General features: G+C 42.1%; 50 protein-coding genes (2 of these 50 only partly in view). 32 read left to right on the plus strand and 18 right to left on the minus strand.

Going from position 1 to position 57,671, the window contains the following annotated elements; genetic code table 11:
- The 4 genes from fabF to ACFPA1_RS28075 form a co-directional block, all read left to right on the plus strand.
- Nucleotides 1–707, plus strand: partial view of a beta-ketoacyl-ACP synthase II gene (fabF, locus tag ACFPA1_RS28060; protein WP_378588214.1) — the 3' portion only. 538 nt of this gene lie to the left of the window's left edge; 707 of the gene's 1,245 nt are visible here — the last part of the coding sequence; the start codon falls outside the window, past its left edge; the stop codon is at nucleotides 705–707.
- Between the two features lie 144 nt (nucleotides 708–851).
- Nucleotides 852–1,883 (plus strand): fatty acid desaturase, encoded by a 1,032-nt coding sequence (locus ACFPA1_RS28065; RefSeq protein ID WP_378588216.1) that lies wholly within the window; start codon nucleotides 852–854, stop codon nucleotides 1,881–1,883.
- 72 nt (nucleotides 1,884–1,955) lie between these two features.
- On the plus strand, nucleotides 1,956–2,492 hold the full coding sequence (locus ACFPA1_RS28070) for a response regulator (RefSeq protein WP_378588218.1): 537 nt from the start codon (nucleotides 1,956–1,958) through the stop codon (nucleotides 2,490–2,492).
- A 394-nt stretch (nucleotides 2,493–2,886) separates the two neighbouring features.
- Nucleotides 2,887–3,666, plus strand: a complete 780-nt coding sequence (locus ACFPA1_RS28075) for an SDR family NAD(P)-dependent oxidoreductase (protein WP_213147609.1) — start codon at nucleotides 2,887–2,889, stop codon at nucleotides 3,664–3,666.
- A 51-nt stretch (nucleotides 3,667–3,717) separates the two neighbouring features.
- Here the strand turns inward: ACFPA1_RS28075 and ACFPA1_RS28080 are convergent, their stop codons facing one another.
- From ACFPA1_RS28080 to ACFPA1_RS28090, 3 genes are read right to left on the minus strand one after another with little or no spacing between them, the layout of a single operon-like run.
- Entirely contained in the window at nucleotides 3,718–4,806 is a 1,089-nt protein-coding gene (locus ACFPA1_RS28080; RefSeq protein WP_213147608.1) for a GerAB/ArcD/ProY family transporter, read from the minus strand.
- Between the two features lie 43 nt (nucleotides 4,807–4,849).
- On the minus strand, nucleotides 4,850–6,043 hold the full coding sequence (locus tag ACFPA1_RS28085) for a Ger(x)C family spore germination protein (protein ID WP_378588221.1): 1,194 nt from the start codon (nucleotides 6,041–6,043) through the stop codon (nucleotides 4,850–4,852).
- 18 nt (nucleotides 6,044–6,061) lie between these two features.
- On the minus strand, nucleotides 6,062–7,261 hold the full coding sequence (locus tag ACFPA1_RS28090) for a Ger(x)C family spore germination protein (protein WP_378588223.1): 1,200 nt from the start codon (nucleotides 7,259–7,261) through the stop codon (nucleotides 6,062–6,064).
- A 235-nt stretch (nucleotides 7,262–7,496) separates the two neighbouring features.
- Here ACFPA1_RS28090 and ACFPA1_RS28095 point away from each other — a divergent pair, with 235 nt between their 5' ends.
- Together ACFPA1_RS28095 and ACFPA1_RS28100 are read left to right on the plus strand one after the other, a co-directional pair.
- Nucleotides 7,497–7,730: a hypothetical protein gene (locus tag ACFPA1_RS28095; protein WP_213147605.1), complete on the plus strand. Its 234-nt coding sequence runs from the start codon at nucleotides 7,497–7,499 to the stop codon at nucleotides 7,728–7,730.
- A 15-nt stretch (nucleotides 7,731–7,745) separates the two neighbouring features.
- On the plus strand, nucleotides 7,746–8,855 hold the full coding sequence (locus ACFPA1_RS28100) for a GerAB/ArcD/ProY family transporter (RefSeq protein WP_378588225.1): 1,110 nt from the start codon (nucleotides 7,746–7,748) through the stop codon (nucleotides 8,853–8,855).
- A gap of 103 nt (nucleotides 8,856–8,958) precedes the next feature.
- Here ACFPA1_RS28100 and ACFPA1_RS28105 read toward each other — a convergent pair whose 3' ends face one another.
- Nucleotides 8,959–10,527: a spore germination protein gene (locus tag ACFPA1_RS28105; RefSeq protein ID WP_378588455.1), complete on the minus strand. Its 1,569-nt coding sequence runs from the start codon at nucleotides 10,525–10,527 to the stop codon at nucleotides 8,959–8,961.
- A 226-nt stretch (nucleotides 10,528–10,753) separates the two neighbouring features.
- Between ACFPA1_RS28105 and ACFPA1_RS28110 the strand changes: the two genes are divergently transcribed.
- Nucleotides 10,754–11,881, plus strand: a complete 1,128-nt coding sequence (locus ACFPA1_RS28110) for a GerAB/ArcD/ProY family transporter (RefSeq protein ID WP_378588227.1) — start codon at nucleotides 10,754–10,756, stop codon at nucleotides 11,879–11,881.
- A gap of 123 nt (nucleotides 11,882–12,004) precedes the next feature.
- Nucleotides 12,005–12,739: a YqjF family protein gene (locus ACFPA1_RS28115; RefSeq protein ID WP_213147602.1), complete on the plus strand. Its 735-nt coding sequence runs from the start codon at nucleotides 12,005–12,007 to the stop codon at nucleotides 12,737–12,739.
- A 53-nt stretch (nucleotides 12,740–12,792) separates the two neighbouring features.
- On the opposite strand, the gene ACFPA1_RS28120 is transcribed toward ACFPA1_RS28115, so the two are convergent.
- The 3 genes from ACFPA1_RS28120 to ACFPA1_RS28130 are packed head-to-tail and all read right to left on the minus strand — an operon-like array spanning nucleotide 12,793 to nucleotide 15,553.
- Complete coding sequence (locus tag ACFPA1_RS28120) at nucleotides 12,793–13,380, minus strand: undecaprenyl-diphosphatase (protein ID WP_213147601.1); 588 nt, start codon at nucleotides 13,378–13,380, stop codon at nucleotides 12,793–12,795.
- A 29-nt stretch (nucleotides 13,381–13,409) separates the two neighbouring features.
- Nucleotides 13,410–14,096, minus strand: coding sequence for a response regulator transcription factor (locus tag ACFPA1_RS28125; protein WP_213147600.1), 687 nt, complete (start codon nucleotides 14,094–14,096; stop codon nucleotides 13,410–13,412).
- Nucleotides 14,096–15,553: a sensor histidine kinase gene (locus ACFPA1_RS28130; RefSeq protein WP_378588232.1), complete on the minus strand. Its 1,458-nt coding sequence runs from the start codon at nucleotides 15,551–15,553 to the stop codon at nucleotides 14,096–14,098. The genes ACFPA1_RS28125 and ACFPA1_RS28130 overlap by 1 nt, the downstream gene beginning before the upstream one ends.
- Nucleotides 15,554–15,829: 276 nt before the next feature.
- Here ACFPA1_RS28130 and ACFPA1_RS28135 point away from each other — a divergent pair, with 276 nt between their 5' ends.
- The 4 genes from ACFPA1_RS28135 (at nucleotide 15,830) to ACFPA1_RS28150 (ending at nucleotide 21,611) form a co-directional block, all read left to right on the plus strand.
- Nucleotides 15,830–17,689, plus strand: a complete 1,860-nt coding sequence (locus ACFPA1_RS28135) for a sigma 54-interacting transcriptional regulator (RefSeq protein ID WP_241113816.1) — start codon at nucleotides 15,830–15,832, stop codon at nucleotides 17,687–17,689.
- Nucleotides 17,690–17,806: 117 nt separating this feature from the next.
- Nucleotides 17,807–19,144 (plus strand): GntP family permease, encoded by a 1,338-nt coding sequence (locus ACFPA1_RS28140; RefSeq protein ID WP_213147598.1) that lies wholly within the window; start codon nucleotides 17,807–17,809, stop codon nucleotides 19,142–19,144.
- An 18-nt stretch (nucleotides 19,145–19,162) separates the two neighbouring features.
- Complete coding sequence (locus ACFPA1_RS28145; protein ID WP_213147597.1) at nucleotides 19,163–20,071, plus strand: NAD(P)-dependent oxidoreductase; 909 nt, start codon at nucleotides 19,163–19,165, stop codon at nucleotides 20,069–20,071.
- A gap of 13 nt (nucleotides 20,072–20,084) precedes the next feature.
- Nucleotides 20,085–21,611 (plus strand): CoA-acylating methylmalonate-semialdehyde dehydrogenase, encoded by a 1,527-nt coding sequence (locus tag ACFPA1_RS28150; RefSeq protein WP_213147811.1) that lies wholly within the window; start codon nucleotides 20,085–20,087, stop codon nucleotides 21,609–21,611.
- Nucleotides 21,612–21,765: 154 nt separating this feature from the next.
- On the opposite strand, the gene nspC is transcribed toward ACFPA1_RS28150, so the two are convergent.
- The 4 genes from nspC to ahpC form a co-directional block, all read right to left on the minus strand.
- Nucleotides 21,766–22,893 (minus strand): carboxynorspermidine decarboxylase, encoded by a 1,128-nt coding sequence (nspC, locus tag ACFPA1_RS28155; protein WP_378588236.1) that lies wholly within the window; start codon nucleotides 22,891–22,893, stop codon nucleotides 21,766–21,768.
- Nucleotide 22,894: 1 nt separating this feature from the next.
- Entirely contained in the window at nucleotides 22,895–24,136 is a 1,242-nt protein-coding gene (locus ACFPA1_RS28160) for a saccharopine dehydrogenase family protein (protein ID WP_213147595.1), read from the minus strand.
- Nucleotides 24,137–24,759: 623 nt separating this feature from the next.
- Nucleotides 24,760–26,289 carry an alkyl hydroperoxide reductase subunit F gene (ahpF, locus tag ACFPA1_RS28165; protein WP_213147594.1) on the minus strand — a complete coding sequence of 510 codons (1,530 nt, stop codon included), beginning with the start codon at nucleotides 26,287–26,289 and terminating at the stop codon, nucleotides 24,760–24,762.
- Nucleotides 26,290–26,301: 12 nt separating this feature from the next.
- The gene (gene ahpC, locus ACFPA1_RS28170; RefSeq protein WP_213147593.1) at nucleotides 26,302–26,865 is read right to left on the minus strand and encodes an alkyl hydroperoxide reductase subunit C; all 564 of its coding nucleotides are present in this window, start codon (nucleotides 26,863–26,865) and stop codon (nucleotides 26,302–26,304) included.
- A 347-nt stretch (nucleotides 26,866–27,212) separates the two neighbouring features.
- Between ahpC and ACFPA1_RS28175 the strand changes: the two genes are divergently transcribed.
- The 3 genes from ACFPA1_RS28175 (at nucleotide 27,213) to ACFPA1_RS28185 (ending at nucleotide 32,418) form a co-directional block, all read left to right on the plus strand.
- Complete coding sequence (locus ACFPA1_RS28175; protein ID WP_378588241.1) at nucleotides 27,213–29,555, plus strand: helix-turn-helix domain-containing protein; 2,343 nt, start codon at nucleotides 27,213–27,215, stop codon at nucleotides 29,553–29,555.
- A 214-nt stretch (nucleotides 29,556–29,769) separates the two neighbouring features.
- Nucleotides 29,770–31,188, plus strand: coding sequence for an MFS transporter (locus ACFPA1_RS28180; protein ID WP_378588244.1), 1,419 nt, complete (start codon nucleotides 29,770–29,772; stop codon nucleotides 31,186–31,188).
- 45 nt (nucleotides 31,189–31,233) lie between these two features.
- Nucleotides 31,234–32,418 (plus strand): amidohydrolase, encoded by a 1,185-nt coding sequence (locus tag ACFPA1_RS28185; RefSeq protein WP_378588247.1) that lies wholly within the window; start codon nucleotides 31,234–31,236, stop codon nucleotides 32,416–32,418.
- Nucleotides 32,419–32,475: 57 nt separating this feature from the next.
- Here the strand turns inward: ACFPA1_RS28185 and ACFPA1_RS28190 are convergent, their stop codons facing one another.
- Nucleotides 32,476–32,700 (minus strand): hypothetical protein, encoded by a 225-nt coding sequence (locus ACFPA1_RS28190; RefSeq protein ID WP_378588250.1) that lies wholly within the window; start codon nucleotides 32,698–32,700, stop codon nucleotides 32,476–32,478.
- Nucleotides 32,701–32,703: 3 nt separating this feature from the next.
- Nucleotides 32,704–33,024: a YbjQ family protein gene (locus tag ACFPA1_RS28195; RefSeq protein WP_213147589.1), complete on the minus strand. Its 321-nt coding sequence runs from the start codon at nucleotides 33,022–33,024 to the stop codon at nucleotides 32,704–32,706.
- 175 nt (nucleotides 33,025–33,199) lie between these two features.
- Here ACFPA1_RS28195 and ACFPA1_RS28200 point away from each other — a divergent pair, with 175 nt between their 5' ends.
- Nucleotides 33,200–33,874 carry a uracil-DNA glycosylase gene (locus tag ACFPA1_RS28200; protein WP_378588253.1) on the plus strand — a complete coding sequence of 225 codons (675 nt, stop codon included), beginning with the start codon at nucleotides 33,200–33,202 and terminating at the stop codon, nucleotides 33,872–33,874.
- A gap of 68 nt (nucleotides 33,875–33,942) precedes the next feature.
- Here the strand turns inward: ACFPA1_RS28200 and ACFPA1_RS28205 are convergent, their stop codons facing one another.
- Nucleotides 33,943–35,382, minus strand: a complete 1,440-nt coding sequence (locus tag ACFPA1_RS28205) for a L,D-transpeptidase family protein (protein WP_378588256.1) — start codon at nucleotides 35,380–35,382, stop codon at nucleotides 33,943–33,945.
- 246 nt (nucleotides 35,383–35,628) lie between these two features.
- Here ACFPA1_RS28205 and ACFPA1_RS28210 point away from each other — a divergent pair, with 246 nt between their 5' ends.
- On the plus strand, nucleotides 35,629–36,066 hold the full coding sequence (locus ACFPA1_RS28210; RefSeq protein WP_378588259.1) for a protein-tyrosine phosphatase family protein: 438 nt from the start codon (nucleotides 35,629–35,631) through the stop codon (nucleotides 36,064–36,066).
- Nucleotides 36,067–36,117: 51 nt separating this feature from the next.
- Here the strand turns inward: ACFPA1_RS28210 and ACFPA1_RS28215 are convergent, their stop codons facing one another.
- A complete protein-coding gene (locus tag ACFPA1_RS28215) occupies nucleotides 36,118–36,534 on the minus strand; it encodes a DUF1284 domain-containing protein (RefSeq protein ID WP_378588262.1) in 417 nt (138 codons plus the stop codon).
- A gap of 474 nt (nucleotides 36,535–37,008) precedes the next feature.
- On the opposite strand from ACFPA1_RS28215, the gene ACFPA1_RS28220 reads away from it, so the two are divergent.
- Nucleotides 37,009–37,485: a peptidoglycan recognition family protein gene (locus ACFPA1_RS28220; RefSeq protein ID WP_378588265.1), complete on the plus strand. Its 477-nt coding sequence runs from the start codon at nucleotides 37,009–37,011 to the stop codon at nucleotides 37,483–37,485.
- Nucleotides 37,486–37,542: 57 nt separating this feature from the next.
- Here the strand turns inward: ACFPA1_RS28220 and ACFPA1_RS28225 are convergent, their stop codons facing one another.
- Nucleotides 37,543–39,336, minus strand: a complete 1,794-nt coding sequence (locus ACFPA1_RS28225) for a SpoIID/LytB domain-containing protein (RefSeq protein WP_378588268.1) — start codon at nucleotides 39,334–39,336, stop codon at nucleotides 37,543–37,545.
- Nucleotides 39,337–39,622: 286 nt separating this feature from the next.
- Here ACFPA1_RS28225 and ACFPA1_RS28230 point away from each other — a divergent pair, with 286 nt between their 5' ends.
- The 13 genes from ACFPA1_RS28230 to ACFPA1_RS28290 all read left to right on the plus strand — a co-directional run bounded on the left by ACFPA1_RS28230 (nucleotide 39,623) and on the right by ACFPA1_RS28290 (nucleotide 53,859).
- The gene (locus ACFPA1_RS28230) at nucleotides 39,623–40,588 is read left to right on the plus strand and encodes an N-acetylglucosamine kinase (RefSeq protein WP_378588270.1); all 966 of its coding nucleotides are present in this window, start codon (nucleotides 39,623–39,625) and stop codon (nucleotides 40,586–40,588) included.
- Nucleotides 40,589–40,721: 133 nt separating this feature from the next.
- Complete coding sequence (locus ACFPA1_RS28235) at nucleotides 40,722–41,675, plus strand: GNAT family N-acetyltransferase (RefSeq protein WP_378588272.1); 954 nt, start codon at nucleotides 40,722–40,724, stop codon at nucleotides 41,673–41,675.
- A 62-nt stretch (nucleotides 41,676–41,737) separates the two neighbouring features.
- A complete protein-coding gene (murQ, locus tag ACFPA1_RS28240; RefSeq protein WP_378588274.1) occupies nucleotides 41,738–42,652 on the plus strand; it encodes an N-acetylmuramic acid 6-phosphate etherase in 915 nt (304 codons plus the stop codon).
- A 6-nt stretch (nucleotides 42,653–42,658) separates the two neighbouring features.
- Nucleotides 42,659–43,708: a serine hydrolase domain-containing protein gene (locus ACFPA1_RS28245; RefSeq protein WP_378588276.1), complete on the plus strand. Its 1,050-nt coding sequence runs from the start codon at nucleotides 42,659–42,661 to the stop codon at nucleotides 43,706–43,708.
- A 17-nt stretch (nucleotides 43,709–43,725) separates the two neighbouring features.
- Complete coding sequence (locus ACFPA1_RS28250) at nucleotides 43,726–44,442, plus strand: PIG-L deacetylase family protein (RefSeq protein ID WP_378588279.1); 717 nt, start codon at nucleotides 43,726–43,728, stop codon at nucleotides 44,440–44,442.
- A 16-nt stretch (nucleotides 44,443–44,458) separates the two neighbouring features.
- Nucleotides 44,459–46,054 (plus strand): beta-N-acetylhexosaminidase, encoded by a 1,596-nt coding sequence (gene nagZ, locus ACFPA1_RS28255; RefSeq protein ID WP_378588282.1) that lies wholly within the window; start codon nucleotides 44,459–44,461, stop codon nucleotides 46,052–46,054.
- A 91-nt stretch (nucleotides 46,055–46,145) separates the two neighbouring features.
- A complete protein-coding gene (locus tag ACFPA1_RS28260; RefSeq protein ID WP_378588285.1) occupies nucleotides 46,146–47,312 on the plus strand; it encodes an anhydro-N-acetylmuramic acid kinase in 1,167 nt (388 codons plus the stop codon).
- A 117-nt stretch (nucleotides 47,313–47,429) separates the two neighbouring features.
- Complete coding sequence (locus ACFPA1_RS28265; RefSeq protein ID WP_378588288.1) at nucleotides 47,430–48,758, plus strand: ABC transporter substrate-binding protein; 1,329 nt, start codon at nucleotides 47,430–47,432, stop codon at nucleotides 48,756–48,758.
- A gap of 87 nt (nucleotides 48,759–48,845) precedes the next feature.
- Entirely contained in the window at nucleotides 48,846–49,775 is a 930-nt protein-coding gene (locus tag ACFPA1_RS28270) for a carbohydrate ABC transporter permease (protein ID WP_378588290.1), read from the plus strand.
- A 12-nt stretch (nucleotides 49,776–49,787) separates the two neighbouring features.
- The gene (locus ACFPA1_RS28275; RefSeq protein WP_378588293.1) at nucleotides 49,788–50,744 is read left to right on the plus strand and encodes a carbohydrate ABC transporter permease; all 957 of its coding nucleotides are present in this window, start codon (nucleotides 49,788–49,790) and stop codon (nucleotides 50,742–50,744) included.
- A 60-nt stretch (nucleotides 50,745–50,804) separates the two neighbouring features.
- A complete protein-coding gene (locus tag ACFPA1_RS28280) occupies nucleotides 50,805–51,956 on the plus strand; it encodes an exo-beta-N-acetylmuramidase NamZ domain-containing protein (protein ID WP_378588296.1) in 1,152 nt (383 codons plus the stop codon).
- A gap of 48 nt (nucleotides 51,957–52,004) precedes the next feature.
- A complete protein-coding gene (locus ACFPA1_RS28285) occupies nucleotides 52,005–52,952 on the plus strand; it encodes a GNAT family N-acetyltransferase (protein WP_378588299.1) in 948 nt (315 codons plus the stop codon).
- A 58-nt stretch (nucleotides 52,953–53,010) separates the two neighbouring features.
- A complete protein-coding gene (locus ACFPA1_RS28290; protein WP_378588302.1) occupies nucleotides 53,011–53,859 on the plus strand; it encodes a MurR/RpiR family transcriptional regulator in 849 nt (282 codons plus the stop codon).
- 55 nt (nucleotides 53,860–53,914) lie between these two features.
- On the opposite strand, the gene ACFPA1_RS28295 is transcribed toward ACFPA1_RS28290, so the two are convergent.
- Nucleotides 53,915–54,091: a sulfurtransferase TusA family protein gene (locus ACFPA1_RS28295; protein WP_284037878.1), complete on the minus strand. Its 177-nt coding sequence runs from the start codon at nucleotides 54,089–54,091 to the stop codon at nucleotides 53,915–53,917.
- A 69-nt stretch (nucleotides 54,092–54,160) separates the two neighbouring features.
- Nucleotides 54,161–55,390, minus strand: a complete 1,230-nt coding sequence (gene yedE, locus ACFPA1_RS28300) for a selenium metabolism membrane protein YedE/FdhT (protein WP_378588305.1) — start codon at nucleotides 55,388–55,390, stop codon at nucleotides 54,161–54,163.
- Between the two features lie 294 nt (nucleotides 55,391–55,684).
- On the opposite strand from yedE, the gene ACFPA1_RS28305 reads away from it, so the two are divergent.
- Nucleotides 55,685–57,671: the 5' portion of a peptidoglycan D,D-transpeptidase FtsI family protein gene (locus tag ACFPA1_RS28305; protein ID WP_378588307.1), read on the plus strand. It continues 86 nt past the right edge of the window; only the first 1,987 of its 2,073 coding nucleotides appear in the window; its start codon is at nucleotides 55,685–55,687; the stop codon falls past the right edge of the window.

Raw genomic sequence — 57,671 nt, forward strand, 5'->3', positions numbered from 1 at the left:
AAAAAGGCGATGCCGAAATGATGATCGCCGGAGGAACGGAAGCCACGATCACAGAAATGACGGTTGCCGGATTCTCTAATATGACCGCCCTTTCGAAAAATCCAGATCCGAATACAGCTAGCCGGCCGTTCGATAAGAATCGTGATGGCTTTGTGATCGGGGAAGGAGCCGGCATCGTGATATTGGAAGAATTGGAACATGCACTAGCCCGTGGTGCCCGCATCTATGGTGAAATTGCAGGGTACGGGGCTTCAGGTGACGCCCATCATATCACAACACCGGCACCAGATGGAGAGGGTGCCCAGCGTGCAATGAAAGCAGCCTTGGAGGATGCCGGAATTTCACCTGAACAAGTAGATTATATCAATGCCCACGGCACGTCCACTTATTATAATGACTTGTATGAAACGATGGCCATCAAAGAGGTATTTGGCGGCCATGTCAACAACTTATCTGTAAGCTCAACTAAATCGATGACGGGACATATGCTCGGGGCAACGGGTGCGATTGAGGCTATTTTTTCGCTGCTCTCCATCAAGGAAGGGATCATCCCGCCAACCATTAATTACGAAACACCAGATGAAGGTCTAGATTTAGATTACGTTCCAAATACAGCGAAAGAGAAGGATGTTCATGTCGTCCTATCCAACTCCTTCGGATTCGGCGGCCATAATGCAACATTGATTTTTAAAAAATATAATAAATAAATAGCGGATTTTTCTACATATTTAGCCAAAAATTCGCCTTTTCATGACATTTGTCATGTCTAGTCCATGACACATGCTACTAACAAGATTATTTTCAATCTCCTATACTTAGTTTAACGACATACAAAGAAGGGAAATTGAAAAATGACCTTAGAGAGCACGAAACAATTACGAAAACAAGTTGCATCTTTTGAACAAACCACAACAAAGCAAAGTGTAATGCAAATAATTAATACGGTCGTGCCATTTCTAATATTATGGTTCCTTGCTTATCAAAGCTTGTCAGTCTCCTATTGGCTGACACTGGTACCAGCTATTCTGGCGGCAGGATTTTTGGTCAGGATGTTCATTATATTTCATGATTGCACCCATTATTCCTTCTTGAAAAGCCGACGTGCTAATCGAGTAGTGGGGACATTTATGGGGGTTTTGACGTTATTCCCGTTTGACCAGTGGGGGCATGATCACGCCGTTCACCACGCAACAAGCGGCAACCTCGACAAGCGGGGGACAGGCGATATTTGGACGCTTACAGTAGAAGAATATAAGGCAGCACCGTTCAAGCTTCGTTTAGGCTATCGTTTGTATCGCAATCCAATCGTTTTGTTTGGATTGGGGCCGATTTATCAATTCCTGTTAAAAAATAGATTTAACCATAGAGGCGCCAAACAAAAGGAACGGAATAACACCTATCTGACGAATGTTCTGATCCTGGCGTTAGCAGGGCTGCTTTGCTGGGCGATTGGCTGGCAGGCATTCCTTATTGTACAAGGTACGATTTTCATGATTGCTGGAGCAGCTGGCATTTGGCTGTTTTACATCCAGCATACGTTCGAGGATTCTTACTTTGAAGAAGACAAGGACTGGGAGTATGTAAGGGCGGCAGTGGAAGGAAGTTCGTACTATAAACTGCCAAAGCTTTTGCAATGGCTGACAGGGAATATCGGTTTCCATCATGTCCATCATTTAAACCCAAGGGTACCAAACTATAAATTGGAAGAGGCGCACAATAATACGCTTCCGCTGCAAAATGTTCCAACCATTACACTGGCTACAAGCTTAAAGTCATTAAAGTTCCGCCTATGGGATGAGGAAAAGAAGGATTTTGTAAGCTTTAAAGACATTAAATTAGCAGCGAAAAGCAGGGTTTCCATACAGACAAAACCTGAAGTTTAATATGATCAAACACTGACTCCCCAAATTTTTACGGGGAGTCAGTGTTTTAATCCCGATAAGGAGAGAACTGATATGATTCGAATCGTCATCTTAGGGGATCAGGAAATGCTGCTTGGAGTCATTGGTTCCCTGCTTAATTTAGAAGAGGATATGCAAGTGGCAGGGCAAACCAGCAATTGGGAAGAGGCGCTGACACTTGTGCACCGCTTAAAGCCGGATATTTGTATAATGGATGCAGAAATGACTGCTAATAGCGGCCTTGATGCTGCAGAAGCGATAATGGCGGCGGGCAGCAAGGTGATTATTTTAACAACTTTTGCAAGAGCAGGTTATTGGCAGCGTGCCCTCAAGGCGGGTGTAAAAGGCTATTTATTAATGGATAGCCCGAGTGAGGAGCTGGCCGAGTCAATTCGCAGCATCATGAAAGGAGAGCGGATTTACGCTCGCGAACTAAAGAATGAACCCGATTGCCGGCACGAAAAAGACGAGTCAAAATGGCCGAAAAATAGTCCAATCACAGACACCTCAAATCAGCCATCAAACAAAAAGGGAACGGTCCGTAACTACTTTTCAGCAATCATAGAAAAAATGAAATTAACCGCTGGATAAACAGTAAGAGACACCTAAGCCGAATTGGTTAGGTGTCTCTTTATTATTAGTTAGCAATCTTTTGGCTTAATTACATAACTACGCAGCTAGTCATCATCCTCCGAATAAGCTTCTGTCGTCTTCTTATCCCTGCACTCCCAGCATTCGGCCCTGTTGCGCTCCATGATTGATAATTCCATTCCGCAAGAAATGCAGACATCCATCAAAAAAATTCCCCCTTTCTACAGGAAAATGGTAATGGGTATATATTTATGCAAAAAACTGCTTTGATATATCATCTTCAGTTCGACAAATACCGTTGTAGGAGCCTAGAGCCCCAAAATACCAACTTGTTCATTTTTTCTGTATCATTAAGGGGAAGGAAAAAAAGTGGATTAGAAAGGGGATCACTACCATGGAATTAGGTTTAAAAGGGAAATCGGCCATCATTACGGGGGCGAGCAAAGGGATCGGATTGGAAACTGCACTTTATTTAGTGGGAGAAGGGGCAGAAGTCACGATTTGTGCCAGAAACGAGGACCGTTTACAAGAGGCGGCTGCCTTTATTTTTGAAAAGACCGAAAAAGAAGTACTGTACGTTGTGGCGGATGTTACGAAAGAAGAGGATTGTCAGAAACTGGTCCAAGCAGCTGTTGAAAAATATGGGCGGCTGGATATTTTGGTGAACAATGCCGGTACGTCACAAGCCCACCCATTCGAAAAAGTGGAAACGGAGCTTTGGAGGCAGGATCTTGATTTAAAGCTATTCGGGGCGATTCATTGTTCCCGTTATGCTGTACCATATTTGCGCCAGGCAGGAGGCGGGGCGATCGTCAATGTGACAGCCATCCTTGGGAAAACGCCGCCCGCTTCTTCATTGCCAACATCCGTCAGCAGGGCAGCAGGGATGGCTCTAACAAAAGCAATGAGTAAAGACCTAGGCAAGGATAATATCCGTGTCAATACTGTTTGTATTGGTCTGATTCGCAGTGAACAAATCGAAAAAATGTGGAAAAACCAAGCGCCAGATCTATCATGGGAAGAGTTTTCAAGGAAAGACCGGCAAATTCCACTAGGCCGCATCGGTAATACGGAAGAAGCAGCGAAAGTGATTGCCTTCCTTGTCTCTGATGCCGCCTCATATGTTTCAGGGGTTGCGATGAATATCGACGGAGGACTGGCTGGAACGTTATAATCGGAAAAAGGAAAAGGCACCTAAACCAGAATTCGGATTAGGTGCCTCTTGTTAATTACCCCTTTTTCTAACTTTACTTACTACGAGTAACAATAAAGGGATAAAAAGTCCAAAAGGGAGAGAAAAAGCTGTCCACCATTCAGCTTGTTGGTCGGATTCAACAATATTCTTATTGATAATAAGAGAGAGAAATAGCGTGATTAAACCTAGAGGAAAAGTTAAGGATTTATATTCCTTTAGTTTTAAAATTTGGCCCATGCATAAAACAGATCCATAGAAATAAACTGTGATTTTAATATAAATGGTAACGAACCAGATGAACGCCATAACCGCTTCAATACGCTGCCAAAAGCCGCCGATATTGATATTGAGTGCTAGGACATAGGTTACGAATTGCTGGTTTTCAGAAAAATTCGACCCGAAGCATAAAATGCTCATTAAAGTGACAAGCGTTAACACACTTCCCCCGATTACTGTCCCAAGCAAAAATGACTTTTTAGCGGGTTTTGTCCGGTTTACAGCAGGGAAGACCATTAAAAATAATACCAATTGCAAATAAGGGGTTCCAAGGGCTTTCACTGCTGTACTCATTATAGGTTTTAATCCATTGTCCAATACTGGCTGGAGATGCTGAAATTGAATCATCGGAAAGATTGAAATGGTAAACAAAACAAAAAGTAAAAAAATAAATGGAAAGAAAATTTCTATCGCACGAGAAAAGGGCTCCAGGCCGTAACGTACAGCCATGGTCATAATGACTATGAGCAGAATATGAATTGCCAGAATAGGTGTCTCTCGGAGAAGCTGGATAATAACAAAATCACCGAACTGCCGTACAAAAGTAGCAGTACTAAGGAAAAAATAAAAGAAATATAAAAGGGAAACGAATTTTCCAAGCCATTTTCCTAATAACTCTTCGCAATATTGAGCAAAGTTCATATTTGGAAAACGGCTTCCCAGTGCATTAAACATTAACACGAGTAAAAGTGCGAGCCCAACCACAAGAATACTAGCTAACCAAGCATCTTGTTTTGCAGTATGGATAAGTCCTGATGGGACATACAAAACACTGCCGCCGACTATAAATAAAACAATCATTATGGTAAATTGATGAGGTGATATTTTACCCTTTTCAAGCATGTATGTTCCTCACCTTTCTCAAAGGGGTAACATCCTTTAAGACCTATTTCATATTATTAAGAGGAGAATTGCTGATAGTGCCGGTTTGCCGGATGGACACATCAACCTTAACGGTAACAGGCATTTCGGAAAATGTCTGGTCCCAATCCTTTTTATATTTCTTCCACGCATCGGGTTCTGAGCGATAAAGTGCTTCCCCGAAACCGAAAATATCAATTTTATAATTTTTTTGAACGTGCTCTATCGTCAATTTCATTTTTTCTTTAAGGGATATTTCAGATACTCTTTCTAAATAAGAAATAGATTTGGGGTTTGTTAAATCTAATCCTTTGCATTCAACTTCTCCGACATTTCCTCGCACTTTGACCCTTACTGATCCTTGAGGCTTCCCCTTTATCATTTTTGCAGCAAGTTTGGATTTTGCGCCCATTACCTCAATGACGGCTTTTCCACCCTGCGGGCATCTTACATATCCTACACTGCTCTTCACTTTTCCTAAGACATAATTAACATCTCTACTTTCCTTTTCATTTAACCATCCAATCAGCTTATCCTGTTTAAAAATTGCCGTTCCTTTATAGTCCAAGGTTGTTTTCGGTTTCGTCCGTTCGGTATTCTTAAGATTTACCCCCTCATTTACATTTCCATGTATTTCAACACCGGTTAGAATAGGGCTAATTCCATCACTTACCATTTTATTAACAAGTTTATCTAATGTAACACCTTCGGTTGGCGCCCAAGATTTCGCTGATGCCTCGAGAGAGTTAAACAAATTATTAGCTGGAATTTTTTCTAGCGGGGTTAATACTTTTAAAACATCTCCTGCTTTCGCATTCTTGGCTACTGTTATGTAAAAATCATTTCGTACTTCCGGTTCCCTTAAAAGAGCGTCAATGGTACCACCAATCCCTTCCTTTGCCGATTTCTCTCCGAAGACCAGGATTCGTAGGTGCGCAAAATAAAGCTTTCTTGGGGCTGCTGTTGTAACTTTCCTTGCTGCTTCTAATAAGGTGTCTCCCTTGGTTTGATATACGACCACTGGCGCTTTGCCGCTGCCGCCTTTCTTGGAGGCAATTTCACTTGGATTGACAACTTGGGCAGTCAAAATGTATTGGTCCTGCTCTTTATCAACCCCCAATCCTAATACAATGGACAGTTCATTTAATTCCCGTTTGTTCCAGCAGCCAGAAAGGAGGATAGAACTGAAAAGTATGAGTATAAGGGTTTTTCGTTCCATTTTATTCCTCCAAAGTGATTAGTCCTTCATGAAATTTAAAGGAGAGGTCTTAATCATTCCTACATCATGTATTTTTACAGTAACTTCTACGTTTACCGGCATTTTCCCAAAAATCTGCTGCCAATCCTTTTTGACCGAATGCCAATATTCCGGGTTATCACGGCGCGCTGCTTCACCGAAACCAAATGGATCGAGTTTATATTGCGTTTGCGAAGCATGTAGAGCCTTATGAATGTTATCTTTTATGTTTTTCTCTGCTTTTCGTTCTAACTGGCTAATGGTTTCCGGTTTACTTAAATCGAGTGTCTTACAGTATACATCTGCCAGTTTTCCCTCTGCAGTAATTTTAATGTTTCCTGTTGGCTTACTGCCTGAAACCTTTGTTTTTAACTCTGTTTTTGTATGAATCAGCTTAATCCCGGCGAGCCCTTTTTCAGGACAGGGTATAGTTATAATCGTACTTTTTACATTCCCTAAAGCATAATTGAGGCCTTTGCTTTCGTCAGTGTTAAGCCATCCTATTAATTGATCCTTTTTAAACACGCCAACCTCATCATATTTTAAGTAGGTCTCTGCTTTAGATTGCTGATATTTCCCCAGACTTTCGCCCGCTTGCAGCGGACCTTTTATCATAAGCCCGGTTAATTTGACATCCTTCCCTTCCTCTATTAATTCTGAATTCAACTGATCCAATGTAATGGGGAGGGTTGGTGCCCACTGTTTTTCCGAGGATAAAAGCGATTCATATAATTGCTGGACGGGAATTTTTTCTATCGCCGTTAAGACTTTTAAAACATCGCCTGCCTTGCTGTTTTTAGCGATTGTAATATAAAAATCAGTCCGTATTTCCGGATCCCTTGTCAAAAGGTCTAATGATTTACCAATCCCTTTTTTCGCAAATTCTTCTCCATACACGAGCAGGCGAAGATGGGAAAAATAAAGTTTTCGTGGTGATTCGGTTGTCATTCTTCTGATTGCCTCGAATATTGTATCCCCTTTTTCTTCATAAACAACTACAGGAGAATTGCCGCCGCTGCCCATAGATGCAGCAATTTCACTAGGATTTACGACTTGTGTCGTCACTAGGAATTTACCATCTGCTTTATCAATCCCCATTCCAATTACGATCCCAAGCTGATTTAATTCTCGTCGGTTCCAACAGGAAGTGAGAAGGATAAGGGAGCAGATGGAAACAAGTAAAAGGAATTTTCGGTTCATGCCATTACTCCTTTAAGCCTCTAAGCTAGTTATATGCTCCCCAAAATTTGGTTTTTTAAGCGGACAAATGGAAAGATGTTTATTTTTAAAAGATAATATTCGACAAAAATCAACTAATGCGATTCCCACTGTTTATTATGTATTCAATAAGTAAAGAATGGATGGCGAGTGAGTATAAATACGAAAAAACGAAGAGAATACACAGGATAATAATCAATGAGAGGAAGTCCTTCAAATGCTTGGTGTTGCAGTAACAATAGTGGCAGCCATTATGATCATTGCTTTTGAAATTCCTAAGATGCGAAAAAAAAAGTTAACGAAGGAGCTATGGGTATTTTCCGTCTTAATGGCTATGGCAGTTGGATTAGGCATAGCAGAAAGCTTGAATTTGAGCGTTCCGAACCCTCTTAATGGGGTTAGAATTGTTTTACAGCCATTTAGTGATTTTATATACGGATTGCTGAAATAGGTTCGGTGAAAGTGAATGGAAAATCTCAAAATAAGCGGACGGCAATTTACAATTTTAGTTATTTTATTTTCTGTGGGTACGACCATCTTAGTGATACCAGGAAGTCTTGCTAATGAGGTAAAACAGGATGCTTGGATAACGGCTATAATTGGTACAGCCCTTACTTTTTTGGTGGTGGCTTTATACATCGTTTTTGGGAGAATGTTTCCGGCGAAAACTCTGGTTGAAATCATTGAAACACTCCTCGGAAAATGGTTGGGTAAAATCATTTCTCTTAGCTTTGCTTTTATCTCTTATATTTCTGCGTCAGAATTACTGTATTATGTGGGAAATTTCTTGACCACGCAAATCTTACATGATACACCAATTGAAATAATCCATATTGTATTCGCGTTCACCTTAATAATGGGAATACGCCTTGGTCTTGAAACACTGGCTCGCACTGCAGAACTGTTTTTTCCTATTTTTATTTTTTTATTCGTATTACTAACAGTATCAGTATTATTAACCCCTGATTTATGGAAATTACAAAACATCCAACCTATGTTGAACTCAGGAATAAAGCCAATGATTCGTGCTGTCATCATTTTTCTAAGTGTGTTCTCTTTTCCGTTAATTGTGTTATTGATGATTTTTCCTATTTCTGTGAAGCAGCCAAAAGCAGCTGAAAAACCTTTTTTTATTGCAATCGGTATAGCGGGGGTTTGTTTAATCATCCTGATTACATTGACTATTTTAGTTTTAGGTCCTGATTCCAGTGCAAGACAGATGTATCCTAGTTATAATTTAGCAAGGATGATAAAGATAGGGGGTTTTTTGCAGCGGATAGAAGCCATATTGGCAATTATGTGGTTTGTAACGATATTTTTTAAGATGGCCATTTATTTTTACGCAGCGCTCATCAGTTTTGTACAAACCTTAAACATAAGAGATTATAAACCTTTTACATTTCCTTTAGGGATGATTATGGTGATGATTTCCTTTATTTCGCATCCTAATGTTACTCATTCAGCAAAATTCGACTATGAAATTTGGCCTGTTTACTCTTTTATATACGGACTTGCTCTCCCTTTATTATTATTATTGATTCATGGATTAAGGAAATGTATAAGGAATGATAAATGAAAACTCGTCGATTGGCGAGTCCGTTAGGACGAAGACAGAGGCGTAGTTGAATTTATGCTTATTAGCAAAAAAGAGAAAGCTGCCTTTGGAGTAAAGGCAGCTTTCATTCTTTTTGGGGTGGTTTTGGAGCAGGAGTGTCTTCGCGAACGATATTGTTTTGACTGAATAAACGTGGCCGTGTAGACATAGCCCATCTTGGAAATCGAAAAATGGTATCCTTTTGGTCCTCTTTGATAAAGGGGCCGAAGGGGGCCATATAAGGCACGCCAAATGAACGCAGGCTGCACATATGAAGAACCATTGCAATCAATCCTACAATGATTCCAAATAAACCAAATGAGGCCGCGATTGCCATGAAGGGGAATCGTAACATCCTGATGGCAATGGCCAATTCATAATTACTGACAATAAAGCTTGCTATAGCTGTAATAGCGACTACAATCACCATGGCAGCTGACACAAATCCGGCTTCAACAGCTGCCGAGCCAATGACAAGTGTTCCAACAATGGATACCGCCTGGCCAATCGCTTTTGGCATTCTTAAACCTGCTTCACGTAATATTTCAAAACTAACCTCCATCGCAAGTGCTTCGATAAAGGCTGGGAAAGGTACACCCTCCCGCTGGGCGGCAAGGGTAATCAGTAATTGCGTTGGCAGCATTTCCTGATGAAAGGTGGTAATAGCAATATATAAGGATGGTGCTAACAATGCAATAAAAAAACCCATATAACGCAAGAAACGAAGAAGGGTGGTAATATCTGCCCGGTTATAATAATCTTCCGGTGACTGTAAAAACTGTGCGAAGATGATAGGCACTGTCATGACAAATGGTGTGCCATCAACTAGAATGGCAACACGTCCCTCTAACAGGTCGGCGGCGATGGCATCTGGCCGTTCCGAATGATATATAGTGGGAAAAGGTGTCCTTACTCCATCCTGAATTAATTCCTCAACATAGCCTGTTTCTAAAATACTGTCAATCTTAATCCTATTGAGCCGCGTGCGGACTTCCTCGATAACCTTGTCATTGGCAAGCCCCTTTATATACATAATGGAGACGATTGTTTTTGATACTTTTCCAATTTTCCTTGATTCAATCCATAGGTTGTGATCTTTGATTTTTCTCCTGATTAGGGCCGTGTTAACCCGGATATTTTCTGTAAATCCTTCACGAGGTCCTCTGATTGTCGTCTCAGTCGTAGGCTCCTCCACTGACCGTTGCTGCCAGCCTTTCATGTCAACAGAGAAGCCCTTCGAATATCCATCAAATAATAGAATCACTTTACCGGATAAAAGAGAATCCAGGAGATTCGTAAAATCATCTAGATCCTGAATGTCTCCGACTGTTAATATCCTTTCTTTTAAAAAGGGCAAAAGGTATAAACCATTAAGGGTTTCATCCTTGATATCTGTCTTTCGTAAATCATTCATTAACGATTCCATTATGAAGTTTTGCGCTGATTGACTATCAATCAAGCCGTCTGTAAAAACGACACAAGCCTTAATCCCGCCATCCTTGCCAATTCTGATCTCCCTCATTATAATATCGTCGCTGTTACCTAATAATTCTTTTATCTTTTGGATGTTATCCGTTAATACAAGGTCTATCGGTTCACTTTTTTGTTTCGCTTGGCTTTGTGGTGCGGGCTGTTTCGCTGTTTCCTTTTGCATCTCTTTCCATTTGTCTTTAATGGATTTTTTATTTTTATTTTTAAAAAAATTCAAGGTCATTTCCCTCATATTCCTATTATATTTAAGGTTATTATTTCCTCTTACATTAGGCATATTCTATTTAACGAGGGTCATTATAAAACAATTATGTGGAGGTTTAATTTACCAGCTGAAAGCTCACAATAATGAATATTCATTTTGGTTGTTAGGGAAGGACATTAACCTAATGGAAAAGGCGAAGATTGATGCAAGGCAGCTGTTTTCTCTCATGTTTCTATTTCAATTAGGAACCGGCATTGTGACGAGCATAGGAAAGCATGCAAAACAAGATGCTTGGATATCAATCGCACTTGGCATGGCTGGAGCACTCATTCTATTTTTCTTTGTATACTTTCAAATATTCAAGCGTTATCCAACCCTTCCTTTTACTGGGGTTTTAGTTCAGGTATTTAGTAAATATATCGGGCTGCCTCTTGGCTTCGTGTATATTTGTTATTTTTTCTTTGCCGGTGCATATAACGTCCGGCATTTAGGGGATACAATGGGGACCTATATTCTATCTGAAACACCGGTCCCTGTTATTATTTTCATCAGTCTCTTATTGGTTTCTTATGGCTGTTACTTAGGGATTGAAGTATTGGGAAGGTCGGCGGAGATCTTAATTGGCGCAATGGTTGCCTTTGGCGTTATTGGAAATATAACGGTTATTGCTTCCGGGATTATAAAAATTAAAAATGTACAGCCGGTTTTAGAATTCGGCTGGCTGCCGGTACTTAAACAGGCTGTACCCTTAACGGTCTTTTTCCCGTATGGGGAAGTCTTTCTTTTCCTTATGATTTTCCCTTACTTAAATCAGCCCAAATTGGTAAACAGAACGGGTTTGTTGTCCATCTTGTTAAGCGGTTTAGGCCTTTCCTGGACCTTTCTATTAATTATTAGTGTAATTGGAGTAAACGCACAGGACGTTGAAATTCCGCTGCTTCTTGCCGTTGAAAAAATTAATGTTGGCGATATTATCCAGAGAATGGACTCGATTGTGGTTGGGACATTTGCCGTTGGATTTTTCGCAAAAATATTCCTATATGTTTATGTCGTGGTGATTGGGTTAGCCGATATTTTTAAGTTTAAAAGGTATCAGCCATTAATTTTACCGGTCGTTGCCCTCATTTTTATTACCTCTGTCTTAGGGGCGAAAAATAAAGTTCTCTATCAAGATTTTTTTTATTTTAAAATGTGGTATGTAATTGGTTTACCGCTTCTGGTCGTGATTCCTGTCATTGTCCTTATTGTGATATGGGTTCGAAATTATATTGGTTCATCACGAACCAATATTCCGAATCAGAAAAAAAGTTAAATATAAAGGAACGAAAAAAATGGTAATAAATTGGCTGCTTCCGACGATCTTGTCGTGCTTGATCAGGCGACAAGTGATGTATCTAAAGTGCCTTTAGCCTATAAAAAGCAGGGGTGAGTTCGTATGGATCTCCTTCATTCCTTTCAGGATTTATCGAAAAATTGGATTATGAAGCAATCATGGCGGAATTTATTATTTGCCCATTGGCCCGTTCCTGTGGATGTGATTCGGCCGTTTGTTCCTAAAGCGTTACAAATCGATACGTTTGAGAGATATGCCTGGATTGGCATTGTTGTGTTTGTGATGGATGGGATTTTTCTGCGCGGGTTGCCGAGACTGCCGTTATTTGCAAAGTTCCCGGAAATCAATGTCCGTACCTATGTGAAATATAAAGGAAAGCCCGGCGTCTATTTTTTATCACTTGATGCACCGCATTGGGCAACCTATACCATTGCACGGAAGTGGTACCGGCTGCCGTATTTTTATTCTGAGATTCATGCTTGGGAAAACCGAGTGGAGTTTTCTTATAATAGTGTTAGAAAAGATCGGAAAAGCCCTTCTTCTGTGGGGTTCGACGGGAAGTTTAGCTCTGCTTCAGATGTTTATTTTGCAGAAAGCGGAACCCTTGATCACTGGCTAACGGAACGATATTGTTTATACAGTGTTGATGTAAAAGGGAACATTTATTGCGGCGAGATTGACCATCCCCCCTGGCCATTGCACCGTGCAGAAGCGGATATCTACCAAAATACCTTGGTTGCTCCTTTTAAGTTTGACCTTCCAAAGATGGCACCGTTTCTTCATTTTTCACCTGGGGTTGATTCTATTTTTTCCAATATTAAGAGAGTAAAGGATTGAGCGAAAGTAAAAAATGGCGAACAGTATGGGAGACTGTTCGCCATTTATACTATTTAGGATCTTCTTAAAACGATGTTTTCCGCGCGGTCATATAGCCCGATGACAAACTCACCTAGCTTATGAAAGATAGTAAACCTTGCAAATAGAAAATGAACTAAGAAGGCTGAGCCCACACCAATCACCATTCCGCCAATGACATCCAGCGGGTAATGGACGCCGGTCCAGACGCGTGACAAGGAGATGCCGGCAGCAAGCAGCAGCCAAATCCAGCCGTCACGCTTCCGCCAAATCCAGATCGAAGCGGCGATGACGAAGGCTGCCGTCGCGTGATCGCTCGGGAATGAGGCATTTCTTGCATGATGAATCAGCCAATGAACATGATGCGAGACAAACGGGCGGTCTCGATAAAAAAACATGCCGATCAAGACGTTGATTCCTAAAGCAAGGCAGGCGGAAAAACAAGCTTCGACCACCATTCTACGATTCTTTGCTTTTTGAAAAAACCAATAGAAAAGTATTCCTGCCATAAACAAATACTCTGCTTTTTCTGCTAACAACACCATTAATGGGTTAATCACCCGTTCGCTGACCGCTAGATGATTAATCCATTGAAACATGGTGTAATCTAGGTTGGATAGCATGATGACCCTCCTAATGATGTATCTTTAGATTACCCTTTAAACCGATACCCTGCACCCCAAACCGTCTCGATATATTGGGGGTTGGATGGGTCGGTTTCAATCTTTTCGCGAATCCTTCGGATATGGACAGTGACGGTGGAAATGTCGCCCATGGAATCGAGCCCCCATACCCGTTCAAATAATTGCTCCTTGCTGAAGACACGGTTTGGATTTAGGGCCAGAAAGGTTAATACATCGAATTCCTTGGTGGTAAAAATAATCTCTTCGTCGTTTATATATACCTTTCTTGACGTTTGGTCGATCCGAAGGCCGCGGATTAGGATGCTGTCATTCTGTGGCACCTTGCCGATTAGTCGCTGGTAACGGGACAGATGCGCCTTTACTCGTGCCACTAGCTCGCTCGGACTAAACGGCTTGACGATATAATCGTCTGCTCCAAGCCCCAAACCACGAATCTTATCGATATCTTCCTTTTTCGCCGAAACCATCAGGATGGGGATGTCTTTCTCGGTTCGGATTGTCTTGCAAATTTGGAACCCGTCTACTCCCGGTAGCATCAGGTCGAGCAGCACGAGGTCAAAATCCTCCGCCAGTGCTTTTTTTAGTCCGGCATCTCCAGTGAAAGCAATTTCAACCGAGAAACCCTCTATTTCTAAATAATCCCGTTCAAGCTCGGCAATACTTTTATCATCTTCAATAATTAAGATGCGTTTCACTACTCAACACCCGCCTTTTTCAACGTGAAAAGTATCGTCGTTCCATGTTCTTCTTGGCTTTCCGCCCAGATGGACCCCTGGTGCTCTTCAATAATTCGTTTCGCAATCGATAGGCCCAGGCCACTTCCGCCTTTGTCCGTTCCCCGCGCCGAATCGGCACGATAAAAACGGTCAAATATTAAGGATAAACTCTCCTTTGCGATTCCAGGGCCATTATCTGTCATTTTAAAAAGAACATAGGAATCGTTTGTAGATAAATGAAAGGACAACACTTTGTCCAGTTTATCAATGTATTTCAAGGAATTATCGACAATATTGGTGATGACCCTTTTCAAATTCTCACGGTCTCCAATCACTTGATAATCCCCAGATTTTTCGATGTTTAAGTTAATATCAACCCGTTTTCCTTCCACATCAAAACTAAGCTCTTCAACAAAATCCTCCAAATAGTGGTCGAAGTGAATTTTTTCAAAATGAAAAGGAAGACGCTGCAAATCCAGTTTAGAGTACAAAAAGAGTTCTTCAATCATCCGGTCGAGCTCGTTTGCTTTCGAAAGAATCGTCTGCATGTAACGGTCCATTTTTTCCGGGCTGTTGGCAACTCCGTCGCGGATTCCTTCCATGTACCCTTTGATGGTCGTGATCGGTGTTCTTAAATCATGAGAAATGTTGGCAATCAGCTCTTTGCGGTTTTCCTCATAGGCAAGCTGTGTTTCAATCGATTCCTTTAATCTGACCCGCATTTCCTCGACGCCCAAGGCAAGCTGGCCGATTTCATCCTTGGAGTAAACAGGAATCGGGATGCTGAGGTCGCCTTCCTTCATGCGCTGGGCAGCCTTTTGCAGTCCGCGGATTGGGCGAACAATGCTTTTGGAGACATAATAGGTCAGCAGTCCATTCGTGCCGATTAAAACCAGAATTAATAAGGTAAATAAAATCGGGAAGAAGGTACGCACGAATTTGGTCACGCCGCTTGCGTCCTTGACAAAAAACAAGGAGCCCTCGGAACCATCAGGATAATAGAAATCCAGCTTTTTTATCGAAACGAATTGGTGATTTACCTGCTCAACCGGTTCGATTTCCCGGAAGAGGCCAAATGGCGGTAGTTCACTCTTGTCCAAGTCTTTTAATTTTTCGGGTAAATATATGATGTGCTTGCTTTTTCTTACAATTAAAGAGGTATCGGCCTTTTGATTTAATTGGCTGTCAAGATTTTCGAGATAAGCTGGATCCATGAACAGCCCCGGATTTTTCAAGGTTTCCTTGTGCAAATCAATAAAAAACTGATTTTTATCTGATATTTTCTTGTAATGCTCCGGAGGGAGGTAGATCGCCCGCAATTCTTTAACATCCGTTTTAAACAGTAACGCGACTAATACGGCGGATAAGCAAACAAAGATAATCGGCACAAGAATCATGGCGAGATTGGATAATACAAGCCTTAATTTAATGGACATCGATTTCCACTGCTTTCTTTTGGAATTCTTTTGCTTATAAAAATCTTATTAACATCCAGCGTTGATACTGTTATTATCATATATCAGCAGCCGCTTCGCAATGAAACGGCCGACAAGATAATCATAGCCAATTAGGCTAAACGGGCTATTAAGTAGGTATTAAAAATTTATTAAATTATGGGGGAGGGGGAAATAGGAATCTTTTGAGTTTCCAATATAGGAATATTGCCAACCTGTGTCGAAATTAGTCATATACGAATATGGGGAGTGGAATCAGTGAGAGATCATTTAGTTGAACAGGATGACCTTTTTCATCACGAGCTGCTTGAGGCTGGCCGGTGGGTGACGACAGATTTCCATGCTTTGCCCTATACTGCCACGTTGAAAGAGGCGGCGGAGTTTTTTCTATCAGCGAAACAAAATGAAGTAGCTATTGTCGATCAGCATCAGCGTTATTTAGGGGAGTTATCGGTAGCAATGGTGATGAAGGCTGCTGTCCAAGGTGTATCACTGGAGGAAACAATCGAACAATATTATGACAGCAGCGTCAAACCTCTTGCTTATAATGAAATTCTTTCTGACATTTCACTAATGAGTAAGACTAGCGTACCCGTCGTCGACCGCGACAATGTACTAATAGGGATGTTAACGAAAAACAACATTCAAGATGGATTCTCCCAAATCTATCAAAAGCTGCAGCTCCTCGAAAATACTGCCGAATGGTTCCATGTCAGCTTTGATAATATTTACGAAGGTATTGTGGTTGTGGATGAACATGGATATGTAAAGATGATTAACAAGGCCTACTCCAGCTATCTGGGTGTCGAGAGAGACTGGGCGATTGGTCAGCATATTATCAATGTCATTGATGCGACCCGTCTGCATATTGTTCTGCAAACCGGAATTCCTGAACACAACCAAGTTCAATTTTTAAAAGGGCAGGAAGTGGTGGCCCACCGAATTCCAATATGGAAAAATAATAAAATCATCGGTGGAATAGGGATTTTGGTATTTCGCGGAGTTTCTGAGTTATATCATATTTTTGATAAAATTCAGGAATTGCACAATCAGACTGGACTAAAGACATTATCTATTGTGCAGCCGAAGCCAAAGGAAGAACCCATTACCTTTAACGATGTTATAGGAGAAAGCAAGAGCATTATCCATTCCAAAAATATGGCACGCCGCGCTGCCGCTTCTCCAGCCACCATTTTGATTACCGGGGAGAGCGGGGTGGGTAAGGAAATCTTTACGAAAGCCATCCATTCCATAAGCAGTTATAAAGATGGACCTTTTATTAGTGTCAACTGCTCGTCCATACCCGAACAATTGCTTGAATCCGAGTTATTTGGATATGAAGAAGGCGCTTTTACAGGTTCAAGGAAAAAGGGGAAGCCAGGGAAATTTCTTTTAGCACATAAAGGGACGATTTTTCTAGATGAAATCGGGGACATGCCGTTAGAGATGCAGGCGAAAATTTTAAGGGTCCTGCAAGAACGGGAAGTGGAACCAGTCGGCGCCACAAAACCGATATCGGTTGATTTTCGTTTGATTGCTGCGACGAATCGGCCGCTTCATGAAATGGTGGAAGAAAATAAATTTCGAGAAGATCTATATTATCGTTTGAATGTTATTCCTATTTACATTCCGCCGTTAAGGGAAAGAAAAGAAGATATTCCACTTTTAATTGGCCATTATATGAAGTCTATTTGTCAAAAACATCATATTCCCATTAAGGATATTAGTAAAGAAACCGTCATGGCGATGATGAATTATGAATGGAAGGGCAATATTAGGGAATTGGTGAATGCCTTGGAGCGATTAATTACACTAGTGGATGGGAACTGCATTTATTATGATGACTTTAAACGATATTTTCTGGATTCGAATCTACCTAAGGAGAAGATAGAAGCGAATTTACAGGATACAGCTAACAAGATTAGCAATCTAAATTCTTTGGAAAAAGTAAAACAAAACCACGAAAAAGAGCTATACCTAAGAATCATTCAAGAAGAAAACGGAAATAAAACGAAGGCGGCAAATCGCCTGGGAATATCCAGAGCTACTTTGTATAACAAATTAAAGGGATTTAAGAATGAAGTGTATAAGAAAATAGACAACCGTATAAAAGATTAGGCATTTTGTCTAATCTTTTATACGGTTTTTGTTTGATAATTCTATATTTTCTAACACGTGGAGATTGGCACAATAATTGCATTATAAAAAGACAAGTACAAAATAGGAGGTGCCTAGGTGGTCATTAGCTTTATTGGCTTTTTTATCGGATTAATTCTATTAGTTATTTTAACGATGCGCGGAGTTAATATCATTATCGCTGCGTTGGTATGCTCGGTGATTCTTGCTCTAACAAGTGGGCTGTCTTTAGAGAAAGCGCTTACTGATAGTTATATGGGTGGATTCGTCGGCTACTTTTCTTCCTGGTTTCTCGTTTATTTGCTGGGAGCTATTTTTGGAAAGGTGATGGAGGAAACAAAAGCCGCGGATGCCATCGCGGAATGGGTAAAGGTGAAAGTTGGCGCCAAACGGGCGGTCTTTGCCGTTGTCGCAGCGTGTGCACTCATGACGTATGGCGGAGTTAGCATTGCGATTGTCGGATTTTCCGTCTATCCGATTGCAGTTTCTTTATTTAAAGTGGCAAACTTGCCCCATCGTTTTATCCCGGGTGCCATCGTGTTTGGATCGATTTCCTTTACGATGACATCACCTGGATCACCGGAGGTTCAGAACCTGATTCCGATGCAGTTTTTTCACACACAACCGACGGCTGGCGGTCTAATCGGCTACCTAATTGGTATCTTTATCATGGTGGCAGGAGGTTATTGGTTAAAGTTTATGGTCAGCAATGCAGTGAAAAATGGTGAGGTGTTTAAGCTGCCGGGTGCTGGTGCGTCAGGTTCAGCAATGGCAGAAACAGCGGCAACGATTGAAGCTGATGGAGGGAAAAAGGAATTGCCGAATATTTGCCTCGCCATACTGCCTTTAATCGTGGTGGTTGCGGTGTTAAATATCAGTTCCAAATTTATGTCGCCAACGGCTGCAGCCTTGCTTGCCTTATTCACAGGGGTTGCAACAGCGTTAGTATTTATGAATAAGTATTCCCGCAAGTACGGCCTTATTTTTGGCAAAGGAAGTGAAAACGCGATTGTTGCAACGGCCAATATTTGTGCCGTGGTCGGTTTCGGTTCTGTAGCGAAAGAGGCTCCGGCCTTTCATGCGATTGTTGATTCGCTTGTCGGTATGCCGGGGATGGCATATGCAGGCTTGGCGGCTGCAGTCACCATCATTGCCGGCGTCACAGGTTCAGCGTCAGGCGGACTTGGAATTGCCCTGCCTATTCTGGCACCGATCTACGGAGCACAAGGTATGGACCCTGGAGCGATGCACCGTATTTCCTCGCTTGCATCAGGCGGATTGGACTCGCTTCCGCATAACGGCTATGTCGTTACAACCATAAGAGCCGTATGTAATGAAACACACCAGCAGGCCTACAAGCCAATCTTTATTCTTAGCGTTGTTTTACCGATGATTGCTTTAGTATTAGCGGTCATACTTTATACAATCTTTTATTAAAAAATAGGAGGGATCTTCATGGAGCAAAAGAAAACAATTGCCTTTATTGGACTAGGGAATATGGGACTTCCAATGGCAATCAATCTAGTAAAAGCAGGATATACCGTTTATGGAACGGATACCAATCCTAATGCTGAAGAGCAATTTCACCAGGCAGGGGGACAAACAGGAGTGCCGGCAGAGCTGCTGGTGAAACAGGTGGATTATGTTTTAACCAGTCTGCCAACACCGCAAGTAGTAGAGCAGGTCTACTTAAGTAAAACTGGCATCATCGAAAATGGCCATTCATCCTTGACTATCATTGATTTTAGTACAATCTCCCCGCAACTGAATGAAAAGGTATATGTAAAAGCCAAGGAAAAAGGAATTAGCTATCTTGGAGCGCCTGTAAGTGGAAGCGTTTCCGGAGCGATTGACGGCACGCTTACCATTATGGTAGGCGGAGAAAAGCCGGTATATGAGCAATCTCTTCCTGTTCTAAAGGTCCTTGGGGAGAATCTTTTCCACTTAGGAGAAGGTCCTGGAGTAGGGACAGTGATTAAGCTTTTAAACAATTTAATGATTGGTTTTTATACACAGGCCGTGGCAGAAGGAGTCGCACTTGGCGAGCAACTTGGAGTCAACCCGGATACCATCTATGATGTTCTTAGTGTAAGTTTCGGCCAAAGCAGAGTTTACGAGCGAAACTACAAAAGTTTTATTGCGAAAAATAACTATGAAGGTGGATTCTCTACCAATCTTCTGTTGAAAGATTTGAAGCTGGCCAAACAAATGGCAGTCGAAAGCGGCGGTTCACTGCCAATCGGTGATCTATTGATTGATTTTTATACAAAGGCAGCCGAAGAAGGCTATGGGCCTATGGATATGTCCTCGGTTTATTTAAAGGTAAAGGAACTAAATACATTACAGACTGTATCACAATCGTAAGGAGGAAATAATGATGACAACAAATATTGAAACTGCAGCGAAAACATTAACACATTTTATCGGCGGTGAAATGAAAGAAGGACAGAGTGAACGGTTTGCAAAGGTTTATAATCCGTCAACAGGCGAAGTGACAGCTCTTTGTCCACTAGCTTCGGAAGCAGAAGTCAATGAGGCGGTGGAGATTGCGAATAAAGCATTTCCAGCGTGGAAAAAAACTTCTGTTGCGAAAAGAGCGGAGGTAATCTTTAATTTTAGAAATCTATTACTTCAGGAAATCAACCAATTAGCGAACATGATTGGATTAGAAAGTGGCAAAACCGTATCTGATGCTAAAGGGGAAATTTTACGCGGAATTGAATCGGTTGACTTTGCTTTAAATGCGCCGCATCTTCTAAAAGGGGAGTATTCCGTTAATGTCGGCGGAAAGATTAACTCGTACTCTATTAAACAACCGTTAGGCGTAGTAGCGGCTATCTCTCCGTTCAATTTCCCGGTCATGGTGCCGCTTGCTATGACCTCAATGGCCGTGGCTGTCGGGAATGCAGTTATTTTAAAACCATCTGAGCGGGTTCCTAACTCAGCTTTGTTTATCTCAGACCTATGGAAAAAAGCAGGCCTGCCGGATGGAATCTGGACGATTATTAATGGCGACAAAGAGGCAGTCGATGCGCTGCTGCACCATCCTAAGGTATACGCTATTTCCTTTGTCGGTTCAACTCGGGTGGCGGAATATGTTTATCATGAGGGAACCCGCCATAATAAACGAGTGGCAGCGTTTGGCGGCGGAAAAAACCATATGGTCATCATGCCGGATGCTGATATAGACCAAGCTGTCACTTCGTTCCTTGGTGCAGCATATGGTTCTGCTTCCCAGCGCTGCATGGCCATTTCTGTCGCAATGCCGGTTGGCCAAAAGACAGCTGAAGCGTTTGTAGAAAAATTAAAAACCCGCGTCGAACAGCTCAAGGTTGGAGCATACAACGATGAGGAAGCCGATTTTGGCGCTGTCATTACACAGGAATCAAAAGACGCGGTCATCCGTTCCATCAATGAAAGTCTTAGCGAAGGGGCACAGCTTTGTGTGGATGGGCGTAACCCAGAGATTAGTGAAACGGATAAGGGCTTTTATTTAGGGCCGACCCTCTTAGATGGTGTCACACCAGAAATGAAAATTTACCGTGATGAAGTATTCGGACCGGCCCGGATTGTCGTACGGGTTGACAGCCTAGACGAAGCGATTCAGCTGATTAACGACCATGAATACGGAAACGGCGTAACGATTTTCACAGACAATGGTGCAGCTGCGAGAAAATTCACAGAAGAAATTGAGGTAGGGATGGTTGGAGTCAACGTGCCAATTCCAATCCCGGTTGGCTACCATAACTTCGGAGGCTGGAAGGGCTCCAAGTTTGGCGACGGACACATGTTTGGCCCAGACACCGTCCGCTTCTTTACCAAATCCAAAACCATCTCCGAAAGATGGAACGATTCCAAGCAAGTTGAAAGTAAAACAGAATTTTCATTTCCTAGTAACCAATAGGCTATAAATTTAGAAGAGGCTGTCCAAAGCATAGGGGAGCCAAGATGAAGGACACTATTTATCAATTTAGTGGGACCAAAAAATCCACCATATACCATGGCGTTAAAATAGCAAAAACCAGACCCATCTCCCGAGTCTGGTTTTTCTATATTTTTTAAGCTAGTCGCATTTTAAAATCTTGATAGCCGAATTCGCGGACGATTTTGCAATCGCCGTCTTTGCCTTTTACTGCAATGGCTGGAAGTGCCATGCCGTTGAAGGTAGTGTTTTTAACCATGGTATAGATGGCCATATCGCCGAACACCAAGCGGTCGCCGCTCTTTAATGGTTGGTCAAAAGAATAATCGCCGATCACATCGCCTGTCAGGCAGGTTTGCCCGCCAAGACGATATGTATACGGCTTCTCGCCTGCTTCGCCTGAACCAAAGAGAGGAGGGCGGTAAGGCATTTCTAATACGTCAGGCATATGGCAGGTTGCAGACGTATCAAGAATAGCGATATCCATTTTATTTTGGTGTAAATCAAGGACAGATGTAATCAGATAGCCAGCGTTAAGTGCAATCGCTTCTCCCGGCTCTAGATATACTTCCAAGCCGTATTTTTCTTGCATTCTCTTAATACAAGCTTCTAGTCTAGGAATATCGTAATCTTCTCTTGTAATATGGTGGCCGCCGCCAAAGTTGATCCATTCCATTTGTGGAAGCCATTCTCCGAATTTTTCTTCCACTGCATTAAGAGTTGTTTCTAGGTCGTCAGAGTTTTGCTGACAAAGGGTGTGGAAATGAAGTCCGGACACACCTTCAAGCAATTCTGGGTGGAAAAGTTCTCTAGTCACGCCGAAACGGGAACCAGGTGAACATGAATCGTAAATCGCATGTCCAATTTGAGTGGAGCATTCTGGATTGATGCGCAAGCCCACTTTTCTGCCGGCTTTTAATGCTTTATCCTTAAATTTTTCTAACTGTGAGAAAGAGTTAAAGATAATGTGATCACAAATCGAAATGATTTCATCGATTTCATCTTCACGGTATGCAGGGGCAAAGACGTGATTCTCTTTGCCCATTTCTTCGTAGCCTAACCGTGCTTCAAACAAACCGCTTGCTGTAGTACCACTTAAATATTGTCCAATGAGGGGATACATTGTTGTCATAGAAAAAGCTTTTTGCGCTAAAACAATCTTCGCTCCGGTACGCTGCATAACGCCGTTAAGGATTTTAAGATTCTTTTCAACAAGCTCTTCATCGACTACATAACATGGTGTTGGTAGTTCTTCAAACCGCATTTTAGCGAACTAGCTCCGGCTTTTTTGCGTCTTCTGGCAGTTCATCAACAAGAACTGGATTGAAATCCTCTACCCATGGAAGTCCCCATTTGTTTAACTCTTCCATGAATGGATCTGGATTGAATTCTTCGATATTGTATACGCCCGCTTTGTTCCATTTGCCAGTTAAGATCATGGCGGCACCGATCATCGCAGGAACACCAGTGGTATAAGAGATGGCTTGAGAGCCGACTTCTTTATAGCATTCTTGATGGTCACAAATATTGTATACGTAATAAGTTTTATCTTTGCCGTCCTTTTTCCCTTTGAAGATACAGCCAATGTTTGTTTTACCGACTGTACGAGGTCCAAGGGAAGCTGGGTCAGGTAATACAGCTTTCAAGAATTGAAGCGGAATGATTTGCTTTCCTTCGAATTCGATTGGTTCGATAGAAGTCATTCCTACGTTCTCAAGAGCTTTTAGGTGCATAATGTAGCTTTGGCCAAATGTCATGAAGAAACGGATCCGCTTAAGTCCTGGCATGTTTTTTGCAAGGGATTCAAGCTCTTCGTGGTAAAGAAGATACATATCCTTTTCGCCAACTTCCTTGAAGTTGTAAACGCGTTTGATTTCCATTGGATCTGTTTCAACCCATTCGCCATTTTCCCAATAACGTCCATTTGCGGAAACTTCACGGATGTTGATTTCTGGGTTAAAGTTTGTTGCGAACGGATAGCCATGGTCGCCGCCGTTACAGTCAAGGATGTCGATATATTCAATTTCATCGAAATAATGTTTTAATGCATAAGCAGAGAATACGCCTGTCACGCCTGGGTCAAAGCCGCTTCCTAACAGGGCAGTAATACCGGCTTTTTCAAAGCGCTCTTTGTATTCCCATTGCCATTTGTATTCAAATTTAGCAGTATCTTCAGGCTCATAGTTTGCTGTGTCCATGTAGTGTGTTTTCGTTGCAAGACAAGCATCCATGATGGTTAAGTCTTGGTATGGCAATGCCAGGTTCATAACGATATCTGGCTTTACTTCATTAATTAACGCGATTAGCTCATCAACGTTGTCTGCATCTACTTGAGCAGTGGTAATTTTTGTTTTGGTTGTGCCATCTAATTTAGCTTTAAGCTCGTCACATTTTGATTTTGTACGGCTTGCAATACAAATCTCTTCGAATACTTCGCTGTTTTGAACACATTTGTGAACGGCAACAGATGCCACGCCGCCTGCCCCGATAATAAGTGCTTTACCCATTTTCATATCCCCTCACTTAATAATATTTTTTTGCGCAACAAAAAAAGCAAGTGTGAACCGCATATTCGCTGCACAACACTTGCTTTAGATATAGTCGTCATATTAAAAAGCATAAGTATACCGTAAAAAGTTCACACGGATACCTCTACCATAATGGTTAATTGGACATTATGAAGAAAGCTTCTAATAATCAAAATATATCAATTGATCAGAGTCTATATAGCAAATAATGCCTTTTTCCACTCTTATTGACCGTTTCACAAGTTGTGTGCATACGCACTGGTTGTAAAGTAACCAACTTATAAAATTTGAGCTTTTAACTCAATCAATAAGGCAACCAAGTTGCCACTCGGCATTTGACCCGGCTGTCCGTATGGCCTTAACTCCCTGAAGGAAGTGGTCAAAATTATCTGCTTGGAAAGACTCAAGATTAGATATATTTTAGCTTTCCAAAATAACGCTTCTTCATATTATCCGTATATGAGATAAATGTCAATAGCTTTTTTGGCTTTTTTTGAATTAACATAAATTGGTGATGCATGGGGACGGTTCTGATGCATCACGTAAAGGAAAAGGGACGGTTCTTCAGCTTCAAAATGAAGCAAAAGAACCGTCCTCGTGTGTTAATTTCTGATCAGATAATCAAATGCGCCTAAGGCTGCAGTTGCCCCTGATCCCATTGAAATGATGATTTGTTTAAATGCGCTGTCGGTACAGTCGCCTGCAGCAAAGACTCCAGGGAGGGTCGTAGCCCCGCGTTTGTCTACAATGACTTCACCGAAGCGAGTACGTTCAACTGTACCATCTAACCACTCGGTGTTTGGAACAAGACCAATTTGAACGAACACACCTTGTAGTTCAACATGGTGTTCTTCGCCAGTTGCACGGTCAACATAGGTAATACCGTTTACTTTGTCAGTACCGGTAATTTCTTTTGTTTGAGCGTTCTTGATGACTGTTGCATTTGGAAGACTATTGAGTCGGTCTTGCAGGACGGAATCAGCCTTCAGCTCTGGAGCGAATTCAATAACGGTTACATGCTTTACAATACCAGCCAGGTCAATCGCTGCTTCAACGCCGGAGTTTCCGCCGCCGATAACGGCCACGTCTTTCCCTGCAAACAATGGACCATCACAGTGAGGGCAGTAGGCTACACCTTTGTTCTTGAATTCCGCTTCGCCAGGAACATTGACATTACGCCAGCGTGCACCTGTTGAAAGGATGACAGTCTTACTTTTAAGAACAGCACCATTTTCGAGTTCAACTTCAACAAGGTCATTTTTTTCCAAGCGTTTCGCACGCTGCAGATTCATGATATCAACGTTGTACTCTTTCACATGCTCTTCGAGACTTGCTGCCAGCTTAGGACCTTCCGTGTATTTCGTACCGATTAGGTTCTCAATACCGAGCGTGTCCATCACCTGTCCGCCGAAACGTTCCGCGACAATACCAGTACGGATGCCTTTGCGTGCAGCGTAAATCGCCGCACTCGCACCGGCAGGACCGCCGCCGATAACAAGTACATCATATGGATCCTTATCAGCAAACTCAGATGCATCCGGACCAGTTCCCATCTTAGCAAGGATTTCCTCGATGGTCATACGGCCGCTGCCGAAGGTTTCACCATTTAGGAACACTGTTGGAACAGCCATGATGTCTTTGCTGTCAACTTCTTCTTTAAATGCCGCACCATCAATCATTGTATGAGAGATGCTTGGGTTAAGAACACTCATCACGTTCAGTGCTTGTACAACATCAGGACAGTTATGGCAAGTTAGGCTAACGTAAGTTTCAAAGTGATATTCACCTTTGATGTTTTTTATTTGGTCGATGACTTTTTGGTCAACCTTCGGTGCTCTTCCGCTAACCTGAAGCAGTGCCAACACAAGGGAAGTAAATTCGTGTCCAAGAGGGACTCCGGCAAATGTTACCCCCGTGTCTTCTCCAATCCGATTCACACTAAAGCTTGGCGTTCTCTGCAATTCTGTTTTCTCTACCTTAATACGGGTTGACATGGCAGCTAATTCGTCCACAAGGGCCAACATGTCGCGAGACACATCATCAGATTCTGCGCTTACTTTAAGCAGCACATCGCCCTCCATCATTTGGAGATATTGGGCTAATTGTGCTTTTATATCTGCATCTAAAATCATGGTTATGACTCCTTAAATTTTGCCAACTAGATCAAGGCTTGGCTTAAGGGTTTGAGCTCCTTCTTGCCATTTAGCAGGGCAAACTTCACCTGGGTTGTTGCGAACGTATTGAGCTGCTTTGATTTTGTTAACGATTGTGCTAGCGTCACGGCCGATGCCATCAGCGTTGATTTCCATAGCTTGGACAATGCCGTCAGGATCGATGATGAAAGTTCCGCGTTGTGCAAGACCTTCTGCTTCATCTAGTACATCGAATGCACGAGTAACCTTTTGCGCAGGGTCGCCGATCATAACATATTCGATTTTGCTGATAGCTGGTGAATGATCATGCCATGCTTTATGAGTGAAGTGAGTGTCTGTTGAACAAGAGTATACTTCAACGCCAAGATCTTTAAGAGTTGCATATTGGTTTTGCAGGTCTTCTAATTCAGTAGGGCATACGAATGTGAAGTCTGCTGGATAGAAGCAAAGGACGCTCCATTTACCTTTGAAAGTTTCTTCAGAAACTGAGATAAACTCACCATTTTGGTAAGCTTGTGCTAAGAATGGTTGTACTTCTTTACCGATTAAAGACATAATGATCTTCCTCCTGAGGGTGTATTAATAAATAGTTCACTATAGCATTATTGCCAAAACTACAGGGAACTAATTATTTTCCTTTTAATTATAATTAGTTTTTTAAAATAATTCTAATACAAGAGATATTATTATATAAATATTGCCATTTTGTCAAGGAGAATGAACTTTTATTTAAAATAATTGGCGCCAATCAATATACTGGAAAATAAACTCCAATTTTCAATTGCTATTAACATTTCTCAATTAACTGATGCACGGGGACGGTTTTTCTGCCTCAGTGAGGCAGAAAAACCGTCCCCGTGCATATTTTTTGGATACAATGAATAATGAAGGGAGTGATCCAAGTGGCTGCAGGTGAAGATTTTCAGTTGCGATTGCAAAATATTGAGCTTTTGTCATCTACGTTGTATTCGGGGATTGAAATTTTTCTTGTTCTTGATGGGGAATTAATCATTGAAACCAATAGCAGGTTTTATCATCTTAAAGAATATGATTACCTTGTGATTAATCGAAATCAACTATACCAAGTCAAAGGATCGAAGAAAAATACGGTTTTAACCTTAAGTGTTCCAGATTCTTTTATCTCGACATATTATTCGGAGTACCGCCATTATCAGTTTGATTTATTTTCCCAGCAAATCGACCGAGGGAAAGAAACTATGATGTCGGAAATGCGAAAACTCCTTGCGCAGTTGATGGTTATTTATTGCAGGCAAGAAGAAGGTTATCGTCTTGAAATGCAAGAAATGGTCTGTAAAATTCTACTGATGCTGATCCGCAGGTTTAAAAAGGAAGGAAGGATTTCTGAAAATATTCAGGTCGAGGATTCAAGGCTGAAAGAGATCATTTTGTATCTTGAACAGCATTTTGATGAACCGCTCACATTGGAGGAAGTGGCTCATAAATTTTATTTGTCTCCCAGTTATTTCTCCCGATATTTTAAACAGCAAGTAGGGATTGGCTTCATAGGCTTTTTAATGAATATTCGCTTAGAACATAGCGTTAAGGATTTGTTGTATACAGACGAATCGATTACATATATATCATTGAAAAATGGCTTTCCCAACACCAAATCTTTTTCAAGTTTGTTTAAAAAGGTTTATGGGGAAACACCTCATACATTCCGTGAAAAGAACGTACAGGAAAAAGTGGCTCTTGTTGAGAATTTTCAGCTGAAGGATACAGAAATCTTGCTTAGTTCTCCTGATATATTAATGAAATTAGGCGTTCTGATCACAGAAGGAGAAAATGCAAAATCATTTAGTAATACAGAAACCCGCTTGGAAGAGCTGAAAATCGAGGTAGGCTCTGCCAATAGAAAAATATTAAAACATCCAAACCAGATTCTAATGATTGGTGAACTAAGGGAATTACTAAAGAAATCCGTTCGAACGCAAATTCTTTTAGCGAAAGAAGATTTAAATATTAAGTATATTGGAATTCAAAAATTATTGAGTGGCAGGACGATCCCGCCAGCGGTAGAAACAGATGAATTAATCCCAACGACCTCACCGTATTACAATTCAGACGAGGTCATTCAGTTTATGAAAACGAATGAATTGTCCTTATTTATCCAAGTAAACTACACGGAAATAGCAACAGCTGAGGATGCCTATTTACTTAAGCTGCAGAGCTTTTTAAAACATTGCTTACAAGTCTTCGGTGAAAGTTATCTCTCCACATGGTGCTTTTTATTTTCAGAAACATTTGATCAGGCTTTTGCGAGTAAACAATTAGAGAAATTTTATTTAAAACTGCGAAAGTTAATAAAAACAGAAATTCCTTCGATTCAAGTAGGGGCGTTTTTACCTTTTTCATTTACCGCTGGTACAACAAATGACCAGTATAAGTGGATTTTGCAGCAAGCTGCGGAAATTGATTTTCTCGCCTATAAAGTCAGCCCTAATGAAGTGATCAATTTTAAAGAATTAATCGACCACCATTATGGATTGGCAAAAGATTTTATAAAGGAAAAAACGGAAAAATTAAAGCAATATTTAAAAGCGCATTCCATTGATAAGCCGCTGCATTTGCAGACTTGGAACACCATTTCGGGAAATACCCGTTATACAAACGGAACCTTTTTCCGGGGAGCTTTAATCTTGAATGATGCCATTAAAGTTTCGGATGACGTGAAAACGCTCGGTTTCTGGATTAATACCGAAACACACGAGCAAAATATGGGAGGAAAAGATATTCCTTTAGAAGGAATGGAGCTGTTTCATTATTTTAATGGCAAGCGGCCTGTCTATTATGCCATGTCATTCTTCAAAAAATTGCAAGGTAAAGTAGTCGCAAAGGGTCCATCTTATATCATGACAGAAAATGAACGCGGCTATCAGCTTGTGTTAATGAACAGTAATATTGTGAACCCCTATTTTTCAATTGAAGAAACTTTTCTGCAAAAATTAATGCGAGAAATGCGGGTAACGATTAGTGGGATTCCTAGTGGTGAATATCAAATACGCAAATATGTTTTTGATAAAGATCATGGGGCCCTTTATAAAAACTGGCGGGAAAACAATAGTAAATATGGTATGGACCAAGAGATTATTGACTATATTATTCGGACAAGCCATCCAAGTTTAGAGGTTTATGATGAAATGATTGATGAGGAGTGGTCATTTTACTCCTATTTAACTGTAAATGCGGTTCACTTTTTTGAAATAAGGAAAGTAAACCTATAAGGTAAAAAATTGACCGTAAAATTTTACGTTCCTATTTTTAAAGTTAATAAATGCCTTTGACGATACCGTGATCTGCATAAAAAATGACTCCTTTTACAAGGGGTCATTTTTTTATAATAAAGGCACAAGATGATTTAAATCACCTGTTTTACTTTTAAGAGTTTGCAGTTTAACCAAGACAAAAAAACAAATAATAATGGTCAAGGAGGAATTTATGATGAGCACCTATAAAGGTACAAATAAATTAATTACCGGAATTGTGTTTGGTGTTATTACATTCTGGCTGTTTGCACAAGCAATGGTCAACGTCGTCCCATCTGTTCAAGCGGATTTAGGGGTATCACTTGAGGCGTTGAATATAGCGATTAGTTTAAGTGCGTTATTTTCAGGAATGTTTATTGTGGCTGCGGGCGGGCTCGCAGATAAAATAGGACGTAAAAAAATTACCAATATTGGTTTGATTTTAAGTATTATCGGCTCGCTTTGTTTAGTGTTTGCCCAAGGAGCGGTTCTTCTTATTATCGGACGTATCATTCAAGGCTTATCTGCAGCATGTATTATGCCGGCAACCATTGCGTTAGTAAAAGCGTATTATGAAGGAGCAGATAGACAGCGGGCATTAAGCTTTTGGTCCATCGGTTCTTGGGGCGGATCAGGGGTTTGTTCGTTCGCCGGGGGCGCAATTGCTACTTACATGGGATGGAGATGGATCTTTATCTTTTCCATTATATTTGCGCTGCTTGGTATGTTTTTAATTAAGGATACTCCAGAAAGTAAGGGAGAAACATCTGGTGCTTTTAAATTCGATTATGCAGGTTTAGGCATCTTCATAATTACCATGCTTGCTTTAAACGTGTTTATCGCTTTTGGAGCAGATTTAGGATGGACAAGCCCAACTACCATCATCCTTGCTGTAGTTGCAATAGTTGGAGCGATTGTCTTTTTCAAGGTGGAAAGAAACAAAGCTATCGTGTTAATCGACTTTTCCTTATTTAAAAATAAGCCATATGCAGGAGCGACTTATTCAAACTTCCTATTAAATGCAATCGCAGGCACACTTGTTGTCGCAAACACTTATGTACAAGTCGGCAGGGGATTCACAGCCTTCCAATCAGGTATGCTGTCACTCGGCTACTTGGTTGCTGTGTTAGCCATGATTCGTGTCGGAGAGAAAATTCTTCAAAGAGTTGGAGCGAAGAAACCGATGATTTGGGGAACGATTATTACAACAGTTGGCGTTGCGATGATGGGATTAACCTTCCTGAATGACTTAACATATACGATTGCCGTGTTTATTGGCTTTGCCTTATTTGGCCTGGGACTTGGAATATATGCAACACCTTCTACCGATACTTCAGTATCCAATGCCCCATCCAATAAAGTGGGTGAAGCAGCAGGAATTTATAAAATGGCAAGTTCGCTTGGCGGCGCCTTCGGTGTGGCGATTTCCGCAACGGTCTACAGCACAATGGCGGCCGTTTCCAGCATTGAAGTCGCAGCAACCGCAGGTGTCATCGTGAATGTGATCTTTGGTGTGCTGGCGCTGTTATCCATTATCATCATGGTTCCGCAAAATGCAGGGAAAGAGAAAGAGCGGGAGCGTGTAATGAAGGCCGAACCACAAGCAAGTTAATGTGCGGGGAATTTTTGCAAAAAAGATTGAATGGAGGAACTGGGAATGAAGAGCAAACTAATGCAAATGTTAGAAGAGCGTAAAGAAGAAATGATTGAAATTCGCCGATATCTTCATGAACATCCTGAACTATCGTTTGAAGAAGAAAACACAAGCAGATATATCGAAGAATTTTATAAAGGAAAAGATGTCAAGGTAGATCGGAAAGTGGGCGGCGGCAACGGGTTAATCGTGACGATTACAGGCGGAAAGCCAGGGAAGACGATTGGATTACGCGCTGATTTCGATGCTCTGCCAATATTTGAAGAAACAGATGTTCCGTTCAAATCGAAAAATCCAGGTGTCATGCATGCCTGCGCTCATGACGGCCATACTGCCTATCTCATGGTGCTGGCCGATTGTTTAATCCAGTTAAAGGATGAAATTCCTGGTACGATTAAGATTATTCACCAGCCTGCTGAAGAGGTACCGCCAGGCGGAGCAATCGGCATGATCGAATCTGGGCTGCTTGATGATTTGGACAATATTTTCGGTATTCATTTACTGCCAATGGGACCTTCCGGGGTTGTTGGCTATAACAGTGGATACGTCTTTCCTGGACGTGCCTACTTTAAATTAAAGGTCCAAGGGGTAGGCGGCCATGGTTCTTCGCCTCATTTAGCCAATGATGCGATTGTCGCCGGAGCTCATTTTGTAACGGCTGTTCAAACCGTTGTCAGCCGCCGCTTAAATCCATTTGATATGGGCGTCGTCACCATTGGGTCATTTGACGGAAAGGGTACCTTTAATGTCATTAAGGATAGCGTCGAAATTGAAGGCGATGTGCGGGCAATGACAGATGAAACCCGTACGTTAATCGAAACAGAAATTCGCCGTATTTCAAGAGGGATTGAAGAAGAATTTAACGTCACTTGTGAGTTGACGTATACACCTGACTATCCGCCACTGTATAATAATCCGGAACTCACGGAGATGGTCGCAGAGGTTCTCAAGAACGCAATTGATAAAGATATTACAGAGGTAAGGGAATTTCCGAAATTGTCTCCATCAGAAGACTTTGCGCACTATGCGAAAAAATTCCCAGCCTGCTTCTTCTACATTTGCTGTACACCAAAAGGGGTTGAAAAACCATACTTCAACCACCATCCGAAATTCAACATTGACGAAGACGCCCTCCTAGTAGCAGCAAAAGCTGTCGGCCAGGTTGTTTGCGGTTATTACGGAATATGATGCATGGGGACGGTTCTTCTGCTTCAAAAAATGAAGCAGAAGAACCGTCCTCGTGTTTTAATCTTCTTTATAGAAGCGTTCTCCGGTCTCCGGATTGAAGTAAACGACTAATTTTTTATTTGTGGTTGGATCAATGGAAACTTCATTTGTTCGGATGAAGCCTTTAGGTACTTGCTGTCCATGTTTATTCTTGAAGCGGCGGTCCCAAATGAGCCAGGAGAGGATGATTAGCATAATCAGAATGAAGATTTGGATGCCGTAAAATCCCAAAATCCACTTCATCGTTTATTCCTTTTCCGCAACAACAGCTGTTCCGTAAGCAACAATTTCACTCATATTCTGGCCGATTTCTCCTGAGTCAAAGCGCATCATTACAATCGCGTTTGCTCCCATTGCGGCAGCATTTTTCACCATCCGGTCGATCGCTTGTTTCCTGGCATCTTCAAGCATTTCTGTATACTGATTGATTTCGCCGCCGACAAGCCCCTTTAAGGAAGCCATAATATCCTTGCCAATTCCTCTTGCCCTGACAGTTAATCCAAATACAGGACCTAACACTTCTGTCACTTTATGATTCGCAATATTTTCTGTTGTTACGATAATCATACCGATCCGCCCCTTAACAAAAATAATACCTACATGTCTATTTTACTTTCCGTTGGATATAAATACCATTACTTTTTAGTGTGCAAGGGGCGGGTTCTTCTTTTCATTGAAACCCCAAATAATCACTCCTATAATTAAAGGTGTTTAACAACTTTAGAAAGAGTGAGTAACGAACATGTCTATTTTAAAAAACGACTGGGAGCATTTGCTAGAAGGGGAGTTTGAGAAACCATATTATCAACGTTTGCGGAAAGTATTGGCCGCAGAGTATCAAACAAGAGAGATCTATCCCGATAAATATGATATTTATAATGCGCTGCATTTTACCCCTTATCATGATACGAAAGTAGTGATTATAGGCCAAGACCCATATCATGGTCCCGGTCAGGCCCATGGTTTAAGTTTTTCAGTTAAACCGGGGGTAGGAGTTCCGCCGTCTTTGCAAAATATTTATAAGGAACTGCAGTCTGATTTGGGATGCTATATTCCCAATAATGGATTCTTAGAGAAGTGGGCTAAACAGGGCGTATTAATGCTGAATGCGGTCTTAACCGTCCAAGCGGGAACCCCAAACTCGCATAAAGGCCTTGGCTGGGAGATGTTCACGGACAAAGTTATAGAAACATTAAATCATAGGGAGACACCGGTAGTGTTTATCCTTTGGGGGAATTTTGCCCAACAAAAACAACAGCTGATAACCTCATCACGGCATTTCATTATAAAGTCGCCGCACCCAAGCCCATTTTCCGCCAACAGGGGCTTTTTTGGCAGCAGGCCCTTTTCCCGTGCGAATGCAATTTTACGTGAACTGGGAATGGAGGAGATTGATTGGCAGATACCTAATCTATAGAATGATGCAAAGGGACGGTTCTTCTGCTTTAAAAAATCAAGCAGAAGAACCGTCCCCTTGTCTCATCTTTAATAAACGATAACCGGCTGATAGGCACTGAGGTTATTGTACACGGTTTTCATCACGCTTGGCGGTGTGTTGACGCAGCCGTGTGATCCTGCCGCAAGATAGGCTTTACTTCCCCAATTTGATCGCCAGTTGGCATCGTGGAATCCCTGTCCGTCATTCGTAAACGGGGCCCAATATTGAACAGGAGTCTGATAAGTGATTTTTCCGTTTTCTCTGCCCGTTAGGATGGCAGATGTTTGCTTATAGAGGATATACCACACTCCTGGTGATGTACCATGACCGGTGTTTTGTGTGCCTGTTACGACATTCGTCGTGACGACTAATTGTCCATTTTTGTATATCCAAATCCGCTGCTCAGCAATAGAGACTTCGGCATACGTATCGCCAATGCCATTGTTCGTAATCGTATCATATCCGTATCCTTCACCTTTCCAGCCTTTACCGTAAATATTGGAGGCGGCTACGGATTTCTCCCCATTTTCAAAAGCAGCCAGAATCCTCGGTATTTCTTTATCAACGTTTATGGCCCAGCCATAGCCTTTGCCTTTTACCGATATCACTGAACCTGAATGGGTCTTGAATGAGAAGTCCTTATTTAATGTGGATTGTGAATTATTAATTTCAGCAATCTTATTCTTTATATCACTTGCATCTTCAATCTTAATCTGCAAATCTTTTGAAATGGAGGCATTTTTAATTAATTCGCCTGCGTTTAATGGAAAAACTTTATCCTGAACCTTATATTCAACGGTCTGCGCAAGGAATTCTTCCAGCTTTTTCTGTTGACTTTTTACAAACTCGCTGTCTTCTTTAATGGGCTGTATGTATACAGGATTAAGGTGGATTTCACCAACATATTCATGCTTTTCGTAGTCCTTGAGAAGACTGGCGACATCGTACTGTTCACCGTCAATGCTGTTAGAAACAACAATTTTACCCTGTTCCAAACGAACAACAGCATCTTGAGGCACCTTTAAACTTTGATTCATGGATAGCAGCTTTTCTTCCAACTGTTTTTTCAACGTCTGATTTCGATATTGGTCCTGATTTCCAGGCATTAATGAATAATCTTTTGCTTTTGAAGACGGTAAAAACGTCCACTGGCTTTTTAATAATTTTTTGACATCGGCCAAATCTTTGTCCGTAAATGCCATCTTCGTATCTTCACCATCTATAATTTGCTGATTGCCGATATAGACCACGTTTTTTAACTCGGTTGTTTTTAACTTGTTAAGTGCTTGCTCAGCACTCAGTCCATTGACTTTTACACTATTAATCTTGATATTTGAATTAAAGTGGGTTGCCTGATAATAGCTGCCTGCCGCAATGACTGCAAGACCAACGATGATACTTCCTGTGATAAACTTCCAGTTTGCAAACCGTTTTGTTGGATTTGCACGTTGTTGATTGATTTCATTAATATTTACCGTACTTTCCAAAAAGAATCCCCCCACCCTAGGTAATTTCAGCTATCAATCCTATAGACGTTAAATATATTGGTTATGTTTCAATTTTTACTATTTTTTAACAAAAACATTAAATTGTAACTACTATTCTACTAAATGTTATCGTCAAACATTGTCGTTTTTTGTTTGCTCGTAAAAAATACTGGGATAGGAATGATGAGGAACTTTAACCTTCTTTTTTCATAATGTAAATTAATCAAGTACGGAGGAGTAAACAAATTGAACCATATTGAAATGATCCCAGGAAGATTGTACGCAGGGGGGAGTATTTCTTCCGATGACTGGAACTTTGTTAAAAGAAAAATATCGGCAATCGTAAACCTCCGCATAACCCCTGATCAGCCTGAATTTGATTTTTCAAGGAGAGTTATGATTTGGTCACCCATCTTTCTTTGGGTTAAACCAAGCGTGGAATGGTTAGATAATTTGATGAAGCAAATAAACAAGTTGGTGGACCGGGGGCATCGAGTTCTAATCCATTGCAGGTTTGGCATACACAGAACTGGTTTTATTCTAACTGCTTTTTATATGTACCGGTATCGGTTAGATCGTGAACAGGCACTGCGGAAAGTCAGGAGAAAGAAACCAGATGTCGCACCGCCGCCCATTTATATGGAAGTATTATCAAAATACGAAAAATTTCTGGGCATAAAATGATGCATGGGGACGGTTCTTCTGCCTCAGAGGCAGAAGAACCGTCCCCCTGTTTCATTTAACTTCCCTTAAGCCCTTCCCGTCATGAATTTCTTGAATCCCTTCCTCGCAAACTCCGTAGGAACGCCAGGAGCATGTTTCGCAGATGGTTTGAATATCGGCGGGAACGACAAACTTTCGGATGTGCGATTCGATCTCTTCCCAACTCAGAATTTGTCCGATTTTAAGCCCCATTTTCTCTAAAATAGCGGCGTCTCTAGAATAAATATGATTGTCTTCGCAGTGGTATTGCCCAGAGTTAGGGTATTTTTCGCACAACTGATCAGGTCCATTTACAAGATGAATTAAAGTTGTGGGGTTTTTTCTCAAGTTTTGATGTAAATGTGTCATATTTTTCACGTATTCTTCGGAATAGCCCATTCCCCGATAGCCAAGAAGACAAAAAAGATGATGACCTCGCAGCCTGTACATAAATCTCCCCCCCATTTAATGTTAAAGGTAAACCTAAAATCTAATCTAGTTAACATATTATAACACGTTTAATGATGCACAGGGACGGTTCTTCTGCTTCAAAAGCAGAAGAACCGTCTCCTTTTTTATATTGCTTATGATGCACGAGAACCGTCCCCATGCATCATATCAGTCTTGTCTATTTTATCACCATAAAAAGGAATACGAGGATGCGGCAAAGATGGGGCTTGCGGTGATTAAGTTTGGTAAAAAAGTCTTTGGTATGACCCATATTAACTTTAGCCAGGCTCTAAATCATTTAGGGAACGTATACATACGGCAAGGAAAGTAACGGAAATCGCTAAATCTTTATCTAAAGGCTGATTTATGGAGACAAGCATTTTCGTTATCTCCAATCAGTAAAGGTCCGTGAACAAATCGATCATCAAGACATTATCCCAGATGGGGTGTTTCTTGATTTTTAGGAGAGATTTCATGTTAAAAGAACCTAACTTTGTCAGGGATGTTCATTTACAATTTTCCGAACCGTTAAAAAAAATTCCTGGTCAGATAAAATACATTATTATTCACCATGCGCAAGAACAGGGCTGGGATATTTATAAGACCCACCACTTTCATCAAGCAGTACGGAAATGGAGTGGAATTGGCTATAACTTTTTTATAGAAGCAAACGGAGAGATTCTGAAGGGGAGAGGCTACCATGTAGGCGCCCACGCTTATCATTATAATGAAGTATCACTCGGTATTTGTCTTACTGGAGATTTCGATGTCGACAATCCGACAAAAGAGCAATTATCGTCAGCGAAAAATCTTTGTCACTATTTAATGAACGAGTTCAATATCCCTGTATCCGATGTTTTAGGACACCGTGAGTTACCTGGGACAACCAAGACCTGCCCCGGGAAAAAATTCGATATGGATCAATTCCGTGATTTCATCAGTCAAAAATGATGCAAAGGGACGGTTCTTCTGCTTCACGAAGCAGAAGAACCGTCCTCGTGTTTGCTGTTATTTGCCTTGTCCTTTTGGACTAGGTGCTCCAACTACTGATACATCTGTAAGATTCATATTTGGATAGTAAGAGGTTAAGATTTTATCAAAGTCCCATCCGGCTAAGCCAAGCTGTGAAGCGCCGTATTGGCTCATCCCGACACCGTGGCCATTGCCGCCGCCATAGAACGTAACTCCAGTTTGATCGTTAATCTCAAAGCTGAAGAAGGCTGAAGGAAGGATGGAATAGTTTTTCAATGGTGCTGCAGTATAGTCAGAGCTTCCACCAGTTGCTCGATAAAGTAAAACATCGGCACCTTGTGTGAATGCTGCCTGAGGACGAATGGTAAAACGAATATTGTATTCTTTCACAATTTTATACGTGCCTGTGGACCCCTCGATGACAAGTTCCATAATATTTCCACCGTCCCCGCGTTTGGCCACATACATATTTCTAAATTCACCGATACCCTCTGCCGGAATGGCCTGGCTTACGAACTCACCAGTGGCATTTTGGGTAAGAACAAATTTTGGATCGGCATTATATCGAGACTTAATATTTGCATTGATTGTATTAGCAAGCTCTTGTTTAGAGAAAGAGACGTTCCATCTAAAATAGGCAGAAGTATCATCATAACCATGGTAAGACAAGTTTTTGTAAAACTGCAGGATTTCCTGCTCATTATGCGTATCAATTGTCAGCATTTTTGTTGAATCATTTGGATCAAATGTATAGCTTTGTGACAATAAATATGGAACCACTTGCCCAGGGAAGGAGCCATCGCCATCCGCCCAAACCTGGTGTTTGGACGCTCCGAATCCACCAGAAGTTGAATAGTATCTTGCATCTACTAAACTGCCATCATTACCAAACATAATGGTGCCTATTGTTTCTTGTACAGCCTGAGTGGTTAGAGCATTTTCAGCTGAATTGTTATACACCTGGCTCATGACACTATCTAGGACAAAATAACCGTCTTTGGCAAAGCGGTCACCCAGGTAATCACCCAATGCATAGGTTCTGGCTGCAACTGCTTGTGCTTTTAGAGCATTTAGACCAAAGGATGCTGGCATTTCGCTAGGAACTACTTGATATAGGTATTCTTCTAAATCGACATCGTTAATTAAGTGGAGCTTATTTCCCAATACGGAAGTAATTTCAAAGCTGCCTCTATACTCAGGAACACCCTGTGCTCTCTTAATATTGGCTGCTTTTATTTTGCTAGACTCATCTGTAGATACGTAAATTCTATTTTTTGTAGAGTAAATTACAGACCCATCTGCCTTCACAACAGAAACAGTACCATCAACAGATTTGAATGTGATAACCTCATTACCTGCGGCCTCAACGGTTTCATCTGCAAGCTTGTCCACAATCTTTAGGCCCGTTGGCGAGCTTAATTGAATTTGAACATGTTCCATTGAAGCAAAGTTGGTTGTCATAATCCCAACTCTCATGCTTTCTACTGGTGTAACCCCATCAATCACGATTTTGGTAATTTCGCGGTTAGGATTCACCTTAACTGTCACATTTTCGGCTCCGACTCTGACATCCTGAAGAGATTTTGGATATTGCTTGCCATCAACCCATTGTTGTACAGTGTAGTCTTCCGCAAGCTTTAGTTTACCTTGCAGTTCTAATTCTAAGATTGCAGCCGATGTATTCTTTGCCATAATTTTTTCAGTAAAGGTCATTTGGGGTTTCGCGGCAGATACAGTTGAATGGCTAGAGAAGATACTAAAGAAGAGAACTAAGACAATAAATACAATGGACAACACACTAATGAATCTACTTACTTGTTTAGTAAGCATTTTATCCCCCCTAATTAATTGATAGCGCTTTCCTAAATAAAAAGTGACTGCTAGATTCTAAAATCTTCCCTCCCTCTATCAAACTATCATTCCATGACAATTAAATTATAGGAAACGAAAATGAGTGTAGTCAACATAATATTTCAAATATTTAAAAATAAATGTGAAATTTTATTTCAAACAGGTTTAAAATTTTATTTTAATTTTTAATAAAATATTTAAAATAATATTTCAAATATGTATAATAGAAATGTGAAAAACAATTTTCTTGGGGGATAAGCGTGGCATGTTTGTACTTGGAATTGATGGCGGTGGAACAAAGACAAAGGGAGTTATTGCAGATCAGTTTGGAAAAATTTATGCAAGCGAAACGGTCGGCGGGACCAATCATAACGGTGTCGACATACACGTTGTGGAAAGAGAACTGTCTTCATTATTTACTTCATTAAAAAGCCAAAACGAAAAAGCATTTTCGATGCTGCATACTGTGTTTGCAGGAATTTCCGGGGTGGATCGGCCTGAAGCAAAGGAGGTAATGGAAAAGATTTTGGCAAAGCATGTCCCCGGCCATGTCAAGATTATCGTCGATAACGATGCTGTCAATGCATTGTACTCAGGGACATTAGGTGTTCCGGGAATTGTGCAAATAGCTGGAACCGGCTCGATCACCTTCGGCATCAATGCCAGTGGTGAACGGCAAAGAGCAGGAGGCTGGGGCTACTTAATTGATGATGAAGGCAGCGGCTACGACATCGGAAGGGCGGCCTTGAATGCTGTTTTTAAGGCGTACGATGGAAGAGGGCAAAAAACCATTCTGACAAACATGCTTCTTGATCACTTTCAAGTGCAGGAACCAACAGAACTAATCCGATTCATTTATGAGACCGGAAAGTCGAGGATGGCCATTGCGCCGCTTAGTAAATATGTTTCAGCTGCCGCAGATAAAAACGATGAAGCGGCCAACCAAATTATTCAACACGCCGGCTGCAAACTTGCACTAGCGATTAGAAGCTTAAGCAAGAGGCTGTTTAAGGATTCTGCGGGGCCGATCCCAGTGGTCATTGTCGGCGGGGTTTTTAATCGGGAAGATTTGCTTATGCCTATCATGCAGTCGAAACTGCAAGAACTAAACATAAATGTTCAATTGATTAAGCCGGAAATGGAGCCTGTTGGCGGCGCAGTTATTGCTGGCTTTATTAGTGTCCATCAAGACCTAGACACAAGTTTTATAGAAAATATGAAGAAATATTGAAATATTAATACAAAAATATTAAATGTTTTTTGATTTTTTATTTCACATTTTCCAGTACCTTGATATAATGGAAGTATCTAAATGAAATAATCGAGATGGACCGAAAGCTGTGAGGTAAAGGAGTGGGCCTCTGATGCGATATATACCATGGGATATAGAAAAATTACCACAATTAGTCAATCTATGGAACTCGGAAATTGGAGCAGAATTTCCAATGACTGGGAAGCTTTTTAAACAAAACAGCTTTGATGATGAAAATATCCTGCCGCAAGGATCGTGTATGGCAATCGATGATCAGGACCAGCTAGCAGGTTTCATTGTGTCAAAAACATGGAGAGAGAAAATAAATATACCGAGAGATGGACAAACAGGCTGGATTCAGGTGTTAATTGTCAGGTCTTCCTCCCGTGGGCAAGGAGTTGGAAGCGCTTTACTGAAAAGGTGTGAGTCGGCTCTCAGGGAGAGCGGCTGCAAGAAGGTGTTTTTAGGCCGCGACACTCACCACTACTTTCCGGGTGTGCCGATAGAATATGAAATAACGAAAAAATGGTTTGAACAAAAAGGTTACCAGGCTGCCGGTACGGAATCGGACTTGATTCACCATTATCAAACCGATGAAAAAAGCGCCCTACCTGAGCTTACGGACGTTCAAATTTCGCTCCTTACAGAAAATGAAAAGGAACCATTTCTTTCTTTTTTGCAGCGTTGTTTCCCTGGGAGATGGGAATATGAAGCCCACCACTATTTCAGATGTGGCGGGAACGGAAGAGAGTTTGTCGTATTAAAAAAAGCAGGAGACATTATTGGATTCTGCAGGATTAATGACCCCGATTCACCCTTTATCGCCCAGAATGTTTATTGGGCTTCTCTGTTTCAGGAACCCTTAGGGGGAATTGGACCGTTGGGGATTGACCGGGCAGAAAGAAAAAAAGGATATGGATTAGCCATTGTAGAAGCGGCTGTCTCCATTTTAAGAGATAGAAAGATCAATAGAATTGTCATTGATTGGACCGGCTTAACCGAATTTTATGGCAGGTTAGGTTTCAAAGTTTGGAAAGAGTATCAGCAATATTACAAAGAATTGTAATCCTTGCTAAGTACGTAAATTGTTTTCTTTTATATTAAGGAATTTGGAAAGGCGTGTCGCATGTGAATGTCAACATTACTGCATTAACAACTGAGCAGCGAAATGAGCGGTCACGTAATATTGATCAGCTTTCAACACTTGAAATTATAACACTTATGAATGAGGAAGATAGTACGGTTGCCGATGCGGTTGAAGCAGTCTTGCCGCAAATTGAATCGGCGATTGAAGCCATTTATCACTCTCTAAAAAATAATGGCCGATTATTTTATGTCGGTGCAGGTACAAGTGGAAGGCTTGGGGTGCTGGATGCGGCGGAATGTCCTCCGACCTTTTGTACTCCTCCGGAGTTGGTTCAGGCGATCATCGCTGGGGGAGAATCGGCCATGTTTACGGCAGTGGAAGGAGCCGAGGATTCTCTCAAAGAAGGTGCAAATGATCTCGAGAGTAAAGGTTTCACAAAATCCGATGTTGTCGTCGGAATTGCTGCAAGCGGAAGAACACCTTATGTCATTGGGGCACTAAAGCATGCACGTAAACTTGGGGCAGTAACGGTATCAATAGCCTGTAATCAAAACGCAGAAATAAGTGAATATGCAGACCATCATATCGAAGTGGTTGTCGGACCGGAGATTTTGTCAGGCTCTACACGGTTAAAGTCAGCAACGGCGCAAAAGATGGTGTTAAATATGCTGTCCACCACCACGATGATCAAGCTTGGCAAAATATATGACAATCTGATGGTCGATTTGCATGCAAGTAATATAAAGTTAGTGGAGAGAGCCAAACAAATTGTCATGGATATTGCGGGCGTTCCGTATGAAGAAGCAGAGAAAGCCCTTAAGGAAACCAATCAAAAGGTAAAACCGGCTATTGTCATGTTGATGGGCGGGGTTTCCGTTGAGAGGGCTAATGAAGTCATTGAGCAGGCAAATGGTTTTACCCGGCTAGCAATAGAACTTGCTAAAGAAGGGAAGTAACCATATATGGAAAGGCGAATTCTGGATTTCCTGCAAAATGAAGTTGACCAAGAGCACATTCCTGGAGCAGTGATTCATGTATCGTTTCAAGGTGAAACAATACTGCAAGAAGCGGTTGGCTATCGAGTGATTTACCCGTCAAAGGAACCAATGCAGCGGAATACGGTTTTTGATTTGGCTTCTTTAACAAAAGTGACAGCGACTCTGCCGATTGTGCTGAAGCTCATGGAAGCAGGGAAATGGCACCTTGACGATAAAGTTGCCCGCTTCTTGCCGGAATTCGGGAAGCGCGGGAAATCGGAAATCACCATAAAAAACCTATTAACCCACACGTCAGGCCTTGCTGCCCATTATGAATATTTTCGTGAGAATTTAACAACCGAACAAATTTTAGAAAAAATAGTTCAGGATGAGCTAGTGGCTGGCATTGGCGAAAAGGTGATTTATAGTGATCTCGGTTTCATTACACTATACAAATTAATTGAAACGGTTACAGATGTACCATTTGAAGAATATGTGAAAAGAGAATTGTTCGACAAGCTAGATATGAATGAAACGGGATTTCGCCCCCGTTTTGAACGGGAACGCTATGCCGCCACAGAATATAGCGACAAGCTAAACGATTATAAGCACGGCATTGTTCATGATGACAATACCGAAAGTATGTGCGGAATCAGCGGGCATGCTGGTTTATTCTCGACCATCGAGGACCTGGCAAACTATGCTTCTATGATTGAAAATGAGGGTGTTTTCAATGGAAACCGCATTTTATCTAAGCAATCATTGCAAATTGCAAGAAGGAATTTTTCAACGTTTAGTCATGAATTTAGGGGCTTGGGCTGGATTTTAAAAAGCCCTAATCTTTCCAGCTGCGGCGACCTTTTTTCTGAATCCTCCTATGGTCACACAGGCTTTACCGGAACAAGCATATGGTTTGACCCTGAGATTCAGCTACATGTCATTTTGCTGACAAACCGGGTACACTTCGGAAGAAAGGATCCCATTCTCCGGCTGCGGCCCAGATTGCACAACATCATTCGGTCACATTTCGATTGACCAAGGGGGTAATAAACGTGGAAAAGAAAATTCATCTTATGCTGGTTGGGGCCCATTGTGGCGATGTGGAACTCCAGGCAGGCGCGATTGCCCATAAATATGCAAAAGCGGGACATGAGGTTACGTTATTGCATTTAACAGCCGGTGAAAAAGGCACACCGGCAGGACTAAGTGTTGAAGAGTATCGTGACCAAAAGGTCAAAGAGGCTGAAAAGGCTGCCGTTGTTCTGGGCGCGAAGAGTATTACCCTCGATTATAAAGATGCGGAATTAAAGGAGGATGAAGAAACTATTTCCCGTGTGGCCATTTTGTTCAGAAAGTTAAAACCGAACGTGGTCATCACCCATTGGGAAAACAGCATGCATCCCGACCATGCCCTTTGTCCAAAAATTGTTCAAGCGGCGTGGTTAAAGGCTGCTCTTCCGGGCTTTGATTTGGAGGGACTTCCGCCGCATTCCTTAACCAGAATGTTTCATAGCGAGAATTGGGAGGACATGGAGGGTTATCTTCCGGATATCTATGTGGATGTGACCGATGAATTTGATACATACCTCGAGGCATTATCCCAATATTGGTTCATCATGAACTCAAAGGATTTCCGTTATTTCGATTATTATCAGGCACTCGGAACGATGAGAGGCTGTTTGAATCGGACTGGATATGCTCAAACATTAAAGTTTCCTGCGGGAGCGAATATCAGAAGAGGACCAAGCATTCCCGGGTTTGATCTTTAAAAGGAGGCGCCGAATCTTGAATAGCAGTGAGTTGCGCAAAAACGTCGGACAGCTGTTGGTTGCTGGTTTTAAAGGAACAACAGCTTCCGAAGAAATCAAAGAATTAATCAGGGATTACCATGTGGGAGGAATCATCCTTTTTGGACGAAACATAGGAACTCCTCAAGAAATTTTAAATCTGACAAATGAGCTTCAAAGGGAAGCAAAGGAAGCAGGGCACCAAAGGCCGCTTCTGATTTGCATTGATCAGGAAAATGGAGTTGTCCGCCGCCTTGGCGAAGGGGCAACCATCTTCCCAGGTGCCATGCTTTTGGGTGCTACCGGCCAGCCGGAGAACGCCTATCAGGTAGGCTTGGCTACCGGAAAAGAGCTAAAAGCCCTAGGAATCAATTGGAACTTGGCTCCGGTGCTTGATGTCAATAATAATCCTGAAAATCCGGTCATCGGGGTACGCTCCTTCGGTGAGTCTGCCGAGAAGGTTAGCTTATTTGGCAAAATGGCAATGAAGGGCATGCAGGATGCCGGAGTGATCACAACATTAAAGCACTTTCCAGGACACGGGGATACCGATGTCGATTCACACCTGGATCTCCCGGTTATCTCCCATAGTATGGAAAGGCTGCGGGAGATTGAATTAAAGCCATTTATCGAAAACATAAACCAAGGTGCCGATACAATCATGTCAGCCCATGTGTACTTTCCAGCTATTGAGGATACACCAGGTGTACCAGCGACTTTATCCAAAAAGGTCATCACCGGACTACTTAGGGAGCAACTAGGCTTTAATGGTGTTGTTACGACTGATTGCATGGAAATGAATGCCATTGCCAATACGATTGGAACCACCGCTGGCGGTGTGGCAGCGATTAAAGCGGGTGTGGACCTGGTCATGGTGTCCCATCTTCACCATCTGCAGAAAGAAACTATCAATTCGATAGTTGCAGCCGTGGAAGCGGGAGAAATAGAGGCGGCGGCGATTAATGCTGCAGTCGGGCGTATTCAAAGATTAAAAGATAAATATCTACATTGGGATGAACTGAGCCTTGAAAACGAAGCGGCAGTTCCTTCTGTAGTCGGCTGCGTGGAGCATCAACAATTGGCAGACGAGATTTATAAGCAGGGTATTACTGTTGTAAAGAATAACGAGATTTTGCCAATCAATCCAAACGGCGGACAAAAAGTGCTCGTTGTTTATTCTGAAAATAAATATACCATGCAAGTGGAAGATAAGCGCTATTCGTCCATTCACCTTGGCAAAGCTGTAAAGGAAATGGATCCAGATGCACATGTTTTGGAGGTATCCAATCCGCCAACAGACGAAGAAATCGATAGAGCTGCTGTGAAAGCAAAGGATTTTGATGTCATCATAATTGGCACTCTAACTGCCAAGCCGGGTGATTCTCAAGTCAAACTGGTAGAAAAACTGTACGACACGGGTGTGCCGGTTGTCGTTATTGCGACGCGAAGTCCCTATGATTTGGCGTATTTGCCTAATGTTCATGGCTATATTTGCACATACGAATTTCCGTATCCAGCTCTAAAAATGGCTGCCAAAGCGATATACGGTTTGGAACAGATGACAAGTCGGCTGCCAGTGACCATTCCACAATGATAAATTTTCAAAAAATGAAACAAAGGTAGACTAATAGTAAGTAAATGGTGATGAACCTGATAAGGTGTTTGGTCGAAGGGAGGTAGGGAACTTGAATCTGGACAAAGATGAAAAGGTGGTTGTCGGGCTTATGTCGGGAACTTCCTTAGATGGAATTGATGCGGCATTGGTTTCCATTACGGAGGAAAAGGAAGACATCCAATTGAAGTTATTGCATTTTACCACACTACAGTATACAGACATAATGCGGGAAAAGATTTTAAGCCTATGCGACCCAAAACAAGCGCGAATGGAAGAAATTTCGGCGATGAACATGCTGCTTGGCGAGCTGTTTGCTGATGCTGCCAAAAAGGTGGTAACGGAGGCAAACAGGACGACGAATGAAATCGATTTCATCAGTTCGCATGGTCAAACCATTTTTCATCAGCCTGAAAGTGTGGAAATCGCTGGACATTCGGTTGCTTCCACACTGCAAATCGGTGACATTAGCATGATTGCCGAACGTACGGGCGTCATGACTATTGGCGATTTTCGAACCAGGGACATGGCCGCAGGCGGACAAGGCGCCCCACTGGTGCCCTATGCAGATAACCTGTTATTTCGGGAAAAAGAGTTTGGTCGGGTATTAGTCAATATCGGCGGAATCGCCAACATCACGGTACTGCCGCCTGAAATCAGTGAAGAAGATGTTCTTGCGTTCGATACCGGGCCGGGCAATATGATCATCGATGCATTTGCGGGCTGGGCAACAAATGGGAAGCGATCTTTTGATGATCATGGCGCCATCGCTGCCAGCGGGCGAGTGGATGAAGCTTGGCTCTTAGAGCTGCTTGTACATGATTATTACAATCAGCCACCACCCAAAAGCACGGGCAGAGAATTGTTCGGAATCGAGTATGCCCGGAAATTATGGGACGAAGCAAGCCTATCGGCGGCTGATAAACTCGCCACCATTACAGAGTTGACGGCTCGAACCATAGCATCCGATATTTCTAGAGTAATAGCTAGCCATCATATCAAAGAGGTATATGTAAGCGGCGGGGGTTGGCATAACCGTACTTTAATGAATGGATTAAAGAGGCATTTGCCCGATTCTATTAATATGGGGAGCACGGACGACCTTGGTATTCCAAGTGACGCGAAGGAAGCGGTCGTGTTTGCCCTGCTAGGTTACCAGTGTTATATGAAACGCTTCAATAATCTGCCATCTGCTACAGGAGCGAGACATCCGGTCATTATGGGGAAAATCGCTTGGTAGATATACACGATGCGAAACGAAATACGGAAAGGAGGCGAGGGCCGGAAAGAAGCGGTGAAGGATATTGATGGATCATGAAAAAAACCTTATTTTACAATCATAAAGGGGGAAAATCCAATGAAAAAAATGCTTAGCCTATTTCTTGCGGCTAGTTTAGGTATTGGAACTTTGGCGGCATGCAGTAATGACAAAGAAGCTTCAAAAAGCACTGACAGCGGCAAAGATTGGACAGGCACCATCACCGTGTGGGATGGTCCGCGCTGGCCAGATGATAAAGATAATAAGTACCACTGGATGGAACAAAAAATTAAAGATTTCGAAGCAGAGCATAAAGGGGTTAAAGTGGAGCTTGTGCAAGTTCCATGGGCTGAACTTCCAAATAAGCTGGGCGTTTCGATTGCCGGGAAATCTTGGCCTGATATTGCGCCAGTAGATATTAGCGGCAGTGCCGTCAGCATCGACCAAGTCGATCAAGGTGTAATCGAATCGGTTGATGACCTTTATACAAAAGATGAATTAAAAGACTTCTATCCTAATGCACTAGATGCCTACAAGTATGATGGCAAGTTATACGGTATTCCTAACTCGATGACTGTTCATACGATGTTATTAAATCTTGATTTATTCAAAGAGCGCGGCGTGGAGCCGCCGAAAAATGGCGAATGGACTTGGGATGAATTCCTCGACACAGCGGAAAAATTGACATTTGACCGTGATGGCGATGGCAAAACGGATGTATTCGGCTTTTCTACCTATATCATGCCTGGCTATTATGAAGCATGGCCATTCTTCTATATTGATGGCGGAAGTCCGTTAAATAAAGATTTGACGAAATTTACATTCAATGATCCTAAAGCAGTAACCGCGATTCAACGCCTGGCTGATTTGAAATTAAAAGATAAAGTTTCTCCAGAATCATCAGGTGGAGCAGATGTTGGCGGCACGTTCCAAGCATGGGCAAATGCACAACAAAGAACAGTTGCTATGCAACCTTGGGCTACTTGGGCAATTGGTGCGGCGCAAGGCAAATACCCTACCAATTTCGCTGTTGCTAACTACCCAACTGGAAAATCGGGCAAACCAGTTACAATCGGCGGTGTAGGCGGCTGGACTATGTTCCACCAGGAAGATGCCAGCAAGAAGAAAGTGGTCGGCGAATTTATGAAGTTTATTAATACAACTGAAGAACAATTTACAATGGCAACAAAATATGGAACATTCCCGGCACGTATTAGCACGGCTGATAAAGATCCATACAAAGATAATCCACAAATGGCACGTGCTCAGGAAATGTCTTCACAAGTTGTAATGCTTCCACGCCATCCTGAATGGAAAAAAATTGATGAAGCCATTCAAACAGAACTGCAGCTTGTATTTAATGGCGAAAAAACAGCCAAACAAGCCATGGACGATGCACAAAAGAAAGTGGATGAGCTGCTGAAATAAGCAGTAACCGGCTTGGTGCTGTCTCTCCTAACGGGCCCGCCCCCTTATGAGACAGCCCCAAGTTCAATCAAGATTGGGGGAGTTAACTTGAAACCCGTTCAACATGCACATACAGCTGCTGATGTAGAAGTTCTCGCAAAAAAATCATCTCTTTTGACCCAAATCAAAAAGAATTATTCCGCCTACCTATTTTTACTTCCAAAATTAATCCTGTTTGTTGCATTTATTGCGATACCAGTGGTATGGGCATTCGTATTATCCTTCCAGGAATATAAAATTTTTGGAAGTGAGTGGGCCGGCTTAGACAATTATGTAAAAGTTTTTCATAGCAGTGCCTTTTACGATGCTTTAAAGAACACATTTCTCTTTACCGTCGTAACGGTACCATTTAACGTAATAAGTGCACTCATAATCGCTTCTCTCATTCACCCTCTTGGCAAATGGTCACAGAGCTTCTTCCGGGGAGCCTTTTATCTGCCAACCGTCACCTCCATGGTCATTGTCGCGATGGTTTGGCGCTGGATGTATAATCATGATTTTGGTTTATTCAACTATGTGCTGGGCTGGTTCGGAGTTGATCCGATTAACTGGTTGGGACAAACTTCAACCGCTTTATGGTCGCTGATTCTCATGCAATGTTTAATACCATTTGGGGTGGGGATCATTTTGTACCTGGCTGCGATGGGTTCTATTTCCAACTCGTTATATGAAGCTGCTACCATTGACGGTGCAGGCGGTTTTCAAAAATGGCTTCATATCACGATTCCGTTATTGAAGCCTACCACACTCTATTTGGTTTTGTTAAGCACGATTGGCTCCTTCCAGGTATTTACTCAGATTATTATGATGACTGGGGGAGGGCCAGGCACGTCCACCGAAACACTCGTCCACCTTATTTATAAAACAGGGTTCAGAGATTTCGAGTTTGGTTTTGCAGCGGCACAATCTATTGTTTTATTCTTTATTATTTTAGTATTTTCGATTATTCAATTCCGAGTCCTTCGGTATGATGATTAGGAGGGAAACAAGTTGCCGAAATTAAACAAAACAATCATCTATGTAATGCTGCTCGTCTTTTCTATCGTTTCCCTCTTGCCATTGTATTGGGTATTCAGTACATCCTTGCAATTAAGCAAATATCAGGATGAAGACTTGAAGAATCCAGTTTCATATGTTGATTCCAACCCGCCGAAAATGTATCCGATGGGGATCCCGGAATATTTTGAGCACTGGGGCAAGGCACGTGATGCCGAAAAGGCCGGAGATGAGAAGGCTGAAACCTATCACAGAGAAGTCATGGATCAAATTGTGACGGATAGTTTTTCCGGCTTTACGACATTGTTCCAAAAAAATAGCATTGGCCGGTGGTTTTTAAATAGTATTTATATCGCCGTTGTGGTAACGGTTGGTATTTTGTTATTCGACTCGATGGCGGGGTATGTGCTCGCTAAGAAACAGTTTCCGGGGAGAAACCTGATTTTCTATACCATAGTGGGAACCATGATGATTCCCGGACAAGTTACATTGGTTCCAATGTTCATGATGGTGAAAAATTTGGGGATTATGGATACGCACTGGGCGCTGATATTCCCTGACTTATCGATGGTATTTGGCGTGTTTCTGATGAGACAGTTTATGTATTCTATTCCTGATGAGCTTTTGGATGCCGCAAAAATTGACGGTGCCAGCGAGTGGAAAACCTTCTGGAAAATTGTGCTGCCATTAGCAAGACCAGGTTTGGCTGCTCTGGGCATTTTCACCTTTATGAACGTTTGGAATTCCTTCTTATGGCCAATCATCGTGTTGAATGATGCGAATTTATATACATTGCCAGTAGGATTAAAATCATTGCAGGATGCAAACCTGGCGAGCTTTAAATTGTTGATGAGCGGGGCAGCGATTGCTTCCATTCCAATGATTATCGTGTTCGTCTTATTCCAGCGCCATTTTGTTAAAGGTCTGACTTTAGGCGGCGTAAAAGAATAAAGCTTGTAAAAAGAGAGAGTTTTTCTCTCTTTCTTACCACTTGTGAAAGAGGGAACAAATGTGAAGATAGGTCTTGATATTTTTTTTGAAAAATATCCTCCGGAGTTTAAAGGAAAAAGAATCGGTCTTGTCACGAATATGACAGGTGTCAATCAAAGGCTGGTTCCAACGATTGACCTTTTTCACGGGCATCCAGACCTTCATTTGACGGCGCTTTATGGCCCGGAACACGGAATACGCGGGAGTGCCAAAGAAGGAGAGAAAGTTCAGTCGTTTGTGGATCCCCATACAAACTTGCCAGTTTATAGTTTATATGGCGCGTCCAAGAAGCCAAGCAAAGAAATGCTGGACCCCGTTGATGTTATTTTCTTTGATCTGCAGGACATAGGGGCAAGGTATTACACGTTTATTTATACCATGGCCTATATGATGGAGGCCTGTGCCGAACAGGGAAAACAGTTTGTGGTCCTTGACCGCCCCAATCCGATTTCTGGAACGGCAGTGGAAGGGAATTTGGTGGAGGAAAATGTTCGGTCTTTCGTTGGTCTCTATCCGATTCCCAACAGACATGGGATGACGGTAGGGGAAATGGCGCTTCTGTATAAGCATGAATTTGGGATTGATTGTGACCTGACTGTCATTCCGATGGAGGGCTGGAACAGGCAGTATTATTATGATGAAACAGGGCTGTTTTGGATTCCGCCTTCACCTAATACAACTGGAATGGACATGGCCACTCTGTATCCGGGAACATGTTTAGTGGAAGGGACAAACCTGTCGGAAGGAAGAGGTACGACACGTCCGTTCGAATATATCGGAGCTCCGTATCTGGACAGCTACCGATTGGCCAGGGCGTTCAATGATAAACAGCTTCCCGGTGTTTTGGCACGCCCGATTTCGTTTATTCCCACTTATCAAAAGTACAAAGAAGTTGCTTGCGAAGGTGTGCAGCTTCATGTGGTGGACCGGAGGGCAATTCATTCTTTGAAGACAGGTTTGGCGTTACTTGAAACGATTGCAGACATGTATCCATATGATTTTGCTTTTGTTCAGCATGAGGAAAATCAACGATACATGTTTGACCTTTTGGCTGGCACAAATGAGCTAAGGAATCAAATCCAAAATGGGCAAGCTCACGTGTTCTTAGAACAGTGCGAGGCACAATCAGAGGCTTTTAAAATTCAGAGAGAACCGTATCTTCTGTATAAATAATGAATTGAATTCTTTTTAATGAACAGAATTCAAAAGGAGCGAATGGTTGTGATATCATATCGTTATTATGAGTCTGGCGATGAACAGAAAATTGTCGAGCTCTGGAATGAAAGCCTACTGCATGACCCGATTACTTCTAATAGATTCCGCAATCTTGTTTTGCTAGATGCAAACTTTGACCCTAAAGGATTCCGCTTGGCCATAGATGATGACAGAATAGTTGGCTGTGTGTATGCTGTAAGGAGATTGCTACCGATGATGGGTACGGATTTAGAACCGGAAAATGGCTGGATTCCATTCTTTTTTGTCCATCGTGATTTTCGCAAGTCCGGTGTAGGCGAAGCGTTAATGCAAGCAGCCATTGACTTCCTCGCCGCAGAAGGACGAAAAAACGTCTTTTTCGCATCCTATGCGCCCAATTATATTTTGCCTGGAATTGACGAAGATTCCTATTCCGAGGGCTACGCCTTTCTTTTGAACCAAGGGTTTGAAAAACAATATTCACCGGTAGCCATGGACCGAAGCTTGGTTGGCTATATCCCGTCTGAGGCTGTCATGGATTTGAAAAAACGACGCGAGCAAGAAGGATACTCTTTTGCGACAGCACAAGATAAGGACTTATACGAAGTCATTAAATTCGCCAACACTCAGTTTAACCCAGACTGGGGCCGGGCGATTCGGGAAGGGGTGTTGCAAGGCCTGCCACTAAATCGTATTTTGGTTGCAAGAAACGGCAGCAAGCTGGTTGGGTTTTGTATCTATGGCGGCTATGAAGGCATCCCAGACCGGTTTGGCCCATTTGGCGTGCATCCTGATGAACAGGGAAACGGTTTAGGGAAGATTTTATTGCAGGATTGCTTGAAAAATATGCGCTCCGAAGGGCTGCATGGTGCTTGGTTCCTTTGGACAGGCGAAAAAAGCTCAGCCGGATACCTTTATAAAAAAACAGGTTTTGAAGTCACCCGCAGGTTTCATGTGATGAAGAAAACGATATAAAAAAAGACATATGTTAAGAGAGATGATGCCTATGTCATTCATGACAGGAGGACTCGTGATGCTGTCAGAAATGCATTCGAAACTTCCTCCATCCGAAGAAAAAATAGCCATGTATATTCTAGAAAATCCACAGGAAGCCATATCTTTAACTGCAAGTGAGCTTGGGAAAAGAAGCTCCACCAGCAGCGCTGCCGTGATCCGGCTTTGCAAATCACTCGGGTTAAAAAGTCTTCAAGACCTGAAGCTTAGAATTGCTGGCGACTTACAAAAAAATAGGGCAGTAGGGTTTCGTGATATTGAGCCAAACGAATCTGCTGTATCCATTATTGAAAAAATGACGAGTAATAGTGTTCAAACGATACGTGAAACCGCGGAATTATTAGATTATGAAGAACTGGAACGGGCTGTGAAGGTGTGCCGAAACGCGGAAACGATTCATTTTTTTGGCGTTGGTGCGTCAAGTATCATCGCTCAAGATGCCCAGCAAAAGTTTTTAAGAATTAATAAAAAGGCAACGGCTTTTCCGGATTTACACATGGCAGCAACGTTAGTAGCGAACGCCAATAAAAATGATGTTGTTGTTGGAATTTCCTTTTCAGGAAAAACCTTTGAAGTTGCTAAAATTCTTGAGCTTGCCAATAAAAAGGGAGCCCATACCATTAGCTTGACGAAGTATGGCTCATCCTTGGTTACGGAACAGGCGGATATCAGGCTATACACTTCCGCAACAACAGAGCCTACCTTTAGAAGCGGGGCCACCTCCTCACGAATTGCTCAGCTTCATGTGATTGACATCTTATTTATGTGCGTAGCCTCGCAGGCATACAGCGAAACCGTCAAACACCTGGATGAAACAAGAGAAATAATTGACATACTAAGAGACAATATCAAACCAAGACAGAAATAATGATGAAAGGGGACGGTTCTTCTGCCTTATAAGGCAGAAGAACCGTCCCCTTGTTTTACACCACTTTAATATAAAAATAAATATCCTGCCCAACCTTTTTCGGTTCGGCTAGAAGTTTATAGCCGTGTTTGACGGCTTCCTCCGGCACACTGCGGAATGATTGCGGGCAGTCCGCGATGACCTGTAATACTTCCCCGATTTTCATAGACTTTAGCGCATCCAGCGCATAAATGACAGGGTATGGTCATGGCTCGCCGCGAATGTCTAAAGTGTAGTTAACATCCATCACCTGTGACATGAATTATGCCTCCTTTGTAACGTGTGAAATCCGTTCTTTCTTTTCGTGTTTGATTCCAGTCCCATAACGGAACCGCTTTTCCCACCAGTTTGAAAGTAAAAACCAAACAAGCAGCATAGCCATTGTACCAACCAGTGCTCCTGTAGGTCCCCATTGTTCAATTAAGTTTACCTTCGGCCAATTTTCCCCAAGGGCATGAAAAATCCCAAGGTGGTCCCAGCCGTATGCCAAGAATGTAGCTCCGACGATATTTCCTGCACCAACAACCCAGAATAACAATTGACCTTCCATTGCCCGGTACATCATGCCGGTTTCACAGCCGCCGGCAAGAACAATACCAAATCCAAATAACAGCCCGCCAATTACAGTACTAGGAGCAGCAATTTTGATGAGAGCAACAGAGCCGTTTTGAATATAGATGAATGTTATCACGACACTAATCATCATCCCGACGGCAATGGCTTTTGACATAACGGCACGGCCGCTGATCCATAAATCGCGGAAAGCGGAAGTGAAACAAATTTGTCCGCGTTCAATGAGAATGCCAAACAAGGCCCCAGCTATACATGCAACCGCCAAAAGAGTTTTGCCTGTTGCGAAAAAGTAAAGGATGACACCGATATAAAGACAGGCAAAGACTACACCCAAGATAGGCTGAATGTTTCTTTTTTGGACATGCTCGGTAACAACTGGGTTCATCGTCCCTTTCATTAGTGTTGGCTTGCCTCTCCACCATTTTGTGTTCACAACCTTAACGCCAAAAAAGGTCCCGATTGCAGTGGCGGCCATAAAAATCCACGAATGGAACGAAAACTGAGGGACGCCTGTGAAAAAGGCGGCCAAGTTACAGCCAAGAGCGAGACGGGCGCCAAACCCTGCTATAATTCCGCCAATAAATCCTTGTACCAACCGCCTTTTTTGTTTCGGAACACGGATTTTGAAACTGTTGCTTAGGAGAATTGTAATGAGTGCGCCAGCCAGCATTCCGATGACAATCCAGCCATCTGTCCGGCTTACGGGAGTCCCTTGAAGGCCGACCAGTTGAAAATAGGCCCAATCCGAAACATCGACACCGAACCATCCTAAAATATGTCCGCCCAATCTTGTGAATTCCCCAGTCACGGCCCAAACAGTTCCGGTAATGCCGAAGTACAATGCACTTACTAATCCTGCAATACTAATAGCTACATAGGGATTCCAATATTCTTTGAAGATTTTTCCATAAAGCTTCATAAAGCTGCAACACCCCTATCATTATTTTTTAAAAATACTTACACAAAACAAAAATGCCAAGGAATTTTCCAGGCATTTTTAAAGGACGTATATCATTAATGTTACTGTTTTCTGGTAATTATGCAATACAATATATCGATATATCCGATTGGAAACCATCGCAAAATTCAATAGTGATGCAGAAGAACCGTCCCCATGCTTCTGTGTTTCTATGCATATTACTGGAAATTCCTTCCGTTTCCAACGTAAAATAGACCTAACTACTGTATGAGGTGATAGTGAGAGGTTGGTTGGATGACAGAGAATAAAAAGAAAAACGTGAAACTGGCCCGAGTTAATATTCTATTCGTGATTGTCTTTTTGTTGTTTTCTGTCCTTATTTTTAGGATGGGTGTGGTGCAAATTGTATATGGTGAAGATTATCAAAAAGAGATTGCACGAACGGATAATATTACGGTCAATCACCCCGTTCCAAGGGGGGAGATTTATGACCGATTTGGAAGGCCAATCGTCAGCAATTTGTCAGTTAATACCATTTCATATACGAGGGAAGTCAATATCTCCAATCAGGAGGTATTGAAGGTTGCACAGGAACTAGCAAAACTAATAGATAAAGAGAACGATAAATTAACAGAGCGGGATTTAAAGGATTACTGGATCTTAACGCGGCCGGAAAAAGCTGAACAAAAGCTGACAGCTAAAGAAAAAAGTAATAAAGATTTGACCAATAAAGAATTATACCAGCTGCAGCTAAAAAGAATTGATCCGAAAACAGACTTGGCTGAAATCAGCCAAGAGGAGCTGGAAGTCGCAGCTATTTATCGTGAGATGGCAGGCGGCTATGCTTTGACACCACAAATCGTCAAAAATGAAGATGTTCCATTAGAAGAACTGGCTGTCGTAAGCGAAAATTTGGACCTTCTTCCAGGCGTTGATGTCGTTACGGATTGGAAGAGAGAGTATCCTAATGGGGATATCTTTCGGTCTGTTTTAGGAAATGTTACGACCTCAAAAGAAGGACTGCCTGGGGATTCACTAGATTACTATCTTCCTAGAGGATATAGCCGTAATGACCGTGTGGGAAAAAGTCAAATTGAGTTATTATATGAGGGTGTTTTAAAAGGACAGAAAGAAAAAATCCAATACGAGACGGATAATACCGGAAACATCATTTCGAGCAAGGTAATGAGCGAAGGGAAGCCAGGAAAAGACTTGGTGTTGACGATCGACATAGAATTGCAAAAGCGAGTGGAAGAAATTCTGGCGAATGAACTGATGTCCGCAAAGATCAATGGTGGAGGGCCATTCTTGGATCGTGCCTTTGTTGTCATGCTGAACCCAAAAACAGGGGAAGTTCTATCCTTAGCCGGGAAAAAACTCGAGCAAAAAGATGGGAAGTGGACAGTGAATGATTATGCTTTAGGGACCATTACCTCTTCCTATGCCATGGGATCTGCGGTAAAAGGCGCTACTGTATTGACGGGTTTTAAAACTGGCGTCATACGGCCAGGTACCCCGATCCTGGATGAACCGCTAAACATTCAAAGTACACCTGTCAAAAAATCGTATACCAACATGGACGTGATTGACGATTTAACAGCGCTAAAAAGATCATCGAACGTGTATATGTTTAAAACAGCGATAAAAATGATGGGGACAGAATATTACCCCAATATGAAGCTGCCTGGAGGTACCAAGGTTTTCAAAACCTTTAGGTATTATTTTAACCAATTTGGTCTAGGCGTTAGGACGGGGATCGATTTGCCAAACGAGGCAACAGGTCTTCCGGGGGAAACTTCCATCCCCGGTAAAGCTCTGGATTTTGCGATTGGCCAGTTTGATACCTATACTCCCATTCAATTGGCCCAATATATTGCCACAATTGCTAATAATGGAAATAGAATAAAGCCAACCATAGTAAAAGAAATTCACGAATCCACAACGGAAAAAGAGCTGGGGCCTGTTTATTCATCAATAGAGCCAGTTGTTCTGAATCGCATAGATATGGAACCTAGTCATATAAAAAGAGTGCAAGAAGGATTAAGGAAGGTTTACCAAGAAGCTGGAGGGACTGCTACATCTTCCTTTGCTGAAGAGCCGTTTCGTTCCTACAATATTGCAGGGAAAACAGGGACAGCGGAAGCATTCTATTATGACCCAATCAAGAAAAAACTCATTACCGACAGACCCACTTATAATTTAACATTGGTCGGTTATGCACCATTTAATGACCCAGAGATCGCCTTTTCCATTGTCGTTCCCAATACACTCACAGATTCCC

It is taken from the genome of Neobacillus sp. GCM10023253 (assembly GCF_042653105.1).
In the GTDB taxonomy this organism is placed as follows: Bacteria; Bacillota; Bacilli; order Bacillales; family Cytobacillaceae; genus Neobacillus; species Neobacillus citreus.

Bases quoted from the DNA above. Each gene is read 5' to 3' on its own strand.
- ACFPA1_RS28065 (WP_378588216.1), top strand. From the start codon at position 852: ATGACCTTAGAGAGCACGAAACAATTACGAAAACAAGTTGCATCTTTT.
- ACFPA1_RS28070 (WP_378588218.1), top strand. From the start codon at position 1,956: ATGATTCGAATCGTCATCTTAGGGGATCAGGAAATGCTGCTTGGAGTC.
- ACFPA1_RS28075 (WP_213147609.1), top strand. From the start codon at position 2,887: ATGGAATTAGGTTTAAAAGGGAAATCGGCCATCATTACGGGGGCGAGC.
- ACFPA1_RS28080 (WP_213147608.1), bottom strand. From the start codon at position 4,806: ATGCTTGAAAAGGGTAAAATATCACCTCATCAATTTACCATAATGATT.
- ACFPA1_RS28085 (WP_378588221.1), bottom strand. From the start codon at position 6,043: ATGGAACGAAAAACCCTTATACTCATACTTTTCAGTTCTATCCTCCTT.
- ACFPA1_RS28090 (WP_378588223.1), bottom strand. From the start codon at position 7,261: ATGAACCGAAAATTCCTTTTACTTGTTTCCATCTGCTCCCTTATCCTT.
- ACFPA1_RS28095 (WP_213147605.1), top strand. From the start codon at position 7,497: ATGCTTGGTGTTGCAGTAACAATAGTGGCAGCCATTATGATCATTGCT.
- ACFPA1_RS28100 (WP_378588225.1), top strand. From the start codon at position 7,746: ATGGAAAATCTCAAAATAAGCGGACGGCAATTTACAATTTTAGTTATT.
- ACFPA1_RS28105 (WP_378588455.1), bottom strand. From the start codon at position 10,527: ATGCAAAAGGAAACAGCGAAACAGCCCGCACCACAAAGCCAAGCGAAA.
- ACFPA1_RS28110 (WP_378588227.1), top strand. From the start codon at position 10,754: ATGGAAAAGGCGAAGATTGATGCAAGGCAGCTGTTTTCTCTCATGTTT.
- ACFPA1_RS28115 (WP_213147602.1), top strand. From the start codon at position 12,005: ATGGATCTCCTTCATTCCTTTCAGGATTTATCGAAAAATTGGATTATG.
- ACFPA1_RS28120 (WP_213147601.1), bottom strand. From the start codon at position 13,380: ATGCTATCCAACCTAGATTACACCATGTTTCAATGGATTAATCATCTA.
- ACFPA1_RS28130 (WP_378588232.1), bottom strand. From the start codon at position 15,553: ATGTCCATTAAATTAAGGCTTGTATTATCCAATCTCGCCATGATTCTT.
- ACFPA1_RS28145 (WP_213147597.1), top strand. From the start codon at position 19,163: ATGGAGCAAAAGAAAACAATTGCCTTTATTGGACTAGGGAATATGGGA.
- ACFPA1_RS28150 (WP_213147811.1), top strand. From the start codon at position 20,085: ATGACAACAAATATTGAAACTGCAGCGAAAACATTAACACATTTTATC.
- nspC (WP_378588236.1), bottom strand. From the start codon at position 22,893: ATGCGGTTTGAAGAACTACCAACACCATGTTATGTAGTCGATGAAGAG.
- ACFPA1_RS28160 (WP_213147595.1), bottom strand. From the start codon at position 24,136: ATGGGTAAAGCACTTATTATCGGGGCAGGCGGCGTGGCATCTGTTGCC.
- ahpF (WP_213147594.1), bottom strand. From the start codon at position 26,289: ATGATTTTAGATGCAGATATAAAAGCACAATTAGCCCAATATCTCCAA.
- ahpC (WP_213147593.1), bottom strand. From the start codon at position 26,865: ATGTCTTTAATCGGTAAAGAAGTACAACCATTCTTAGCACAAGCTTAC.
- ACFPA1_RS28180 (WP_378588244.1), top strand. From the start codon at position 29,770: ATGATGAGCACCTATAAAGGTACAAATAAATTAATTACCGGAATTGTG.
- ACFPA1_RS28185 (WP_378588247.1), top strand. From the start codon at position 31,234: ATGAAGAGCAAACTAATGCAAATGTTAGAAGAGCGTAAAGAAGAAATG.
- ACFPA1_RS28190 (WP_378588250.1), bottom strand. From the start codon at position 32,700: ATGAAGTGGATTTTGGGATTTTACGGCATCCAAATCTTCATTCTGATT.
- ACFPA1_RS28195 (WP_213147589.1), bottom strand. From the start codon at position 33,024: ATGATTATCGTAACAACAGAAAATATTGCGAATCATAAAGTGACAGAA.
- ACFPA1_RS28200 (WP_378588253.1), top strand. From the start codon at position 33,200: ATGTCTATTTTAAAAAACGACTGGGAGCATTTGCTAGAAGGGGAGTTT.
- ACFPA1_RS28215 (WP_378588262.1), bottom strand. From the start codon at position 36,534: ATGTACAGGCTGCGAGGTCATCATCTTTTTTGTCTTCTTGGCTATCGG.
- ACFPA1_RS28220 (WP_378588265.1), top strand. From the start codon at position 37,009: ATGTTAAAAGAACCTAACTTTGTCAGGGATGTTCATTTACAATTTTCC.
- ACFPA1_RS28225 (WP_378588268.1), bottom strand. From the start codon at position 39,336: ATGCTTACTAAACAAGTAAGTAGATTCATTAGTGTGTTGTCCATTGTA.
- ACFPA1_RS28230 (WP_378588270.1), top strand. From the start codon at position 39,623: ATGTTTGTACTTGGAATTGATGGCGGTGGAACAAAGACAAAGGGAGTT.
- ACFPA1_RS28235 (WP_378588272.1), top strand. From the start codon at position 40,722: ATGCGATATATACCATGGGATATAGAAAAATTACCACAATTAGTCAAT.
- ACFPA1_RS28245 (WP_378588276.1), top strand. From the start codon at position 42,659: ATGGAAAGGCGAATTCTGGATTTCCTGCAAAATGAAGTTGACCAAGAG.
- ACFPA1_RS28265 (WP_378588288.1), top strand. From the start codon at position 47,430: ATGAAAAAAATGCTTAGCCTATTTCTTGCGGCTAGTTTAGGTATTGGA.
- ACFPA1_RS28290 (WP_378588302.1), top strand. From the start codon at position 53,011: ATGCTGTCAGAAATGCATTCGAAACTTCCTCCATCCGAAGAAAAAATA.
- yedE (WP_378588305.1), bottom strand. From the start codon at position 55,390: ATGAAGCTTTATGGAAAAATCTTCAAAGAATATTGGAATCCCTATGTA.